Below are 57,671 nucleotides of genomic sequence, written 5' to 3' on the forward strand. Positions count from 1 at the left end.
TGCGGGCATTGCCGTAACTGCCGCCGTGGCAAGCTACATGTGTGCGAAAACACCATAGGCGTGGGCGTTGACCGCGATGGCTCGTTTGCCGAATATTTGGTGATACCTGCCGATAATGCCATCAAACTCGATGAGCGTATCAGCGATGAGATGGCCGCCATTATGGACCCCTTTGGTAATGCCACGCATACCGCGTTATCTTTCCCTGTCCTTGGTGAAGATGTACTGGTTACGGGTGCGGGGCTGATTGGTTCAATGGCAACGGCGATTTGCCGCTTCGCAGGGGCGCGTAATATTGTGGTCAGTGATATCAGTGATTATCGCTTAGAGCTTGCCAAAAAAATGGGCGCGACGATGACCATCAACCCAGCCAAAGGTGAAACCATCGAAGGCGCTATTGCTGAGTTAAAAATGCATGGCTTTGATATTGGGCTTGAGATGTCAGGCTCGCCTCAGGCCTTTGATTCGATGATTAGTAATATGTATAACGGCTCTAAAATCGCGCTCTTGGGTATTTTGCCTAACACCACCACGGTGGATTGGAGCAAGATTATTTTTAAGGCGTTAACCCTAAAAGGTATTTATGGCCGTGAGATGTGGGAGACGTGGTATCAGATGGAGCAAATGCTGATTAGCGGTATTGATCTGTCGCCCATCATTACCCATCGCATGCATATTGATGACTTCCAAGAAGGCTTTGATATCATGGAAAGTGGGCAATGCGGTAAGGTAATTTTAAGCTGGGATTGATTTTGGCGATTTAGTGTTTGAGAAGTCATGGTTAGCTTTTACATTATCATGACCTATAAAACGGTACTGATTTCAGTGCCGTTTTTTATATGGTAAAAATTATACGGGGGATAAACTATGGGCGATTCTGAAGCCGATAAACTTGAAAATTATTTAGCAGAAAAAGCCAAGCAAGATCACGAAAAAGAACAAGAGTCTGAGCCGCTCTCTGCTTATGATGCTTGTGTGCTAAAGGAAAGTGTTAAAATTCATGAGTTGATTGCTGAGGCTCGGAAAAAAATTGACGAGTGCTAATTAAAGGATAAATAAACTTTTAAAAACAACTATAAAACTTATTCTTGTATCTTAGTTTATTATCACGTATTTAACACTTCAGATTAAATATCATTCCTAGTTTTTTCATGTATATAGCAGTTTGGGGTATACCCACAGAATTCTGACTATAGATCCAACAATAGTTAGCAGCCTGCTTAGGATTTAAACTAGCTTCATGTAAAATATTGATAGAAGATACTAAGTAAGCATTTGTAAAGTATTTAATTTGGAGGTTACTAATTTTACCTTCTTTTCTCTCAGCTTGCTTTAATAATAAATATACAGTTTCTTGTAACCAACCTATTTCTGGCGAGAGTATTTCAATATTTCCTGAGCTTTTGTATCTTGATGAAATTGCTAATATAATATCTCTTCTTTTATAAGGTTCATTTTCAATTATTGCTTTTACAAAATCCTTAGGTCTAATGTATTTTAGAACAGGATATCTATGATACTCGTTCATTGACCCAGTATAAGATATTTTCTTATAAAAGCTATCTGTGCGATTTTTTATATCATCCAACAAATCGATGCCTAGCTGCGGTAGACTGTCGTTTATTTGTTTTTCAGACATTGAAGATATATATTCGAATAGCTCCCTAAATTCATTGCTGTCTTTAGAGTAATACTGTAACCCCTTTGATGATGTATCATGAAAAGGATCGCTTCTATGAGATACACTAATTTTTTCTTCAACTAACTTGTCAATATGTGATTTGGCTAACTCAAGAATTTTAGCTTTTGTTATATCTAGAACACTTGCACTTGAAAGTTCTAAAAACAAACCAGCTATATGCATGATAATTTCAATTTCTTTATACTCTTTATCTTGAAACTTCTGAGTGACACTTTTTAAGAGATTGTCAAAATCATCATCTTTTAGATACATGAAGTGCCATAGTTGCATCCACTCTGGCTGATTATCACTATGAAAATAACGTGAGCTTTTTAAGGATTCTTCTATCTTGGCTTTATCAATTAACCCTTTATCAAATATATCAATCCATATAGATTTTTCCAACAACATATCAAAAAGATCGAAAGCAGGATATTTTTCTTTAACCTTTCTGTAAGGGCTATCAATTACTTCTTCTGTCATTCCTTTATTATTACTTCTGTCCATTAACTCAGCTAGATATGACTCATTGAAGTTGTTAATATCAGCAGGTAACATCTCCCCACTTTTTATTTCAAAAGAAAGCACTAAATATGTAGATAATAATTGTTCTACAATACCTTCCTTATCTTTAATTTCATCAGATAATGATTCTAATAATCTTGAAAAATCCATCAATGCTTGTCTTAGGTGTCTTAAGTTCCAATAAGCAGAACGTCGATAATAATCTTTAATTAACCCTATATTGTTGTTGAACAATTCTTGGGTAGAATCACTTTCTATTTCATGAATAAAATTACTAATAGCTGACTCAAGACGAGGCTGAATTTCAAAAGTTTTACCAATTAGTTTTTCTTTGATACGTTTATAACTAACATCAGATGTTTTTTCTTTGTTAACTAGCTCATCTTCATTGGCTATAATCACCACCTTATAACCTTGATGCTCAACAAAATAGTTTATATAGCCTAATAGGTTCTCTAGATCCATTGAAGCTCTCTCCAAATCATCGAATACTAATATTAAGCCTTCTGTATTAGATAAATAATCTGGCAAATTGATGTCTGGTACTTGAGACGATACGCTAGCATCACTTTTACCATCATCGTTCAGATCAATCTTCAATGCAGTTTTAAGAAGTCCTTTCCCGATTTTCCCTGCTAGAGCCATACCTTTAGAAGATAAAACAGGATGAAGCTGTCTAAAAAACTCGTTCTCTATCTCTTCAAAACTAGCGATACCGTATAGACTCACATATAGATGTCTCTTTTTTTGATTATCAGAACTATCTAACTGACTCATTATTTTTTTCAAAAACCAGGTTTTACCAACACCCCACTTACCCTTTAACAAGACAGCATATTGTGGTGGGCTGGGTAACTTGAAATAATATCTTAAAAACTCTTCAATATGCTCATTTGGATTACTCATACAGTTCCCTTTTTATTTTTCTAGAATTTAGTTATAAATAGACATACTAAGTTTAGTAATGTAGCAAATTTTGATTACAGCATAAGATAAAACTATCCCCCCTACTTCAGAACTTAAAATACAAAAAAGGTGAGCTTCACGCTCACCTTTTTATTTTGAAAAACAGCTATTTAAAACGGTCTTCCAAACTAACTCAGTTGATCTTAACGATGCAAATTTAAATGTCAAAATATTTTATATATAGTCAATCCTTTATAAAAGAGCTACAACGTTAACCTCGCTTGAAGTATCACATATACATCTGCACTCGGTTGCCTTGTATCTCTTTTAAACTGAATCCACTATATTACTCAGCTCTTTTAACGCAGATAGCGCCTGCTCCGCCTTATCATCCGACACAAATATATGGTCATGATAATAGGCAGCGATCACATTGGCACTGATACCTTTTGAGGTCAGTTTGTTTGACACGGCTGCGGTTAGACCTACCGCTTCTAAACTGGAATGCACCGTTAGAGTGAGTTGGCGAAACACGCCTTCGTAATGCAAACCTGCCTCATCAGCGTTTTCTTTTGTTAGCACCAGAGTCAGCCCTTCTGACTCCATAAACGTCGCTATTGGCGCTAGGTTTACATATTCCGCTAGTTGCCCTTTCACAGTACAAAACACGAATAACTCATCAACCAGTGCTGGCTGCATCGAACTCAATAGCTCATTAATATCTGTAATTCCTGACATGTTGTTCTTCCTTATTTTGCTTAATGCTAGTCTTTGTTCACCGCGATTTTAGCATGAGTGTAATCGCCTATACTCGTGAAAACACGGTATAAACGCTAGCCTTTATTTCCAAACACTCAAATCTTAAACACAAAAAAGATGAGCCGAAGCCCACCTTTTTTATTATCTAAGATTAATTCAAGTTTTCCTAGCGCAACCAAGCACGAGCATTGCGGAACATACGCATCCACGCACCGTCTTCGTCCCACTCTTCTGGTTTCCAGCTGTGGTTATAGGCTTTTAGATTACGCTCAGGATGCGGCATCATGATAGTGACGCGACCATCAGTGCTACACAGACCCGTGACACCACCGAGCGAACCGTTTGGATTGAGCGGATACGTCTCAGTTGGATGACCTTGGCTATCGACATAACGCATCGCAAGCTGACCGTGTTTTGCCATACCGTCGATTTCGTTGTTGTCTAGTGTGGCATAGCCTTCACCATGTGCCACAGCGATTGGCAAGATGCTGTCTTGCATGCCTTTGAACAGGATCGACTTGGTACGCTCGACTTTTACGTTGACCGTACGCGCTTCAAAACGAGCTGATTTGTTCGCGACGAAACGTGGGAAGTTTTCTGCACCTGGGATGAGGTCTTTTAACTGAGCCATCATCTGACAACCGTTACAGACACCCAAGCTAAAGGTATCAGGACGGGCAAAGAAGCGGACAAACTGCATGCGCAACTCGTCATGGAACAAGATAGAGTTCGCCCAGCCAGAGCCTGCGCCGAGTACATCACCATAACTAAAGCCACCACAAGCGACCAGACCATCGAAGTCACGTAGATTGATGCGACCACTGAGTAGATCACTCATGTGTACATCGACCGCTTCAAAGCCAGCTTGGGTAAAGCCTGCTGCCATTTCTGTCTGACCGTTGACGCCTTGCTCGCGCAAGATAGCGACTCTTGGTCTGCTGTTATCAGAATCAGCGCGACTGTTTACATACGGCTCTTCAACTTTTTGATTCAGATCAAAGTTTGGCGCAGCGATTAGGCCTTTATGGCTCGCATCAGCGATTAAGTCATACTCTTGCTGTACGCACGCTGGGTTATCACGGCGACGCGCAATTTGATAGCTGACCTGCGTCCATGCTTGCTGCAATTCAGTACGGCTAAAGCGTAGAGTATCGTCACCCATGAGCATTGGCGTTTGAATTAGTAGGCTATCTTCTTCAGAGCTTTGACCAACGAGGCTTAGCATGTCGCTCACGTTATGCTGATCTGCTAGCTCAATCAAAGTAGCAACGTTTTCTGGTAATACTTGGATGACTGCACCTAGCTCTTCACTGAACAGCTGACCAAGTAAGTTATCCTCATTTAATGACAGCTTGATACCCTGACGGCTGGTGAACTGCATCTCTGCAATGGTCGCTAGTAAACCGCCATCACCGATATCGTGATAAGCGCTGATGACGCCTTGCTCATTACCCGCTTGGATAAAGTTAAAGAAGTCGATCAAGTCGCTTGGTTGCGCTAAATCTGGGCAATCGTTACCCAATTGGCTAAGCGTTTGCGCAAGGATCGAACCGCCTAGACGTAGCTTGCCTTTAGACAAGTCAATACGGTAAAACGCGCTGTCACCATTGATTAGCTCAGGGGTTAGCGTTTTTGCGACGTCAACGACAGGGGCAAACGCAGTCACGACCAAGCTCATTGGCGACACGACTGATTTGTCCTTACCACTTTCATCACTCCAGTTGGCACGCATCGATAGCGAGTCTTTACCGACTGGGATAGCGATACCGAGTGCTGGGCATAGCTCTTCGCCAACGGCATGTACAGCGTCGAACAATGCAGCATCTTCTACGTCATCACCACACGCGGCCATCCAGTTCGCTGACATCGTGATATCAGACAACTGAGCGATACGCGCACCAGCGATATTAGTAATCGCTTCACCGACCGCTAAACGCGCCGAGGCTTTTGGACTGATAAGCGCAACAGGCGTACGCTCGCCGACACTCATGGCTTCGCCAGTCATTGGCTGACCATCTAGCGCCACTAAGCCTGACGCCGTCACCGCACAATCCGAGACAGGCACTTGATAGCGACCCACATACTGATCACGCACGACCATACCAGTGATAGAACGGTCACCAATGCTAATCAAAAATGATTTGCTCGCCACCGTTGGGTGACGCAATACATCGGTGATTGACTCGGCGAGATTCACATCACCAAGCTCTAATGCTGGTAACGTGCTATCAGTACGCTCAAAGCTGCGTTGCATTTTCGGTGTACCGCCGAGCAGTACTTGCATCGGCATATCGACTGGTTGCTCAGCCAATAGCTCATCATCAACGATTAACTGACGGATATCCGTCGCCTCGCCCAAGATGGCATATGGGCAGCGCTCACGGGCACAGATGGCATCAAACTGATCTTTGCTCTCTGGACGAATCGCTAGCACATAACGCTCTTGCGCTTCGTTTGACCAGATGGCCATTGGCGACATGCCAGCTTCTAACGATGGAATCTTGCGCAAATTCAGATGAGCGCCCATTTCATGGTCATTGACCAGTTCTGGCATTGCATTAGACAGACCACCTGCCCCTACGTCATGTAGTGAAACGATTGGGTTGCCGTCTTTACTGTTATTGCTTACATCGACATCATCGCCCGCTAGTGCCCAACAGCGATCAAGGACTTCTTGGCAACGACGCTCCATCTCAGCGTTATCGCGCTGAACTGAAGCAAAGTCTAAGCCTTCATCAAGGTCACCACTATCGACCGACGATGCTGCACCGCCACCCAGACCGATTTGCATCGCAGGGCCACCAAGGACGATGAGCAAATCACCTTTTTTGATTGCATTTTTTTCAATCAGGTTGCGTTTGATATTGCCGTAACCACCTGCCAGCATGATTGGCTTATGATAGCCGCGCATCTCGCTACCGTCTTTTGCAGTAGAGGTATCTAGCTGAAAACTACGGAAATAACCACATAGATTTGGACGACCAAACTCGTTTGAGAAATTGGCTGAGCCTAATGGTGCCTCGGTCATAATCTCAAGGCTGGTTGCCATACGATCTGGCGTACCATAATCCTGCGTGCTCAATTGACCTGACTGCTCCCACTTTTCGCTAAGCTCTGGGATATGCAGATGTGACACGTGGAATCCTGTTAGACCTGCTTTTGGCTTACCGCCGCGACCAGTCGCGCCTTCGTCACGAATCTCACCGCCAGCACCTGTTGCCGCACCAGAATAAGGGGCAATCGCTGTTGGGTGATTGTGCGTCTCAACCTTCATTAAGATATCGATGTTTTCTTGATGAAAGTCGTAAGGATGGATTGAGTTGGCATCCATCGCGTCGGTTGGGATAGGATAAAAACGCATGCCATCAGACCCTGCCATCACCGCAGCATTGTCTTTGTACGCTGACAAGATACCTTGTGGGTTCGACTGGTACGTGTTTTTAATCATTTGAAACAGTGATTTTGGCTGCACTTCACCATCGACTGTCCACTGGGCATTAAAGATCTTATGACGGCAATGCTCTGAGTTTGCCTGTGCAAACATCATCAGTTCAACGTCAGTTGGGTTGCGTTTCAATTCATTGACATAGGCATTCATCAGATAGTCGATATCTTCACTCGATAACGCAAAGCCGAACTCGGTATTGGCAGATTCTAGTGCTGACTGGCCTTGTCCTATCACATCAACATGGTTCAATGAGGCTGGCGCTTGATCGTCAAACAATTTGCTGACATCGCTCAAGTCATAAACCAAGCTCTGAGTCATACGGTCAAACAATAACTGCTCGGCGTCTACTGGTAGTTTTTCGCCTGCGTCACCGTCTATTTTTTCATCGAGGGTTAACGTATAAACGACAACACGCTCAACACGATTGATCTCGATTTCACAGTTATTAAAGATATCTGTCGCTTTACTTGCCCATGGCGATATCGTACCAAAACGTGGCCCAACGATGACTTGTAGTTGGTTGTCTTGCGGCGCATTTAGCGTTGCTGACTGGTCAACCGCCAGTAAATCTAGCGCTTTTTTATGTTCATCACCAGATAGCTCTCGTGATAGCACATACACTTGCTGTGTACTTATTTGACTGACATTTAGCTCGGTTTTTTGCTGAAACTGACTGATGAGTTGCTGCGTCTGAAAATCGGTAAGAAACGGTTGTCCGGCGATGGTCATCATAAAGGCATAATCCGTAAGATCAAGGCATCTCTGCCATGCTAAGTAAATGGTCTGGGTATTATAACAAGAAGACCTGTAATAAGCAGGTCTAAACCGAGATAAATTGCTGATAAGTTGCGTTCTATCGCGACTTACTATTTGCAAATCGATAATTCAAAAAAGTATCTTTTTAAGTCTTTTTTGAATTATCCATCGAAAAATGGAACGCCCAAATCTACGCTGTCACAATTTTTACCTAACCTTCATATTCCTTACAAACACTCACATCGCATTACTGGGAACCTATATAAATGTAGGGTGACAACTCGGTATTCTAGTCTCAGTTGTTAAGGCGACGATGACGTTTAATTTTTAGTTTTATTCGATGGTTAAACATATCTAGCCTAAAGAAAAATTACTATAAATAATCAACTGTTCAATTCGGCTAATTAAAACAACGCTATATAAGCCCAATTAAAACACTATAAAAAAGGAAATTTATTATGAGTAGACAAGACCATATCGATAAAGTACAAGAACTGGTAAAAGAAGTGAAATTTGCCATGATGACCACTCGTACTCACGAAGGCCATTTACATGCCTGCCCAATGACCACTAGCGAGACGAGCATTGGTGCAAAAGAGATTTGGTTCATTGGTGATAAAACTACTGAAACCATCAAAGATATTGAAAAAGACCCGCAAGTGAATTTGGCCTATGTCAGTCAAGATTCAAAAGATTATGTCTCGATTAACGGTAAAGCAGAATTGGTCGAAGACCAAGAGAAGTTAGACGAGCTATGGTCGCCAATTTACAATGCGTTTTATGAGCAAGGTAAAGAAGATCCAAATGTCCAATTAATCAAAGTCGTCCCACATGGTGCAGAATACTGGCTAAGCGGTAGCTCAGTAGTCAATATGTTTAAGATGACTACTGCTGCGGTAATGGATGGCAAAAAAGCGACCAACTTAGGTGAGAACAACTCAGTGACACTATAAGTTGTCTGATTTATAAGTAGCAAAAACAAAAACGCCAGTGGCTAATGCGACTGGCGTTTTTTATTGTTTAAGTTTTATGCTGATTACTTTTGTCTTATGGAGTTAACCGCTTTGCTTTAAATAAGGCCAAGCAGCTTTTAGATAAATCATCATCGACCATAGGGTAAGTATCACAGCGGCGACCATTAATACATAACCGATGGTTTCAAGCGACTGCCAGTTAAGTAGTAGTACGGTAATTGCCACCATCTGAAACGTGGTCTTTAATTTGCCAACATAAGATACGGCGACGCTAGTGCTTTTGCCCAACTCTGCCATCCATTCGCGTAATGCTGATACTGCGATCTCGCGCGAAATAATGACGATAGCCGCTATTGCCATAATGATATTGGGATGCCACTGTACCAGAACGATGAGCGCAACCGCCACCATCAATTTATCAGCAACAGGGTCCAAAAAGCGACCAAAGGCTGACATGACATTAAGTTTACGAGCAAAATATCCATCAAGCCAATCGGTAATCGCGGCAATAATAAAAACGCCAGTCAATAATAAATGGCGCAACAAACTATCGCTAAACTCGCTCATCCCAACGCGTGCAATGACATTGTCTGAAATCGCAGGCATACCAATACCCATGGCTGGCGGCCAATAAGCAATCGCGACAAATAGCGGAATCATCAAGATACGCGCAATCGTAAGGTTGTTAGGCAAGTTAAAAATACTCTTGGTATTTTGCGAACTTGGCGGTTCTTCCTGCGTATGCAAATGCGTGCTGTCAGTCATGGCAAACCCAGTTTAATATGAACATAATAATGGCAGATAGCTTAGCATTTTTCGGACAAGGCGTCATGCCATCTCTGCAGCGATTGAGTTATCAAAGGTATCAAGAAAGGTATCAAGATTGTCTAGATGGCCTTCTATCGACATAAGCTATTGAAATTATTGGCAGCCTTTATTGATAATTGCATCATAAAGCTCCGCTACTTACTCTAAATATCAGTACTTCATACCAGTCTTGGCGTCTTTTGGATTTTTACAACGTAATATACTGTAACCAAAGCCGCCAGACAGCACTCAATTGCGCTATCATAGCGACTGTACCAGAACACTTGTACACTTAAATCAGTAAATATAAATAGCTAAGTAAATATCTCCACCTATTGTATTGATGATTATTACCCTTATAAATAACAGTAGAGAGCACCAATAATTACAACAACTCTTGACCACGGCCTGTGTAGCTAATACATGACCCGTTTTCCTCAGCCCACAGTACCTCCTCTGTGGGCCTTTTTTTTCTTACGTTTTGCTAAATATCGAGTTTTTATACTGCCCAAATATCACTTAAACGTTAGCTTTGAAATAAGCCTTAGTTCTAAACAATGTAAAATAATGAGCATGGATATCACGCTTACTGCGTTTGCATGATTGCCTTAACGGTTTGCTGCGCCATTCGATAGCAGCTTTCTATATTACCTTTTGCACACCAGTCACCACTGACGACCCACTGCTTGGTTGCATCGATTAAAATACCCAACTCTTCAGTATCCTTATTTACAATGGTAGCTGCATAGCGCCAACGATGACAGTCTGTTTGGCTAGGTGCGCTAGCTTCATTCCAATTTAATGCTTGTTTTGCCGCCTGTAATAATTGTTCTTCGACTAACTCTATATCCTCATCGACGTGGGCTTCTGACCAGTCGTTACGTGCATGAATGGTGACACTTGGTAGTAGTTCACCATGAGCAGGTTTTTGATGCTCAATAAATATCCTATCGAGAATAGCGCTATTTAAATAAGCGACATCCCATTGCGGTGTTAGCTGGCCATTTAATGTCTCAGGTAGTTTTTGCACATCATCCCAACCAAGCATCAACGTATAGCAGGCTTGCATTTGTGGTTTAGTAATTTTGTCTTGCTGATTAAACCCGCTATCTGCCATCAGCTCTACCGCCTGACCGTTTGGCGCTGTAAATATCACCCAATCAAACCAACCCAGACTGGCTCCAGTTTCGTCAAATAGCTCAGTTTGCTTGCTGTTTTGATTAAAAGTTTGATTAAAAGTTTGATTAAAAGTTTGATTATGAGTTTGATTATGAGTTTGGTGCTGGATCTGGCGCTGAGACTGCTGCGGGCTTTGATGGTGCAAATACTGAGTGAGCGGTGCGACACGGGTCTTAAATACTATAGTCGTGTGCTTGAGCGCGGCGGCCAATTCACGGCCCCAACTGGTCATTTTTGGTGTGCTAATATAGCGTGCATGCACCGCGTCCCATTGTTCTTTACTTTGGATATTAGGCGATTGCCCATTGTCACTTGCTGGCGTTAACTCAATCATTTCAGCACACCATGGCTTCAGCAACCCTGTATCTAACCAAGCCGCGATAAATTGTTGAAAGTCAGTAGTTTTCGCAGTAAAAAACTGCGCACCGAATGACCATTGCCAGTTTTTATCAGTTTTACTATCGCTGCGATAGCGGGTCGCTAAACGGCCTACACTACGTGATTTTTCAAAGATAGTGATTTGCGGGGTGTTAGATGACGAGCCTGTCTGGTTTGACGCGCGCTCTAATAGTGTTGCGGTAAGCAATCCAGTTAAGCCTCCACCGATGATGGCGATTTTTGGGGCAGATAGAACAGTTGAGCACAAAGCATGATCAGTCATGATGACAGTAGACCTTATAAAGTATTTATGAGTCGCTACTATATTAATTAGTTAGCCTAGTAAGTACCGAGTGACTCGTCAATTAAAATGGTAGCGATGTTGTCTTGTTAGCATTATTGAACCTTCAAAATGCGCCAATATCAATATCGTCTACGTAAAAAAGCCATGCTATTCTCGATAACATGGCTTTTATTTAACTTTGATATGCAAATATTAATGGCTAGTATTGAGTCACTATCCATAACACTATAAATTCGTTATCAGACTGACTTACTCTCCGCGGCCCGCTTTGACTTCTTCGACCAAGTCATTAATCACCGAGCTATCGGCAAGCGTAGATAGGTCGCCCAGTCCCACATATTGCCCTGCTGCAAGGTTACGCAAGATACGGCGCATGATTTTTCCTGAGCGCGTTTTTGGTAGTGCATCAACCATATAAATGGCATCTAAAGTCGCAATTGGTCCAATCTCAGCACGCACATGGCGTTTTAATTCTGCTTTTAGATCGTCAGTTTTTTCTTCACCCGATTTTAGAATAATAAATGCACAGATGCCTGTACCGCGTATCTCATGCGGCATACCGACAATCGCAGCTTCAGCAGTTGCAGGATGCGCAACCACGGCGCTCTCAATCTCTGCTGTGCCCAAGCGATGCCCTGCAACGTTGAGTACATCGTCGACACGACCAGTAATCCAGTAATGCCCATCTTCATCACGCTGTGCGCCATCACCCGTGAAATAATGACCCGGATAATCGCTAAAGTAAGTCTTCAAAAAGCGTGGATGATCATTATAGATAGTACGCATCTGCCCTGGCCAGCCGCTACTGATCACCAAGTTGCCTTCTGCAGGGCCTTCTAAAATCGCACCATCACTATCGACGACTTCTGGTTTTACCCCGTATAGCGGCGTCATTGCCGCGCCCGGTTTGAGATCGACCGTACCTGGTATTGGCGCCATTAAGATGCCGCCTGTCTCGGTCTGCCACCATGTATCGACGATAGGACATTTACCATCACCGACGACATTGTAATACCAGTCCCACGCTTCTGGGTTGATCGGCTCACCGACCGAACCTAGCAGACGCAAACTAGAACGATCCGATTCTCGAACGAAGGCGTCGCCCTCTTTCATCATTGCGCGAATGGCTGTCGGTGCAGTGTATAAAATAGTCACATCATGCTTATCGATAATATGACCAATACGCGCCCATGTTGGATGCTCTGGCACACCTTCGAACATTACGGTCGTCGTACCATTGGCCAGTGGTGCATAGGTCGAGTACGTGTGACCGGTAATCCAGCCCACATCTGCCGTACACCAGTAGACGTCATCTTCTTTGATATCAAAAACATCACGGAACGTTGAGATAGCATAGGTAATATAGCCGCCTGTAGTGTGCACTACACCTTTTGGCTTACCAGTAGAGCCAGACGTATATAATAAGAATAGCGGGTCTTCGGCGTTCATGACTTCAGGCTCGCAGATCTCTGATTGACCATCGACCAAATTGTGATACCACACATCACGGCGGCCACTCATCGGTATAGAGTTACCCGTACGATGAACGACGATGACTTTTTCGACACTCTCAGTACCATCCATATCGAGTGCGTGATCGACGTTGGCTTTTAGCGGTGTGTGCTTGCCGCCGCGTAAACCTTCATCAGCGGTAATAACAACTTTTGAGCGGCTGTCTATCAAGCGATTGCCCAGACTCTCGGCAGAAAAACCACCAAACACCACTGAATGCACCGCACCGATACGCGCACATGCCAGCATCGCTACCATGGCTTCCGGTATCATCGGCATATATAACGTTACGCGGTCACCTTTTACAACGCCAAGCTTGCGCAATGAATTACCTAAGCGGCAGACAGCTTCATGTAACTCTTTAAAAGAAATGATTTTGTGCAATGAAGGGTGATCACCTTCCCAGATGATAGCCGGCTTGTATGGGTTTTCTTCAAGGTGACGATCAAGACAGTTGACTGAAATGTTCAGCTCACCATCTTCAAACCATTTGATGCGAAAATCATCTAAGTCATAATTGACGTTACTGACCTTGGTTGGTTTTTTTATCCAGTCGATTAGCTCAGCACGCTTCGCCCAAAAAGCATCAATGGCTTCGGCTGATTCGATAGATTGCTGGTAGTCTGTAAGGTACTTATCAGGTGTGGTATTGGCAGCAGCCATAAACTCGGCTGAGATAGGAAATGATTTCTGAGTCATAGTATTGGGTCCCTTTTAATTATTATGACCTACACGGATAAACGTCTATGACGCGCCCCATGTAAGCGATAAGAGTCATCTTCCATAATGTGTGACACTCATCGTTAGTTTGACAAATAAGCGTGACGGTTGCAAGACATCAAAAGCCAAACATAACAATTTCACTGTACATCTGTATGTTTAGGCACAAATAATCTAGTCGCTATAAGGAAATTGACTCATTATTCCAGTCAATTTTTATTGTCTATGACTTATGGCTTATTTTTATTGAGAAGGGTTTTGGACTTATAAATAATCGTAAAACAGTTAACATATAAAATGAAATTATTGCCAAACCCAAAGCGTATAAACGACACAAGCCATACTTATGTATGGCTTGCTGCTATCGAAAATTCACTAAACACCTAGGACGTATTATTTAAGCTGCGTCACCGTTTTCCATTGACCATTTTGTACTTGCGACAAGTAGATGTCATTGATCGCGACATGGCTCTCAGGCGTGATGGCAACTGTAGATCCTGTAACCCCATCGACAAAGCTGACGGTCTCTAGACCCTTATTGAAAGTGTCGGCATTTAAGTCAGGACCTGCTGCGCTTAGACCATCAACGGTTACTTTAGCGGCTAGATAACCAAGAATAGCACCTGCTGATACTTCCTCTCCTGTGGCTTTTTCAAACTTCTCAACCCAAGCTTTAGTCTCAGGTTCATTCGCTCTTAGTGCCAAATCATTATAGTAAGACACAGAGTATAGGCCTTCACTTGCGCCACCTGGCGCCGCTGCAACTGCAGGATGGAAACCCGTTACAGGAGCGATAAATTTCACGTCACTCCAGCCCATAGCATTTGCCGTACCGACCGCTGTGATAGCGCCTCGGATGGTTAGAGATAAGGCAATAAGCTCACATTTAGCGTCTTTTAACTTGGCCATTGCGCCAGCAAAGTCTGTTTCATCAGGACGATGTGAGCTGGACTGAACTAGGGTGACGTTAGGATTGCTATCGCTGATATCTTTAGCCGCCTCATTGGTCTCTTCACCATAGTCTGATGGGATATACATGACACATAAATTGCTAACTTTGTTCTCGGCAATAAGATACTCCATACCTAGCTTTATTGAATCATAATAAGTACTACCAGCGGTATAACGACGATTGAAATCTCCTTCTTCTTGCATAGCCCGAGCAAAAGTGAGCGGCATGATGCTAGGAACATTGGCACGATCCATAATAGGGAAACTTGCTAAGTTGTGCGGTGTGCCAAGCGACATCAGCATAGCAAACACTTTATCACGGCTGACCAGTTTGTTCGCAGACTGTACGGCCTTTGGTACTTGATAAGAATGGTCCTCAACGATATAGCGAATCTTTCGTCCATTGACGCCGCCTGCCGCATTCACCTCATCAAAATACATATTGGCTGCGGCGACTGCAGGATTACCAAATCCAGCAAACGGACCGGATAGATCGTTTGCACCGCCTAAGATAATCTCAGTATCGGTCACGCCTTGTACTGGCATATCGCTTGTAGAAGTAGATGTAGCAGCCTCAGTATCAGTACCCGTCGCTGCGGTCGTTTCTGGATCACTACACCCTACTAGACCCATCGTACCGACTGTGAGTGCTAGTAGCGTCGTCTTGAATGTCCATTTCATTGCCTTTCTCCTTGCGACTCAGTCGCTGTTAGTTTGATGCTCTTGAGATTAATACTTTCGAGGTTGAGACGACTTCAAAAAAGCTGAACGGTGCTAAACTAAACTGTATTAGAGAGCTAGATCAGTACATAGAGTCGATGAGAGCATGATGCTTTTTCTCAACCAAATTTCTTTTCAATTTCATCGTCGCGGTCAATTCGTCATCTTCAGGACTGAGCAACACATCTATAAGCCTGAATTGCTTTATGGTTTCTACCTGAGCTAGGGTCTCGTTAGCAGACTGTACGACTTCATCTATCAAGGCGATAACTTCTGGCGCGTGACACAACGAACGAAAATCTGAAAACATCACTTGATTGTCTTGCGCATATTTTTCAACGTTTTCTTGATCTATCATGATCAGACAAGTCAAATACTTCCGCTTATCGCCAATGACAACTGCATCTGAAATATAAGGTGAAAATTTAAGTTTGCTTTCAATCGCAGCTGGTGTGACGTTCTTGCCGCCTGCAGTGATAATAATGTCCTTGATACGACCTGTGATAAATATATAACCGTCTCTAATCTCACCAACATCACCCGTATGTAGCCAGCCATCACGTAAGTCCTCAGCGGTTTTTTCTGGCTTATTCCAGTAGCCTGCAAACACGTTAGCCCCTTTTACGAGTATCTCCCCATTGTCGGCGATACGGACTTCAGAGTCTGGTAGTGCCTTGCCTACGCTGCCGGCCATCTGTGCTTCAGGGGTATTGACCGATATTACGCCCGCACTTTCGGTCATGCCATAGCCTTCATAGATAGGCACCCCTATCGCATGAAACCAGCGAATAATATCTAGCGATATAGGCGCAGCACCAGTAGTAGCACGGCGAATATTACTCATACCTATCAGGTCACGAATTTTATATAGCACCAGTCGGTTCCAAAACTCGTAACGCAGTCGTTGACCTGTCGTAGGAGTATTGCCTGCCATCACGATATCAGCGTAATCATGACCTGCTTTTATAGCCTGATCAAAAGCCCAGCCATTGAGTGCACTGGCGTCGCTACGCATATTACTGATAGAGGCGTACATTTTTTCCCACAGTCTAGGCACAGCGGTAAAAGTATCAGGCGATACTTCTTTCATATTCTCAAATACCGTCTCTGTACTCTCAGCAAAATTGACGATACAACCTCGATGGATAGGCAAATCCACTGACGTTAAACGTTCGAGTACATGACATAGGGGCAGAAAGCAGAGCTGCTCATCAGTAGGTAAAATAGGAAGGATATCTATGCTTGTTTTTAGCTCAAAGAGAACATTGGCGTGCGTTAAAATAGCGCCTTTTGGATTGCCTGTTGTGCCAGAGGTATAGATTAAGGTGCGTATGTCATTAGGCGTACCTTGATCTATATAATCGCTAAAACGCTCTCTTGCGTTATCAACACTTCGACCAATCGTATATAGCTCATCGAGGAAAATAACCTGATTATCCTCTAGACTCCGCAAGCCTTTACGGTCAAGGACAATGACTTTTTTGACATTAGGCGTCTGTTCACGAATCTCTAAAAATTTATGCAATTGCTCATCGTTTTCTACAATCAGAAACTTTGAGTGGCTGTCATTTAGGATATAAGCAAGCTGCTCGGGACTGTCTGTCGTATAGACACCGTTAGGTATTCCGCCTACGCCGCAGACACCCATATCGAAATAAAGCCATTCCTTATTATCTTCACTTAAGATAGACACAGTATCGCCTTTGCTCAGACCAAGCTCGACGAGTGCCATGCAGATATCGCAGCTATGATGATAATAGTCTAGCCAACTATAACTCTGCCAAATACCAAAGCTCTTTTCTCGATGAGCAATCCTGTCACCTCGGCTCAAGCAAACCTGTCGCCAAAGTTTGCTCAACGTATCGCACCCTTCTAGAATTTGAGGTGCATGATCGAAAGGCGCGTTGTGTATCTTTCGATCTGTCTCGTAATCATAACTTTCAGAGCGATCGTGAGACGATACTGGTGCGGCAGATGTTACTTTCATATCTGCCGTATCCGTAGGAGAAAGTGAAGTATTGTTTTTAGTATTAACATCAATATCAATAGAGGTCGTCATGATTATTATCGCCAAGTCTTTTTGCGTTTCCACCGAGTGGCTTCCGCAGTGTTATCTTTGGTTTGTCCCAAATAGAACTCTTTAATATCATCAGAGTGCATCAGTTTGTCCGCTGAGCCTGCCATGACAATACGCCCTGTTTCTAACACATAACCGTAATCCGCTGCTGCCAAGGCAACTCTTGCGTTTTGTTCAACAAGTAGAATCGTCACGCCTTGTTCTTTATTTAATCGTCGAATAATGGCAAATATCTCCTGTACCAATAATGGAGACAGCCCAAGAGACGGCTCATCGAGCAGCATGAGAGAGGGTCGTGACATTAGTCCTCGACCGATAGCGAGCATCTGCTGCTGACCGCCAGACATCGTGCCAGCTGCTTGTGTACGGCGATCTTTTAGAATAGGAAAATACTCATATATCATTTCTACATCACGCTGTATCTCAGACTTGTCACGCCGAGTATAAGCGCCCATCGCTAAGTTTTCGGCGACATTCAAAAAAGGAAATACCTCGCGCCCTTCGGGTACGTGCGACAGTCCTTTTTTGACCAAGCGATCAGGCTCAGTACCATCGATACGTTCACCATGGAACCACACTGCGCCCTTGCGGGGATTGATGACACCCGAGATGGTTTTCATTAGCGTCGTCTTGCCCGCCCCATTCGCACCCAAAATCGTGACCACTTTGCCTTCGGGTACCTCTAGACTCACGCCTCTCAATGCCATCACTGGACCATAAGCAGATTCTAGATTTCGTACCTCAAGCACGTTGTTCTTTACTTCAGAGTCGACTAAATTCATTTCAGTAGCCGGCGCGGCAGAAGATAGTGATTTTTTAATAGCTGACATTACACACTCTCCTGTCCAAGATAGGCTTCAATGACCTGTGGATTGGCTTGCACCTCAGCTGCTGTGCCCTGAGCCAAAAACTTACCTTCAGTGACGGCCAATACGCGATCTGATACGCGATTCACAAGACTCATGTCATGCTCTACCATCAAGATAGTCAAGCCAAGATCCTTTTGCATATCTTCGATCCACCATGCCATCTCGGACGTCTCCTCTACGCTGAGACCAGAGGCTGGCTCATCGAGCAAAATAAGCTTGGGGTTAGCAGCTAATGCACGCGCAATTTCGACCACTTTTCTAATACCATAAGGCAAACCTGCAATCAACTTATCTCGATAAGGCGCTAACTCTAAAAAATCTATAATCTTTTCAACTTGCAAACGATGCTCGCGCTCGCTACGGCGCACTTTTGGTAAAAACAGCAAGTCCTGTACCCACGACGTATTACGCTGCGAATGGCGACCGATAAGCAGGTTTTGTAATACGCTTGAATGATCAAACAACTCGATGTTTTGAAACGTACGGGCAATACCCAATTTTGCGATATCGTGAGCAGGTAGCTTGGTAATATCAGTACCATCAAAGGTAATACGACCACTAAGCGGCTCGTACAAGCGACTGATTAAGTTAAAAATCGTTGATTTACCAGCCCCATTAGGTCCTACGATAGTAAATACCTCGCCCTCGTTTACCTCAAAACTAATATCATCAACGGCTTTTACACCGCCAAATGCGATAGATAAAGAGTCAACTTTTAATAAGCTCATCGCATACGCTCCGTTTTAAGATAAGTTTTAGAACGGCGAAACAGTCCTTTTCGATATAACGGAAACATCTGAAACCAAGTCCGTATCTTTATCCAAATACCGTATATACCGCGTGGCTCATAGATGATCATGATGACAATGACTAAGGCAAACAGCGCCGTATCAATACCAGGAATACTGGTGATACTAGAGCCCGCACCTTGACCAACCATATCGCCTAAGATAGCAATCACTTGTGGCAATAAGACAACGACGACAGCACCAAAAAACGCACCATGTATGGAGCCCAAACCGCCAATGACAATCTGCAGGAGGATAGTGATGGAGATGATAACGGTGAAGCTCTCATAATTGACCGCTTGCACAAAATGTCCGTACATAGCGCCGCCAACAGCGGTAATCGCGCAAGATATGCTGAACGCTAGTGTTTTGGCTTGCGGTACATTGACGCCAAGCGCGCGGGCGGATACTTCGCTGTCTCTGATGGCTAAGAACGATCGTCCGGTGCCGCTTCTGAGTAAGTTGATATAACCTAAGGTAACTAGCACCACGAGCGCGAGGCATAAGTAATAAAAGGCCTTTGGCGTGATGTAGCGATCGATGGTGTAGCCAAACAGATTGATAGGAGAAGCAAAGGTACCAGAGATGCCGCCCGTAATAGGCTCCGCCACGATAGCGATGTCCTCAACGATAATACTAAGCGCCAAAGTCGCGATGGCTAAATAGATACCGCTGGTTCGTAAGATTGGTCTGGCGATGATCGCACCGATAACCCCAGTGATGAGTGCACAGGCAATCAAAGCAGGGAAGAAATTCCACCCTCGAGCCATCAGTGCCATATGGCTAAATGCCCCTATCGCCATAAAGGCGGCATGCCCTAAGCTGACCTGTCCGGTGTGCCCCGTCAAGAGCATCAGACCCAGTCCAGAGATAGACCAAATCAATATGGCGCTAAGCTCACTGATGTAATAGTTGCTCAACAACCAAGGCGCCATTAGTAATAGTAAGAGAAGCACGCCATACTTTATGAGTTGGCTTTTGTCATCGAAGATATTGATATCTTGATCATAGCTGTGTTTAAACTGAGCTTTCATGGGCAGTACTCATCCTTGAAAAGATTTGGAGGCCGCTTTGTCATCCTTGAATCAAAGCTGCCTTGGATCAAAGCTTCTATACTTTTTTCTGTTTGACCTGAGAAAAAATACCGCCCGGACGTACGATTAGTACGATCAACATAACCACATAAGGCGCAATTTGACTAAGACCTAGCGGTAGATAACGACCAGCAAAGGGCTCTATCACCCCTACTAGCAACCCGCCTGCCAACGCACCAGGCAAGGAGCCTAAGCCACCGATTACCGCAGCGGCAAAGGCCTTGATACCGAATAGTAATCCGACAGAGGGTTCGATGGCGCCTTTGGCCGCAAAGAGTATTCCAGCAAGTGCAGCAACCACCCCTGACAATGCCCAAACGATACCATTGACCCGCTTGACGGGAATACCCATATAGTAGGCTGCCATCTGGTTTTGACTACTGGCTTGCATCGCAATACCAAGCCGCGTGTGGGCAAAAAAGAAGTACAGAATGGAGGTTAATGCGATAGTAGATATGATGATAATGATGTCAACATAAGCGATACTCAGCGAGCCTAATGCCAACATCTTGCCTGAAAATGGTGTCTGTAATGAGACTGGGCTATGTCCCCAGATGACACCAGCGACGAAGCGCATTAAAAATCCAAGCGAGATGGTAAGAATGACCATCGCAAATTGCGGTTGACCAAAAATACCACGTAGGATAAAACGATCGAGTAAGTAGCCAAATGCACCCATGATGACAGCAGCAAAGGTGATGCCTAATAAGAAGGGAAGGTTTGCCTGATCGGCATTGATGAAAGATATGCCTAAAAAGGCACCGAGCATAAGCATGTCGCCTTGGGCGAAGTTTACCGCTTCTGAAGCTTTGTAAATGAGTACAAAACCCAGCGCTAACAGCCCATATATACAACCATTAGCAATCCCGCTAATGAGCAGTTGTAGGATATCCATAAAGTCCCTTTTGTCTTAACATTATCATCCGTGACAATGTTTGAATAAGCGGTTCAATCGACTGACTTTTTCATCAACTACTTGTAAAGAAATTCATTTTCTTCATATCAAAACGACTAGCGTTTTAGGAAGTAATCAACATGGCAGCATTAGTAGCGAATAATATTCATATATTCACATTATACCAACTACGAATTATTGTCTATAGAAAAATCAAAGTTATTCAATGATTTATAGCAAGCGGCAAAAGCTATTTATATTACTCACCTAAAAACACCGCCATTATTGCCATGGTATAATTAGCTACTTTATATCGTCTATTCAAACCTATTCTATAAGTCATCATCATGAGTCAAATGCCAAAACAAGCAAAGCCAGTTAAGCCAAGCAATTCATCAGTGGGTAATCCATCATCAGCCAAAAAATCCATTGATAACCACTATGACGTCATTATCATCGGTGCTGGTGCTTCAGGATTGTATTGCGCACTGACTGCTGGTCGCCGTGGTCGCCGCGTATTGGTGTTAGATCATGCCAATAAAGCTGGCAAAAAGATTTTGATGTCGGGTGGTGGTCGCTGCAACTTTACCAATTACTTTGTGGAGCCTGAGCATTTTATTGGTGCCAACCCCCACTTCTGCAAATCAGCGCTAAGTCGTTACCCGAGTTGGGAGTTTATCGGTATGGTAGAGTCGCATAAGATTGCCTACCATGAGCGCGAACATGGTCAGCTATTCTGTGACGACTCGGCACAAGACATCTTGTCTATGCTGCTAGATGAGTGCGCGGCCGTAGGCGTACAAGTAAAGCTTAATGCTCAAATTGATCATGTTAAAACTGCTGCTCATGATAACGGCGAACGCTTTTATCTAACGACGAGCAAAAAGCTTGGTAAAAAAGAAATCGCGAGCGGCACTCAGTCCGCGCAGACACGCTATAGCTGTGAGTCTTTAGTTGTCGCTACTGGTGGCCTGTCTATCCCGACCATGGGAGCAAGTGGTATCGGCTATGAGTTGGCACAGCAGTTCGGACATACGCTCGTGCCTACTGATGCCAGTCTCGTACCGTTTACCTTCACTGACAAAACAGGCGAGCTTATCCGCGCTTTGGCTGGTATCAGTCTGCCAGTTATTGCCAGTAACGAGCATATCTCTTTTAAATTACCTGTCCTATTTACCCATCGCGGTCTCTCTGGCCCTGCCATGCTACAGCTCTCCAACTATTGGCAGACTGGCGAAACCATCAGTATCAATCTGTTGCCTGAAATAGATGTCACTGAGCTTTTACTTGCTCGTAAAAAATCACACCCACGCCAACTGATTCGTACCGTATTGGCAGAAAATACAGAGAACGCATTACCCAAGAAGCTATTGGCAGCGTTACAGACGCATCTGTGGGAAGACATCAAAGATACAGAACTGGCCAATATCAAAGACGAGCGACTCACAGAACTTGGGGCTACGCTCAATGGCTGGCAGCTCAAGCCCTCTGGTACAGAAGGCTATCGCACGGCTGAGGTCACACGCGGCGGCGTCACCACCGACGAGGTATCTTCAAAAACGATGCAAAGCAACTTGCAAGATGGCTTGTACTTTATCGGTGAGGTGCTTGATGTGACTGGCTGGCTTGGCGGCTATAATTTCCAATGGGCTTGGGCGAGCGGTTTTGTCAGTGGTGAAGTCGTTTAATAACATCCATGGCCTCCCTATTTATAGCGATAATAGTTGCTTTAGTGTCTGTCAGCATTTGAATAATTGATCAGTACTCAGATAATGGCTGACAGTATGTTTGATGATAGTTAAATGGTTTTAGACAGTAATCTTAGAGATCAATGAGAATAAACACAACATAAGTCTATTTTTATAGTAGAATTAACGTAAGGCATTCATCCTATTGATAGCAATGCCACTTAGACTTATGAGGTAATCCATGCGTCCAATCAAGCATATTCATGGTGATAAAAAGCCGCATTGGGTAGGTGATGGGTTTTTCGTAAAAACCCTAATCAACCATCTCGATAATAATCCTGATTTTAACTACAGCCATACCGATCCCTTTTTATTATTTGACTACGGTAAGCCTACGACCTTTTTACCCAATCCTGATTATAAACTGCAACCGCATGGTGTTGGACTGCATCCACACAAAGGTTTTGAAACCGTAACCATCGCTTATTCAGGTGAGATTAGCCATGCAGACTCAACAGGTGGGCGCGGCGATATTTTAGAAGGTGATGTACAGTGGATGACTGCTGGTCGCGGTATTCTGCACGAAGAGTTCCACTCTGAAGCCTTTGGGCAACGTGGTGGTATATTTAGTATGGTGCAGTTATGGGTCAACTTGCCAAGCGCCCACAAACTGACCGACCCCAAATACCAATCTATCAAACGTGCTGATATGCCTATCGTCAATCTGATAGACAATAGCGATGAGCAAACTGTCATCGGCCAAGCTGCCATTATTGCCGGTGACTGGCATGGGATAACGGGAGCAGCAACGACCTTTACGCCAGTCAATATGTGGGATATTGAGCTACATACAGCAGGTACAACCACGCTACAAGTGCCGAAAACGCACAACACCCTACTGCTGGTACAAGAAGGTCAAGTATTGGTCAACGGTACAGCCGTCAGCGCAGGGAGTTTGATAGAATTTTCAGCGCCTATTCGAAATCATGTAGGCACTCAATCTGAACATTCATCATTACCTGCTACTGATACTATCGAATTAACCTACCCTGCAACTACCGATGAAGACATACCTATCAAATTGCTATTGCTAAGCGGTGAGCCAATCGGTGAACCGGTCGCAGGTCACGGTCCCTTTGTCATGAATACTCAAGAAGAACTAAGACAAACCTTCCGTGATTATCAAATAGGCATTTTCGGCAAATAATGAAAGTCTAAGCATAAAAAAAAGCCGCTCAACTATTGCTAGTTAAGCGGCCTTTTCATGTTGCGTTATTTAGCTAAAAATCTAACTATTACGCTTGGTCTAAAAATGGATAGTCGGTATAACCTTCAGCACCGCCACCATAGAAAGACTCTGGATGCTGCTCATTGAGTGGCGCGCCTTTTTGAATGCGCTCAGCCAAATCAGGGTTCGCGATATAGTCACGGCCAAAGGCGACTGCATCGATATAACCTGCTTTCACATTTTGCTCTGCTTTTTCGGCAGTGTAGCCACCAGCTGCGATAATCATTTGATCAAAAGCAGCACGCACACGCTTACGGAAGTCTTCGCTATACGGCGTACCACCTGCCCAATCTGGCTCTGACAGATGCAGATACATGATGCCGCGTTTGTTGATCTGCTCAATCATCCAGATATTTTCGTCTTCGTTATATCCAGCTTCTACGTTGTTGAACGTACCAAGTGGTGAAATACGAATACCAACATGATCTGCATCCCAAGCGTCTACACACGCATCGATAACATCAAGCGTCAAGCGCGCACGGTTTTCGCGGCTACCGCCGTATTCATCATCACGTTGGTTGGTTTGCTCAACCCAGAACTGATGCAATAGGTAACCGTGAGCACCATGAATCTCTACCCCATCAAAACCCGCTTCTTTGGCGTTCTTAGTTGCTTGACCAAAGTCAGCGATAACTTGTTTAATTTCTTCAAGTGTGGCTGGACGAGGCGGCGTTGCATCTACACGAATGGCTTGGTTATCGCTGTCACGTAGTGAGGTACGTACACCAACATCAACGTTAGAAGCAGAGATAGGCGCTTTGCCGTCTGGCTGTACACTCTCGTGAGAAACTAAGCCCGTGTGCCATAGCTGTACGACGATTTTGCCACCTTTAGCATGGACGTTATCTACGATGGTTTTCCATGCAGTGATTTGGTCTTTGGTATGAACGCCTGGCGCGCCAGCATAGCCTTTCGCTTGGAAAGATACTTGCGTCGCCTCAGTGATTACCAAGCCAGAACCTGCACGCTGTGAATAATATTCGCTTGCAAGTGCTGTTGGTACATCGCTTGGCTCAACCGAACGCAGACGCGTCAACGGTGCCATAATGATGCGGTTTTTTAGGGTTTGGGTACCCATCTTGACGGTTTCAAATAGATTATCGTGTGCCATAAAAAGCCCTGTTTATTGTTTTAAACCTTACTATCAGGTTTACTATTATTGGTAATAAATAGCACTTATATTAGTAGGTAGCACTTAGCTGTCGTTCTATAGTTTGCGAAGTACACTACTCATAAGCCGAGTTCTTTATAGGGGGCAGATGCGATTATTCCAAGCAATATTTACAAACGGAAACACCAATATTTAGATATTCGAATCTTTATAATTAAAGGCTACGAAGACAGTTTACCGTAGCTTAAACTCACGTCGCCCGCGTGGGATTCTTTGGTTGTAGCATTTTTTTGATAGATAGCTCAAGTGACAAATATGTGCCAAACAATATCACTACTGAGCCGATGATGGCTTGGATATTAAGGGCTTCACCAAGTAGTAGATACCCTAAAATAATGGCAAAAATGGGAATTACCAAGGTGATACTGGTGGCGCGCGTCGGGCCAATATTTTTAATCAGCTGATTCATAAAAATAAGGGCAATGGCAGTCGAAAATACACCGATACAGATCACTGATACCCACGCCTTTATGCTGATATCTTTACCATATGGGAACTCATTAAAGGCTACAGGCAGCATAATGATACTACCGATAATGAGCGATCCTGCGGTGATAGCGACTGGCGATACCTCATACAGATAGTTTTTGGTGATGTTGGCCCCAAGCGCATAACCCACACAGGCCAGTAGCGCGTAGCCCATCGGTAGTAGACCTTCGACCAACCCTTTGCCTGGCTCACCGCCACCAAATAAGCTTTCGCTCATCAGTATGATTACCCCAATCACTCCGATGACCAAACCGAGTGCTTGTTTTTTTGATAGCCTATCTTTGAAGAAGACTCTAGCGATAAAACCACTCATCATCGGTACAGAAGCATTTAGCACGGCTAACACGCCTGCGTTCACTGATTGCGCGGAAAACGAGAACAACACAAAGGGCAGCGCTGCTGAAAACAAGCCAACGAGCGCTAGCATTTTCCAATGCTCCTTGATGCCGACTCTGTTTTTCTTATTGAGCAATACAAAGACCAACATGACCAATCCGGCGAATATCACACGCAAACTGGCGAATGCCAATGAGCCAAACTCAGGCACGCCAATGCGATAAAAAACGAAAGAGAGTGACCACATAAAAGAGAGCGTCACAAAGATGATGAGGTCACGGTTGGTCATTGGGTAATCCTATTAAGCGCTTAGACTGCGTTTGCCAACTCGTGTCGGTCATAAGCGTCTGATGCGTTGTAAAAACTATCATGTGATTAAAAACTCATGATGATAACTTTTTAATTGTTTGATGGGTAATTTTTTATAAAGTTTATAGTGAGTTTTTATCCACTTATTAATTTTCCTAGCACAGTTTTAAGGTTTTCACCTTTTGATAATTTATAAATCTGGACAAATCCTTTTTATTAAGCAGCATATAGCAAGCAGCGCTGATCCTATATTTCTTATACTTTAGCCTATTCCAGCGCCTTTCTATTCACATACTAAAGAACTCGAAAGTCATCCTTAAGTAAGTCATCCATTCAATATCTACAAAAATAGATTCACGGTCATAGTAAATCCTGCTTATATCACTACCTTATAACAGCTACTCTTAATAATGCTAATGATAGAAGTAGCTTTAATACATCAGTTCAGGTTTTACTTAAGTATATTAGTTGATATTTGTTTACTAATTTTCTACTATCTAAAAGGTATTGGTTAGTATTTGGCCATACAAAAAATAGATGGCAAACATCATTAGTAGGATTTATAAATTATTGAGGAATGATTATGAAAAGGATAGCGTTATTTGTCGGTATGATGTCAGTTGCAACGGCAGGTTTTTGCGGGGTTGGTCAGTTCTCAGATGAGACCACTTGCTATGTTTATAAACAAGATAAACTGCAAAAAAAGCTAAACTGTCAGTATGAGGGCGCTGAGGGTGCAGCGATGAGTTATAGTTTTAGACAGGTCTCCTATAACCTGCCAGGATTTGGCAAAATGGCAACCTCTACCAGTGCAAACTATAATGACCGTAATGAAGTGACTGGATGGACGACCACCGTCAATGACGAGCCAGCGATCATCAGATATCGTCTGCCAACCAATCAGCGTATCGTCAGTGATGCCTATGCGCAGTCTGGTAAAGCAGTTATGCAATGTTATCTTAGTACAAAATCGCAGTGGGAGATTTGTGCTAAATAGAACAAAGTACTCTGGCAATTCATAGTGCAATAAAGCTGAGCGTTTTGCTTGGCTTTTATTGCCGCCCGCTAAAAACTGAAGCATCAACCTTAGCACCATCCTCTATGAAATTTTTTCACCGTTTTCTCTATATGCTCAACGTCTTCACCACTGTCAAAGCCACTGATAAAATCAACCTCTCTGTTAGACAGCCATTGAATTACAAGCTTGCATCGGTAAGAATGATGCTACCTATTTATAAAACCTACTCACCAACCCAGTTTATTAAAGAGTCAAATACATGAAACTGCGCATCCTAAAATCTGCTGTGACCAATCCTTGGTTTAATCTTGCCACCGAGGATTGGATATTTAATACGCTCAACCCCGACTCGCATACTCTATTTTTATGGCGAAACTCTGAGACCGTGGTTATTGGACGCTCACAAAATCCATGGGTAGAGTGCAAAACCGATAAGATGGAAGCAGACGATGTCTTTTTAGCACGGCGTCAGAGCGGCGGCGGCGCTGTGTTCCATGACTTGGGTAATACCAATTTTACTTTTTTATCGCCCAGTGATGCTTACGATCAAGAAGCAAACTTCACCGTCATCATCAATGCGCTTAAGAAACTCGGCATAGACGCCACGCTGTCTGGTCGTAACGATATGCAGGTCGGCGACCGCAAAATATCGGGCAGCGCATTTAGACATGCAGCCGATCGTAGCTTTCATCATGGCACATTGTTGGTCAATGCCAATATGCAAAAGCTTGGCGACTATCTAAACCCGCATCCATTAAAGCTTAAAGCAAAAGGCATCAAATCTGTGCGTGCTCGCGTGGCAAACTTGGTAGATTTTAATGAGACTATCAATCACGATACCTTGTCTGATGCGATTATCGAAGCGTTTTGTGAATATTATGGAGAGACTGCACAGGTCGAGCAATTAGATGAGGCTAGCCTTGCTAAGCAACCAACGCTAAACGCTTACTATCAGCAGATGGCAGACTGGGATTGGCGTTTTGGTAAAACGCCTGAGTTTACTCATCATATCGAGACGCGCTTTGATTGGGGCATGATGGATGTGCATATGGATGTGAAGCAGGCGATGATTACCGAAGTTGTCATCTTCTCTGATGCGCTCAACGTTGAGCTTATTGACTTACTTAAAGAGACATTAACTGGTATTAGATATAACAAGAAAGAGATTCAAGCTAAACTCGATGAGTTAGCAAAAGCGCAACCTGAACTGGCAGCGCAAGTGAGTGATTTTGAAAAATGGTTAGTTAGTGAGATGGAAGGTTAGATTTTGCGACGTCAGATTTAATCTAGCAAGTATTATAGAGTGTGCTGCTTGCACTGCTTGATAAAAATTTACTGACACAAAGGCGCTTTATGTAATTAACGGTATTGATACCATACATACGCCATCTGAGATTTTGTATATTAATGATGCATAACAAGCACCCTACCATTACTCCATTTTTTATGAATAATCAATATTAAGGTATTTTCATGAAGTACTTACATGCAATGATTAGAACCAACAAACTAGAAGAAACGTTATTTTTCTATTGTGACCTTATGGGCTTACAACTGCTAAGAAAGAAAGACTCTGAATCAGGCAGATTCAGCTTATATTTTTTAGCAACGCATGAGGGTGCGCCAGAGATTGAGGTGACACACAACTGGGATGAAAGAGAATATACCAATGGCGATAATTTTGGGCACTTTGCCTTTAGAGTCGATAACATATACGCACAGTGCGACACCTTTATACAGGCAGGGATCGAGATATTAAGACCGCCTAGAGATGGCCATATGGCTTTTGTTAAAGACCCTAATAACATCTCAATTGAGCTGCTACAAAATGGCGAAGACTTAGAACCTATTGAGCCTTGGATTTCGATGGAAAATATTGGCAGTTGGTAAATGAGTGAGGCTGGTTAGTTGGGCTAGGATGGATGGACTGATTCGTTTTTTGCAGATAGTGATGATGACACGTATATCACAGTTATAGCGTTCTTAAAATACAATCAAGCTCTAAAAAATGAGGGTAATATGAAAAAGTTATGCATCACTACAATCGGTATTTTAGGCACTTGCCTACTCTCCACTTATGCCAATTCAGCAAGTTTTGATTGCAACAAAGCGGCTAGTTGGGTAGAAAAAACCGTCTGTGACAGCCCTGAGCTTTCTAAGCTTGATGACGCAATGGCGAAGAAATATAAAAGCAATCTTGCCACCTCTTCTGACTATGAAGACAGCAAAGCCTTTAAAAATAGGTCCATTGCGAATCAACGCACATGGCTTACGTTTCAGCGTAATACCTGTAAAAGTGAAGAATGTCTGATACGCGAGTATAAAGAGTATATCGAAGAGCAAAGCAGTTACGGTGTGGCTTGGAATTTTTCAGATGAGTTAAGTCCTTCTGATTTACCGAGTAAAAGTGCCTTTGGTAAGTTTTCTCAAACCTCTCAAATCTCAATATACAATTCAGGTACTCAGCGCTGGGAAGATACGGGAGAGGCAAAAAACACGGTATCGATTCATAGTGTCGCTAATAAACCTTATCTTTCTATTATCGAGGGCGTTTTGATTTTTACCAATGCTCATACCTGTGATTTAGGAGAGAGTAAAGCCATATGGTCACAGAATCACTGGGTCATCAACGATGATCAGCCAAATAAAATCATTGAGCTGCGTTTATATCCAGCAACTTATAAAGGCCAGACTCAATTATTATTAAGAGATATGGATGATCAATATAGAAGACTGCATTGTGGTATGCGAGGGTATTTTGACGGTATTGTATTAGAGCGTGAGTAAGTGAGCAAAAACTCTATATTCTCTCAGAATAAATATAAGTTGAACTGAAGATCTAATTTAATAAGTCAAATTTTCATTCTAAATAAAAAAGGACGGCAAGAGATATCCCCTCGCCGTCCATTATTTAACACTCATGCTAAAGAGTTTAGATCTGAGCAGCAACCTCAGCACCATCACGAATCGCACGTTTAGCATCTAGTTCAGCTGCTAGCTTAGCACCGCCAATTAGGTGATATTGTGCGTCTGGTGCATCACCAACATTTGGCATCAGCTCAACGACTGACTCTTGACCCGCACAGACGACGACGCTATCGACACGTAATAACTGGCTTTGACCTTGTGGGTTAGTCACCCAGATACCTTCGTTGGTGATTTTGTCATATTGCACGCCAGCGACTTGGATGACACCATGCGATTTGATATGCGCACGATGTACCCAGCCTGAGGTTTTGTTCAGACCACTACCCAAACGGCCTTTGCTACGCTGCATCAAATATACTTGGCGAATCGGTTTGATCGCTGCTGGTCTGACCAGACCACCATCACTTTGATAGTCGGTATCGTTGGTCACACCCCACTCTTCGCGCCACTCGCTGATTGATTGCGGCTCAGGGCGATAGCTTGGATCTTTTAGTCCCTCAGGGCCGATTTCATCCAGTGACTGACCATGATTGGCTGTCAGATATTCACTGACATCAAAGCCAATACCACCAGCACCGATGACCGCTACGGTATTACCCACTGCTTTTTCGCCAGATAGCAGCTCAGCATAGCTCATGACTTGTGGCAGCTCAGCACCTTCGAGCTTACCTTCTAGACTTCTCGGTACGACACCCGTTGCCACGATGACATGATGGAACTTAGCCTTTTCAAGCATGTCTTTATCGACTTTGGTGTTCAGTTTAATCTCAACACCTAGATGCTCAAGCTCATTGATATAGTAGCGAATAGTCTCAAAGAACTCTTCTTTACCAGGGATGACTTTGGCGTAGTTAAACTGCCCGCCAAGCACGTCTTTTGCTTCAAACAGAGTTACGTCATGACCACGTAAAGCGGCCACATGAGCGGCTGACATACCAGCAACACCGCCACCGATGACGGCGACTTTCTTCGGTTTTTTGGTTTTCTTATAGACCAGTTCAGTCTCATAACAGGCTTGCGGATTGACCAAACAAGTCGAGCGTTTGTTTTCAAATGTGTGGTCGAGGCAGGCTTGGTTACAGGCGATACAAGTGTTAATGCGATCTGTCTGTCCATTTTTGGCTTTATTGACCCAATGCGCATCAGCCAAGAATGGACGTGCCATTTGAATCATGTCAGCTTGACCAGTAGCAACGATTTCTTCTGCTGTTTCTGGCATGTTGATACGGTTAGCTGCCATCATCGGGATACTAATATGCTTTTTGATTTCCGCGGTAAAATCAACGAAAGCGGCTCGTGGCACGCTCGTCACGATAGTCGGCACACGCGCTTCATGCCAGCCGATGCCAGTGTTCATGATGGTCACGCCCGCTTCTTCTAACGCTTTGGCCACGGTGATGACTTCATCCATGACGTTACCGTCTTTGACTAAATCAATCACTGATAAACGGAATAGAATAATAAAGTCTTCGCCAGTCGCCGCGCGTACCGCTTTGACCACGTCAACAGCGAACTTCATACGTCCATGAATATCACCACCATAAATGTCTTTACGCTTATTCACATGGCTTGATAAAAACTGGTTGAGCAAATAACCTTCAGAGCCCATGATTTCGACACCATCATAGCCTGCTTGCTTGGCAAGTTTGGCTGAGCGAGCATAGTCTTTTACCGTTTGCTCGATGTTTTTGATGCTCATCTTGCGTGGTTTAAACGGTGAGATTGGTGACTTAATCGGGCTAGAGGATACGGCAAATGGATGATAGCCATAGCGACCACTGTGCAATATCTGCATGATGATTTTGCTGTCGTGCTTATGCACAGCACGGGTGACGCGCTGGTGATTAATCACGTCAGCTTTAGTATTCATCGTTCCGCCAGCAGGCAACAACCAACCTTCGCGATTGGGCGAGATACCGCCAGTGATCATCATTGCTACGCCTCCCTTGGCACGTTCTGCAAAATACGCCGCCAGCTTGCCATAATTATAAAAACGGTCTTCAAGCCCAGTATGCATCGAGCCCATCACCATACGGTTTTTTAGCGTAGTAAAGCCCAAATCTAGTGGCTCAAATAAATGCGGATAGTGTTCATTGGTGCTAGCGGTTTGGATCGTATTGGCACTATGGCTGGCAGACATATCATTTTCCTTATGAATAGTTTATGAGGCTACTTCTTAAAAACGGCTTTTTAGAATTAGTGGGCCTAAGGGGTTTAGCATCATCGATATCGTAACACACCGCGATTATTGTCAGCTATGCAGACAAGCGACTGATGAGTGAGCACTATATTAATTGCTATAACGAGCGGGACGGTGTATCAGGCTGTACTGTGGCATATGGTTAAGCAAACACCACAAAACCCAGCCAACTTTTGAGGTAGATTATATACCGTTAGCTTAATATCACTTAGAGATTAGACTAAGATATAAATCGATAAATATCGACTTATACCTATAATTTCTATGCTAGATTACTGTACTAAATAATATACTGACGTTAATGTACTGACGCATTATAGAAATAAGATAAAGGACTATCATCATGACAGATTTCCATACAGGTCTCGGCAAAAATACTGCCAACCATCAACCACTTACCCCTATTGATTTTATCATTCGCAGCGCGCAAGTTTATCCTAATAAGACTGCCATCATTTATGACGACCTAGAACACAATAACCTCACTCAGACATGGCAACAGACCTATACCCGCTGTCGCCAACTGGCTGATGGTCTGCGCAAATTGGGCATTGATAAGAACGACACAGTAGCCGTGATGCTACCGAACACGTCAGCGATGGTCGAATGCGCCTTTGGTGTACCTATGTCAGGCGGCGTACTCTGTACTTTGAACACTCGTCTCGACATCAATGCACTTACCTTTTGTTTGCAGCATTCCGAAGCCAAGGTCTTAATCTTAGACAGCGAGTTTGCTGAGCATGCTGAGATTATTGATGAGACTTTTCCAGACTTAATCGTCATTCATTCAACGGACAAAGCTGTCGATGTCGAGCGTTTTGGGCTCATGAGTTATGAAGCATTGGTAGCCAGTTCAGACAGTTTGGATAACTGGGAGATGCCGACAGATGAGTGGGATGCTATTGCGCTGAACTATACCTCTGGGACGACAGGCAAACCCAAAGGTGTGGTCTATCACCATCGCGGCGCAACTCTCAATGCTATCTCTAATATTTTAGATTGGGACATGCCCAAGCACCCGATGTATCTATGGACGCTGCCGCTTTTCCACTGTAACGGTTGGTGCTTTCCGTGGACCATCGCTGAACGTGCTGGGGTCAATGTATGCTTGCGAAAAATTGATGCTGATTTGATATTGCAGCTGATTGCCAAGCATCAAGTTAGCCATTATTGCTCTGCACCGGTCGTACATAATATGATTGCTAGCGGCAAACCAGAATATAAAGATGCTATCACCCATACCGTCAAAGGTTGGGTCGCGGGTGCACCGCCATCTGAAACCATGCTGGCCGCAATGGAAGCAATGGGTTTTCATATCTCGCACGTTTATGGACTTACTGAAGTATATGGGCCAGTGACGGTCTGCGCTGAGCAGGAAGAATGGAATGAGCTTGATGTGGCTACCCGTGCCCAAAAGAAATCACGTCAAGGCATGACTTCTCACTTGATGGCAGGGTTTGAGGTATTTAAGCAAGGTACGACTGAACCAGTCGCCGCTGACGGGGAAGAGATGGGCGAGCTGGCGCTACGTGGCAATATGGTAATGAAAGGCTATCTAAAAAGCCGCAAGGCTACCGAAGAGGCATTCGCTGATGGCTGGTTTCGCACGGGTGATTTGGGCGTCAAATACCCTGATGGCTATATCAAAATTATGGACAGACTAAAAGATATCATCATCTCAGGCGGTGAGAATATCTCTAGTATCGAGGTAGAAAACGTCTTGTATAAACTACCTGCGATTGAAAGCTGCGCTGTCGTTGCCGCGCCACATGATAAATGGGGCGAAGTGCCCGTTGCCTTTATCGAGATTCACGCCGGTAGTACTCTGCAACGTGATACGGTGATGGAGCATTGTAGTCAGCACCTAGCAGGTTTTAAAGTGCCGAAACATATTGTCTTTGCAGAAATACCCAAGACCAGTACCGGTAAAGTTCAAAAGTTTGAGCTACGCCAAGCCGCAAAATCATTGGCACACGAAACGCCAAAAGTAACCGCTAGTGCTAAATAAAACGGCGAATTATTAAGTCATCAATTAACATCCACTAAAAAGGTCAGATACATATATATAGCTGACCTTTTTTCGAGTGCTAGCCTATAGTCAAAGAAGTCTAAAGCGGGTACAAGGCAGCCGACTGCAGATTGTACAAATAGTATGTCTAGGGAGGATAACGCCGTAGCCGCTTAGTAGTTCTCTGACTATATTTATAGAGAACTAATTATGTTAATCAAGCTTAGGCTCAAGCCATTGATAAACTAGCATTCCTATAATCATGGCAGGAATAAAGACATAGGCTTGCCATTGACCAGTACCGAGCAATACAATTCCTGGTCCTGGGCAGATACCAACTAACCCCCAACCGATACCGAAAAACATCGCACCGATAAGCAATTTTTTATTGATAACGGTTTTGCTTGGCATATCAATCGGTGTGCCAATCCAACTGCTCTGTTGACGCTTTGCTAATCGCACACCGAAAAATGCCACTATCAGGCCACCGCCCATCACAAGAGCAAGGGAGATATCCCATGCGCCAAATACGTCCAAAAACCCTTGTACTTTTACAGGATCGGTCATACCTGACACCAATAGTCCCAGTCCAAACAGCAGTCCTACTAGCAATCCGATTATATTTTTTAGCATCGTCGTATCTCGCTATTATTATCTTTTATTAACCATCATATGTCGTTAGCGCGTGAGCCCGACTATCAGTCTTCATCTGGCAATCTGCCATGAGTTCGCTATAGCAGGCCTAATACGTGACGACCGATATAAACGGTCACAATTCCAAACAGCATAAAGGTGACGGTCGCTGCCAATGACCGTGGAGACAGACGCGCATTACCACAAATACCATGTCCACTCGTGCATCCTGAACCTAAACGCGTGCCAAAGCCGACCAGTAACCCTGCACCAACCAATAATGGCACGGAAGTACTGATAGCTACCTCAGGTAGTGGTCTTGCCAACTGATATAGCAGTGGTGAGATGACCAAACCCAGTATAAATAGCACCTGCCACATCTCTACACGCTTGGGTTTTAGTAGGCTTGAAAAAATACCACTGATACCTGCTATACGGCCAATACCTAGCAGTAAGATAACCGTCGCTACGCCTAGCATTAGACCTCCTACCAAGGAGATCGGCGTAAATGCTTGCCAGTCTATCTGTATGCTCATAACGGACTACCTAATTAAGTTTATTAAATACACGATCAAGTATTAATTTATAAAAATACATTATATTATAAAATATAATAAAAAGGTAAAAAAATACTGAACCTAGCATAATGCTAATAGTTCAGTATTTTTTATAACTGTAAAGACTGTACTGTAAAGGCTTTAAAAAGGGCAGTGAAAAAACTTAATAAGCTATCTATTAATATTTTTATCAGCCCTCTTAATTGGTATCTTTACTGGCTCAGCACTTTATCAAGTGCCGTTTCAAAACGCGCTACTGTGCCATCGATATCAGTCAATTTGTCCAAGCCAAATAGACCTAACCGGAAAGTCTTAAAGTTATCAGGCTCGCCCACTTTTAATGGTACGCCAGCCGCGATTTGTACCCCGATTTCAGCGAAGGCACTACCTTTATGCATGTCATCACGATCAGTATAAGAGACGACCACACCGGGTGCTTTAAATCCTTCAGCAGCGACGCTCTCAACGCCTTTGGCTTCGAGTACTTCACGGATACGTTTGCCAAGTGTCCACTGCGCGCCACACAATTTATCAAAACCGATTGCTTTGGCTTCATTCACGGCATCACGGAACTGACGTAAGCTGTCTGTCGGCATAGTCGCATGGTAAGCATGACCGCCATTTTCGTAAGCACGCATGATATTCAACCATTGCTTTAAGTCGATACTAAAGCTATCAGCCTCAGTACTGTCTACTTTTTTGACAGCAGCATCGCTTAGCATGACCAAGCCAGCGCCCGGCGTACTGCTCCAACCTTTTTGCGGTGCGCTAATCAGTACATCGATACCCAATGCTTTCATATCTAACCATACGCAGCCTGAGGCGATGCAATCAATGACTAACAATCCGCCAACGCTATGCACAGCCTCGCTCAACGCTTTGATATAGTCATCTGACAAGATGATGCCTGAAGAGGTTTCGACATGCGGCGCAAATACAACTGCTGGCTTTTCTTCTTTGATTTTGGCTGCGGCAACGTCAATATCGACTGGAGCAAACGGTTTTGGCGACTCACTATCATCGGCACGATTGGCCGTAAGGACTGTAGATGATTTGGCGATTTTGCCTTTTTCTAAGATTTGTGTCCAACGATAGCTGAACCAGCCATTACGAATGATTAGGCAGTCTTCATCATTTGCCAACTGGCGAGCGACTGCTTCCATACCATAAGTACCAGAACCAGGAACGATCACCACTGCGTCAGCGTTATACACAGATTTTAGGTCACTAGATAGATCATTCATTACTTGCTGAAAGGCTTTTGACATATGGTTCAGCGCACGATCGGTGTAAACCACTGAATACTCTAATAAGCCGTTTGGATCGATATCTTGACGTAATGCAGGCATTGAACACTCCTAGTGTATGGTTAGATAATATGCGACATGGATTAGATAGCACTATAATCAAGTACTATTATTTTTGATGGTGAGGTCTTGCGCTGTCTAGAGATGCGTTGTCTTTAAGCGAATAAAAAACAACGGACACTGATGAGGTCTACTAACATTAAGTTAATATATTCGTAGTCATATTACGAGCAAACACCAGCACATATCTTGACCTAAGCCATCCATGAGAGCCTGATATTAGCACTGATACTGAAGGTTGACAACGATACGCTCAGGCAACGATATGACTTGCGCTATCGAGCATTTGTTGGTAGGTGTTGGTAGGTATTGATTGATAAGTTTTGATTTATAAAGCCACAATAAAAACATCAATGCCCTCGATGAGCATCTTGTAGTCCTGACACCACGAAGTCTAGCAACTCACTATCGCCTTCGCGTGCGGCTTTGCGCATCAGTTTCGATGGTGCATGGGTCAATGTTTGGGTCAAACGTCGTGACAGCTCAGTGATGATATCTTCTGGACTGACATCGTCTTGTTGCAGCTTAGCAATAGACTCATGCAGCAGCTTATCGACTTGACCTTGAGTACACGCACGATACTGCTGAATGTCTTTGCCAACTTGGCGAACCTGAAAGCGACGGTCTATCTCAACCACCAATTGGCTCACTAGCAGTTCAGCATCTACTGCGGCTTGGCGACGCTGCTCGATATTACCTGCAATCACATGCTGCAAATCATCGACAGAGTACAGATAAACATCATCAATGCGGCTAATGGTCGAATCGATATCGCGCGGTACGGCCAAATCTATCATAAGCATTGGCTGATAACGGCGACGCTTTAGCGCTTGTATGGTCATTGTCTTATCAATCAACAAATCCATACTACCACTACAACTGCTAACGATATCGGCTTCTGCCAATACTTGCGGTAGTTCCTGTAAAGGTTTAACGTCTACGCGGCGATTAGGGCCACGTAGCTCAGCCGCCAAGGCTTCGGCACGTACGGGATTACGGTTACAGATAATGACTCGTCCAACCCCTAGCCCTGCGATATGGGTGGCCACCAAGCGATTCATCTCGCCTGCCGCAACGACCAAAAGCGTACGACTGGGTAAATCATCAAATATCTGTGTGACCAGTTTAGCTGCAGCAAAACTAAGCGATACAGCCTGTGCGCCAACCTGTGTCTCATTACGCACTCGTTTGGCGGCAGCGAATACTTGATCGATGATCCAGCCTAGCTGATTACTGAGTACTTTTTGGTCTTGAGCCAGATGCACAGAGTTTTTGATTTGACCGAGAATCTGCGGCTCACCCAGTATCATAGAGTCCAGACCAGCCGCTACTCTTAACCAATGAGTCAATGCATGAGTATCACGATGTACATAGAGATAAGGATCAATATCAATGAGTGGTAATTGCTTGAAGTCAGCCAGCCACGTTTTGATCTTGGTAATATGCGCACTAATCGCAGCAGATGAGATATTCATGCTACTACTAAAAGTATTATTGGATGATGATTGGCCAGCAGCTTTGACATCTTGCAAATTGGGTAATTGTGAGTCAGATAATTGGCTATTAGCGTGCTGCGACGTTGGCGATTGTGGCACTAGCGCATAGATTTCGGTGCGGTTACAAGTAGAGACGATCACGCTACCATCAGTAAAGGCTTCTATTTGTTTGAGCGCGACATTTACATCGTCACCCACAAGCGCCAAGCGCTCTCGCAGAGCGACTGGTGCAGTTTTGTGATTGACCCCAATGACCACTAATCTCATTATCGATAGACCATAAACATGACGCTCAGTTGCCCCTTACGCTATCTTATTATTTTTAAAAGACAGTTTTTGACGACAGCGCTAAAAAGGAAGACCCTAAAAACCGCCTATTATATCATTATTGCGGGCTTTAATTAACACTCACCCATCTATGATAACCATATCTCTGTATCTGGTCGCAAATGTAACAAATCAACTACTCATACGATTTATAAAATCAATAGCTGGGTTTTGACTTATGGTCAATAATATAATGTTAAATCATTCGCTTACTCTATCTTAACTTGCTATATTTCTATAATATTCAGTTCGACAGACCTATCTATATTTAATCATCTTCAGTATCGTTCTTTGGCAACGTACTCGCTACTAGTAGCACATTCATACAGTTAGACATGCCGATATTTGAGTAACACGGATGCTATTGTTTATCTCATCGGTCTACTCTTATAATGTTTGTCATGGGTACATATTGCCAATATATAACTTAAAATGATTAAAACAAACTTGCCTTATCTGTGTAGGTAAACCATGGGCGAATACGGCTATCTATGATTTTTTTTGGGTCATTACTTCGGTCACCACATCCCTATAGCGAATACTCTAGCTTCCGTGCTTTATTGCATGTTGCTATTGAGCGCCTGTGTCAACGATATAAGCTAGCGTTGTCTCTAGCTGTATGCCTGTGTTTGTCAGCCCCTGTTCATGCTAGCCATCCCGATGTATTGCTAGAAGCAAAAATTCCTAAAGTATCCGTTGCTACCGATAATAAAGCAGCTAACAGTACGCTAAATGGCAATAAAGTAAATGATAGTAGTGCTGCGATTGATACACCTTATAATGAAGACACGCTTACCATAGAAAACGTAAAAAACATTAATGGCTTAGCGCCAACCAGTCTATGGCAACCTGAGCTTAGTGAACCAAGCTTGTACGCTCTACTGGATGCCGAGTTTGCTGCTGATCGCGATGACAAACGACGTGCGGTCTCTATTTATAAGCAACAGTCTTTTAAAGAAGATGCGACAGCCGTGTTTGAGAGAGCGCTTAGCCTGTCTTTGCGTAACGAAAGGGTTGAAGACTCATTACAGTTTGCCAAGACATGGCAGGACCAAAACCCTGACCATGTGCCTGCGTGGTTTTATGTCGCGCATTTGGCCTTACGTGCCCACGACTACATATTAGCGGGTGAAACTTTAAACCGCATCTTGCGCTATGACCCACGCGCAGACTTAAGCGAAATCCTCATAGGTATTTACCCAAATAACGATGACGATAAGCGTGAGCTGCTTGCCGCGTTGCAGCCATTAGATAGCGAGCAAAACGCCTCATTGTCAGTATTAAAAGCAGGTTTACTCTATCAGTTTAACGAACCTGAAGTGGCTATCGTTCATATCGATCGAGCGCTAGAGCGTCAGCCAGACTACGTGCCCTTTATTACTTTAAAAGCCGATATATTGCGCAAAATTGTGACCGCAGAAACCGTCATCAATTATGTCAGTCAAGCTCGTCTACGTAATCCTGATAGCAAAAGCTTATATCTATATGAGATTCGCTATCTATTAGATTTAAAGCAAAGCGAACAAGCGTGGAAGTTACTGCTTGAGGCGCATAGCCGCTTCAGTGATGATTCTGAAATTACTCTGCTCGCAGCTTTAGTAAGCCTAGATATTGAAGAGTACGCTAGCGCCGATGAGCTACTCAATATGCTTGCTAAGAGTCCAGCTTATCTTGATCAAGCCTATTACTATCTGGGTATCAGTGCTGAGCGTCAGCAGTTGTTCGATCAAGCCAAATACTATCTCAATGGTGTCATGCAAGAGGATTTGGTATTAGAAGCTCGTAGAAAAGTAGTGGCGTTTGAATTACTCGATAATGACATCGATGGGGCAATCGCGACTTTAGAGAAGCTGCGCAAAGACTTCACAGTATTCGCGCCTGACACTTTTGTCATGCAAGCCGATATCTTGTGGCAACAAAACGAGTCGGATGAAGCACTGCGCTTATTGACCCGTGCCGCTCGTAAATATCCTGATAATGAAATGCTACTTTTCGCGCGGGCTCAGCTTTTAGATGATAAAGAAGACTATGTCGTTAAGCGCACCCTGCTCAACCATTTGCAGGCTTTAGATCCTAGCAACTTATCCTATCAGTTAAGCTATGCACAGTTGCTACTCGCAAATGAGCGCAGCTCAGAGCAAGGTCTAGCGCTAGCTACCGCAATTATTCAGATTCGCTATGATGACCCACGTTACGATAACGACCTACATCTGCAAGCCTTAAATGTCTTGGCGGGCAATGCATTGGCCAAAGAGAACTATCAGCAGGTCATCGACTACCTACAGACACCTTATGATGTGCTGCCAACTCTGCGCTCAGGCACGCTGTTATTGCGCGCCTATCAAGGCTTAGGTAACAATGACAAAGTTGAAGTATTACTCGCAGATTTGCAGCAGCGCTTCTCATTTGGACAGCATAATATCAATGACCGCATACAGCTGTATTAATATCGCTGATTGTGGATGTGCTATTTGAGCTTTGTAGTCACAGAGATACGATAGTTGATAAGGTTTTTATAAATAACGAAGCATTTATAAATTACAAGGTCGTTATAAGAAGCTAACAGCCGTGCATAACCGAGCAACAAATAACGCTTAAGCTAATCTCTTTGTTCATCTTTCCATTTTGAGAAACTATTATGTCAGCATCAATCACTTCTTATAAACCAAATAAATTGGCTCTGTTTACTGCTATAACTGCAGCGATAGTCATAACCTCTGGTTGTCAGTCATTAAAAACGGCCAATGCGACTAACCAACCGACGACCACAGTACAAGGCCAAAACGCTGATCAACCAAAAAAGCTAGAGAGCTTCAATATCACCGGTAAAATTGGGGTAACGACACCTGCGAATGATTCAACAGGTACTCAAGGTGGTAGTGCATTTTATGCATGGGGTCAGCAAAACGACCGATTTGCCATTGAGCTGATTGGCGCACTTGGTATTGGTAAAACCAACATCGAATACAATGGTCAGACCGCTACTCTAGTTAGCGAAAAGACAGGTACATTGACCGCTGATGATCCCGAAACCTTGCTAAAGAAAGCCACTGGTTGGCAAGCACCAATTTCACAAATGCCTTATTGGATTTCTGGTCGCCCAGCACCTTCAGATAGTGCGCCGCAACTGGATGATCAGAACCGTTTAGTTAGCTCAGTCAATGGTGAGTGGACAGCCAGCTTTACTTATAAAGGTACGGATAAGCTACCTAGTAAAATTAGTGCAGTACAGCCACAAGGCAACAAAGTTGTAATGACGATCAATCATTAATCCATCTTTTATTAACAACAGAAAGCCTGCTAAAAACCATCATTGCTAATTAAGATAGCTGTTTATAACTGCACCTTATGATAAAAAAATATGACTGAAAATATAGCCGAACCATCTGCTTCTACGGTTACCCGCTTATCACCTGCAAAACTCAATCTGTTTTTGCACATCACGGGTAAACGTGCCGATGGCTATCATAATTTGCAAACGGTATTTCGTCTGCTTGACTGGGGCGATTACTTGCATTTTTCGGTCAGCGATAATACCGTGATTTCTATTACAGATAGTGAATTAAGTGCTAATCAACTCTGTCATCAGCTACTAGTATTGGACGGTGCAGAGGCTATCACTACTAGTATAGAAGATAATTTAATTTTCAAAGCAGCGCGCGCACTGCTAGCATTTGCCATACAGTCAAACACTTTGCCTGAGCAGTTGGCAAAAATGCATATCGCTTTAGATAAGCACTTGCCAATGGGCGCGGGTCTAGGCGGTGGCTCATCTAATGCAGCAACGACTATGCTAGTGCTCAATGAGATTTGGCAGCTTAATTTTACCTGTGATGAGCTCATAAAGATTAGCGCAACTGTGGGTGCGGATGTACCAATATTTATATTTGGTCAAGACGCTATTGCGATGGGTATTGGTGAAGAGTTAACTGCCATTGACCTACCTGACCAGCAATATTTGCTCCTCACACCTGATGCACACGTCAACACTGCCACACTTTTCGCTCATCCAAAACTAGAGCGAGACATCACGCCCCTATCGATTGAAACCATTCAAAGCCAATACGCTGATTATGTACAAACGCTCAATGCACCCTATCACAATGTTTTTACGTCAGTAGTGACTAGCCTCGCTCCTGCTGTTGAAGAGGCTTTATGTTACTTGCAAGGGTTAGAGCAGCAAGCACTGGCTACAGCACGCATGACTGGGTCTGGTAGCGCAGTGTTTTTGCCATTGGATGCAAGCGTGGCTACTAATAAAAAGCTTGTGGTGAAGTGGATTGCGGAAGCACCCTGTAAAGGATATGTGGTGGGAAGTTTATAGCTGGCCATTTTTTACAATTCTGAGCTTGGCTTATATAATATAATTACCAATGCCCAGCATATTACAGCTATACCAATACACAGTGCTGCTAGGCCAAATTCATGAACTGCAAGATATATGAGGCCTCCTAGCACAGCACAGATAGCGATAGTAATAATTTACAATTATTCCAACACAACCTACCTTGTTAGAGGCTAAGTCTTTAGCTTTACTTAACTCTTGTTCGACTGTCATTTTGGGCGTGTTTTTACGAAGCCGCTTATCTTGCCTGTAGAACCAAAAGCTAGGAATACCAAATAGCATAAACGTTAAAAACCATTGACGACGTTCTATACGCTGTTCTAACTTAAAATAAGCAAGCTGATCTTCATATCTGTATACCTTTTTGTCATCAACGCTGATTTCATATACAACATTGCCAATCCATGTATCTGGTTGATAGAGAATATCAGCGATCTGTCCAGAATAATCATAGGCTTTACTACAGCTATTTCTCTCATTATATTCACAGTGCAGACGGATCTCATTAATGAACAATGACGACGAGCTATTTTTACCTACTCGGCGGTTAAGTGGCTCGTTTGGAACAATTCCGTGTACTTGCTCAAGACCGCTCTTACTTTCGACAATCTCGGTGAAAGAAATCGTTGAGTGTAAGAAAAAAATTAAAATAATAAGAAATGGTACAGCACCAATGAGGTTAGTGTAGTATTGCCTTGGAACAATAGGTTTTAAATACTTCATCGTGCCAAAAGCAAAGAATATAAAAAACAGCAACATGAATGATGCCATTATGGGAGAAGCAATAAAAAGCCCTATCACTGGAAATACTATTGCATAGATAAAGCTTGTATAAACAAACTGCTTCGGTGTTGGTTTAATGAACCACTATTTTATACCCAAAAAAACATTCCTTACTGGCTATTTATATAACTATATTTAGTTACTCTCTATTGTAAGATATCTTGGAAATTATAGAACTTGAGTTTAGATGATTTCCTTAAATCATATTATATAAGACATTCCTAGAATGTTTCCATCACGCCAGAATTTCGCACTAGACTCACCCTGCTAGAACCCACTCACACAACCCAATAATAACTTTGATTAACACACTAATTTTCGGAACTTACCTACCAAAACCACCTCATTACGAATAAAAGTCATAAAAAGCCGCAAATAACTTGCAAAATCTGAAAATTTACTTATAATAGGTCGCCACAATAGGGGTATAGCCAAGTTGGTAAGGCATCAGGTTTTGATCCTGACATCCGTTGGTTCGAGTCCAGCTACCCCTGCCATTTTTTAGTACGAAGCGTTAGAGATACATCAAGTATAAGCGGTTTATAAGTGACCTCTTATGCTATTGTCATTGACAACGTTATCCCAGTTTCGGTATAGTTCGCAATGGACACCGCTAGGGAAAAGTTATGTTTTAAACGGTTTATCCGTTTTTTAGATAACTGACAGGTCATGACACTATATTGAGAACGACTACTTAGTCGCTATTATATATCAGTTGTTCATAGCCTAGACATTACAGGGGTATAGCCAAGTTGGTAAGGCATCAGGTTTTGATCCTGACATCCGTTGGTTCGAGTCCAGCTACCCCTGCCATTTTTTACTGTAATAGTATACTTCAATACCTTCACCACTCTTTTCTTAATTTGAGCAGTTTGACACTGCTTAGCGGTCGCTGCTTGAGTCAATCAATAGGACTTCTGTCATGCCTTATTTGGCGATTTTTACGGGTAATGCCCACCCAGAATTAGCAAAAACCGTAGCCGATCATCTTCACATACCTCTTGGTAAAGCTGACATCACGCGTTTTTCTGATGGCGAAATTGCCGTGGAAATCAAAGAACACGTACGTGGTAAAGATGTGTTTATCATGCAGCCTACTTGTGCACCGACCAACGACAACTTGATGGAAATCATGATGATGGCTGACGCTTTGCGTCGCTCTAGTGCTGGCCGTATCACAGCTGTCATGCCGTATTTTGGTTATGCTCGTCAGGATCGCCGTCCACGCTCAGCTCGTGTACCTATCTCGGCTAAAGTGGTCGCTGACATGCTAAACATCGTTAGTATCGATCGCGTAATGACTGTTGATTTGCACTCAGATCAGATTCAGGGTTTCTTTGATATCCCTGTAGACAACATCTACGGCACACCTGTATTGCTAAACGACCTACAAAAGCAAGACTATGACAATATCATGGTTGTTTCACCTGATGTAGGCGGCGTGGTTCGTGCACGTGCGATGGCCAAGCAGTTAGGCGATACCGACATGGCAATTATTGATAAGCGCCGTGCTCGTGCCAATGAGTCACAAGTAATGCATATCATCGGTGATGTTCGTGACCGTGATTGCGTTATCGTTGATGATATGGTCGATACTGCAGGTACATTGTGTAAAGCCGCTGAAGCATTGAAAGAAAATGGTGCACGTCGCGTTTTAGCTTATATCACGCACCCTGTCCTATCAGGTAACGCACTGAAAAACATCAGCGAATCTGCATTGGATGAAGTGGTTGTGACCGATACGATTCCACTATCTGCTGAAGCCAAAGCTTGTAGCAAAATCCGTCAGGTAAGTATTGCACCGATGCTAGCTGAAAGCTTACGCCGTATCAATAACGAAGAGTCTATTAGCGCGATGTTTGACGCTTAATTTGATACAGTTATTTTTAAAACAGCTATTGCGGTAATTCTTAGTAGCAATGACTGTAGTAAGACATCTTAAATAGTCAAAAAACAGAGCGTCAAGTATTCTTACTTGGCGCTTTGTTTTGTGTAGGCATTTTGCGTAGGTCTTTATTATTGCTACAGAATCACGTATAATGCGCGCCTGTGCTGACCTTTTCGTGGTTTTTATTAGGCTAGCACTATCAAAAGTGCTGATCATGCTTAACAGCAACCATCGTTATGGTAATTATCGTAGCGAGCGCTGCTATAAGCAAATGGCTAAGCTTAGACATTACGAGGTTTATTCGTAACGATAATATTAGCTATCATCACGTATTAGTGGATTGGTCGCAAATCCACTTTTTTATGACCAGACACTTCATCATTTTTTTTATAGGATTATATCCATGAGCATTAATCATTTTGAACTAAACGCCGTTGATCGTGCTGCTGAACTACAAGGTAAAGGTGCGAGCCGCCGCCTACGTAAGCAGAACCTAGTTCCTGCTATCATCTATGGTGGTAACGAAGAGCCAACAGCTATCTCTATCAAGCTTAACGAACTAGTAAAATCACTAGAATTCGAAGCATTTTTCTCACACATCTTGACTATCAACGTTGACGGTGAAGAGCATCAAGCAGTTATCAAAGACTTGCAGCGCCATCCAGCTAAAGGCTTCCCAATGCATGCTGATTTTCAGCGCATTGTAAAAGGTCAGAAAATCCACATGAACGTTCCTGTTCATTTCACTGGTCGTGAAGATGCGCCTGGTACTGCTGCTGCTGGTGTACTATCTACGCTAGTATCTGATATCGAAGTTATCTGCTTACCATCACAACTTCCTGAATACCTAGAAGTAGATGTGTCTGGCATGGAAATCGGTGATTTGTTCCGTCTATCAGACATCAAACTTCCTGAAGGCGTTGTAATTCATGAGCTTGAGCTAGAAGACGGCCATGACCGTACTATCGTTAACATGCAGCCACCAACAGTAGAAGAAGTTGATGCTGATGCTGACGTTGATGCTGATGAAGTACCAGCAACTGAGCAAAACGACGGTACTGAAGAAAACAAAGACAGCGAGTAATAACTGTTTCTAACTAGTGCATTATTTTGTGCTGGTTAGTGATACATTCGTTTAGTCAATAAAACAGCAGGTGATTAAAATCTCCTGCTGTTTTTGTAAGTAAGGTTTGAAAATAAACTGTCTATCAGTACTTCAAACCTTACCCCTATTTATCAAATTCAAGCAGGGTGTTTTTATGGCCATAAAGCTTATTGTCGGTCTTGGTAATCCTGGTCAGCAGTATATGTTTACGCGTCATAATGCAGGATTTTGGTTTGTCCATCATTTGGCTCAGCAGTTTAATATCACGCTCTCCCCTGATAAGAAATTTCATGGAGTGACAGGGCGTGGGCAGATTCATGGGTCTGATGTGCGTTTACTTATGCCGCTGACGTTTATGAATAAATCTGGTCAGTCAGTGGTGCCTATGGTAAATTTCTATGGCATCAAAAATGATGAATTGTTGATTGCTCATGATGAGCTCGATATTCCAGCTGGTAGTATCAAACTCAAAACAGACGGTGGACATGGTGGTCATAACGGTCTACGTGATATCACACCGCATATCGGCAATGATTTTCATCGCCTGCGTGTGGGTATCGGCCATCCTGGTCACAAGTCTAAAGTTAGTGGACACGTTCTCTCTAAAGCATCTCCCGATGAGCAGATTGCGATTGATAGCGCGCTGACAGCTGCTTTTGAGGCGCTACCATTGTTGTTAGATGGTGATGTCGAAAAAGCACGTTCACAAATTAATGGCTTTAAATTACCAGAATAATATAGTCATTCAATGATAATGACCTTTTATTTTGGCAGTTTTATCCCCATTAACCTTTTGATTTAGTTAATTAATATCAGTTACGCCAAGGAACCAACCTATGCTACTTAATATGCTTAAATGCAAATTGCACCGTGCCCGTGTTACCCATGCCGAGCTTCATTATGAAGGCTCTTGCGGTATCGACGGCGATCTATTAGATCTTGCTGGTCTACGTGAAAATGAATCTATCGATATCTATAACGTGACCAACGGTAAGCGCTTTCGCACCTATGCTATCCGTGCTGAAGCAGGCTCTGGTATTATCTCGTTAAATGGTGCTGCGGCTCATATGGCAGATTTGGGCGATATCGTTATCATTTGTGCTTACGCGCATTTTGATGAAGTTGAAGCGTCAACGTATCAGCCAAAACTGGTCTATTGCAACGAAGACAACACCGTTAAAGACACAGCAAATATCATTCCTGTACAAGTTGCTTAATATGACAGGATGGTGAGGTTTTGGTAAATTTAAGATAAACACAAAGTTATATCTTTGAATTAGCTGCTATTATTACTAAAAATCTCGATGCTAAAGGGAAAGCTGAATCTAAATCAAGATTCGGCTTTTTTTATGCCACTTTTATTTATAAAATTCACATTTTTCATCATATACAAGGAAACATACTGATGTGGTTGGCCGCGCTTGCAATACTGATTGGGTTAGCAATTTTAGTTTGGAGTGCCGATGTCTTCATTGATGGAGCGACAGCACTAGCAAAGAAATTTAGTGTGCCTAGCTTCTTAATTGGTGTCTTAATATTGGGTATAGGCACGTCAGCGCCTGAGATGGTGGTATCAGTACTAGCAGCGATAGAAGGCAGCCCTGAGCTGGCTCTAGGTAACGCTTATGGCTCAAATATCATCAACATCGCATTGGTACTTGGTGCAACTGTATTGATTAGCCCTATTATCATCCGTAGAGGCATCGTAAAGCGCGACTTGCCCTTACTGCTGCTAATTACTGTCATCGCCGCTTGGCAGCTACGTGATGGGACATTGAGCCAAGTTGATGGTATCGTATTGTTGATTTTGTTGGTCGCCGTTTTAGGACTACAGATCATAATGAGTATACGCGAAGGCTATCATGAGCACGAAGACGATATAGTCGTGGCTAATGCTGACTCAGAGCACTTAAATAACTCAGAGAGCTTAGAAAAGCTAGAACCAAGCGTAACGCGTGGTCTTGCGAGTTTAATCATCGGTATGCTGATGCTCGTAGCCAGCTCACGCGCTATCGTTTGGGGTGCTGTTGAGCTAGCAACGCTATGGGGGCTTAGTGAGCTTATCATTGGTCTAACGATTGTCGCAGTTGGGACATCATTGCCTGAACTGGTATCGAGCCTGTCAGCAGCCCGTAAAGGCGAGCATGATATGGCACTTGGCAATATCATTGGCTCTAATATTTTCAATACTTTGGCAGTTGTCGGCTTAGCAACCGTCATTGCTCCTATCGCTGCTGATCCAGTGATTCTATCACGTGATGTAATGGCAATGGGACTATTGACGATATTGCTAGTTACCCTGTGCGTATTTGCCTTTAAAACAAAACGCCAGTTCGGTCGTACGTCAGGTGCCACATTGGTACTGTTTTTTATGGGCTACACTGCATGGCTGATTCAAAGCGTTAGTATTTAACTTTTTAGGCTAAACCAGCTGAGCAGTGGTACAACTAAATTTTACGTCAATAAAAGTTATTACGTTAATCAAATCAGACTACGATTTTTTCTTACGATTTTTAAAACCGCGCCATAGCCCTTCATGTGCCACTTTTGGCATCTTTAGGGTGATGGTGTTGGACAGCATATCTTGTACCGCCAGACCGCGAGGGTTGAACAGACAGAACACATAGTTGAATACCAAACCAAGAAACGCGCTGGCCAATAAGGCGGCGCGTGATCCATCAATAAGACTGCCAATAATGCCGAAAATCAGCGGCATCAAACAAGCGGCCAAGATACGCTTAAATGATTGACCCCATGTTAGCCATTGACCTGAATCATTGATCGTTTTTAACCGCCACGTCTGCATACCTAATGTCTGACCACCACGGCGCCAAAATATTCCGTAGAATGCCACGAGCGTCAGTACAAATGATGGCGTCATAATGGCGTTCTGATACCAAAGCGGCAGTGACTGAGCTTGTGAGGATTCAGTACCCGTCTCCATAGTCAATAGCGTGCCGACCACAGTCAATATAGTACCAACCAAAAACAATAACGCTAAAATCAGCATACCATCATAGAGAATCGCCACGACACGAATCATAGGCTTAGCGATGGTTGGCTCTTCGTTAGGATCTCGCTGTACAGGCGCACTCGATTGAGGCTTTGATTTGCGAGTCGTTTTTGACGGACGTTTAGATGGACTTTTTGACATGGTACAAGCTCATAGCAAGCAGTGAATAGTAACGCTATTGTACCGTAAATGGTGGGGCTATCGTACATTATCCTAGATGACTATCCAATATCGTAGATTGCTCTTTAATATTATTAGTTGGCTATCCAATCATGTTATACACAGAAGATGATCGTAGAATAAATAAGTAGAAGGGTAAAAGCTACAGACATAAAAAAACCGCCAATTGTCGTAAGACAGGCGATTATTTTAATAATTTTCAGCTTATATTAAGCTATTATGCAAATGGTGCGCCTGGAGAGATTCGAACTCCCGACCCCTTAGTTCGTAGCCAAGTGCTCTATCCAACTGAGCTACAGGCGCGTATTTTGCACTTTATCCACTGCGCAGATAATATCTTTTGCAGTAAATTAGGTTGGTCATTATATAGATAATATCGCTTGTGTCAACATCTTTTTTAATTAAAACAAATTATTTCTTGAATTAATTATTAAAATGTTTAACGCAGTATATTGCGTTATTACTCTAATAACAACTGAATAAATGGCGGTGAAGGAGGGATTCGAACCCTCGATACGCTTACACGTATGGTTCCTTAGCAGGGAACTGGTTTCAGCCACTCACCCACTTCACCTAACGATTCAAGACATTTATAAAAAATCTATAAACATAGTATTGATGCTAACAATACGTCTCATGTCGTGGGCGAGTATTATAACAAAGCCAAAACGAATTGCAAGCGTTGTCTACAGATTTAATGCGGCTTTTATCAAAATTATAGATATAAGTACTTATATTGCATTTTTATAAGGAAAATTGCGACATATCATCGCTAAATATAACGACCAAACTGCTCACTAATATTAGGCCTACTCACTCTACCGTCTTATACCTCATCCACAAGCACAAGCATAAGCATAAGCATAAGCATAAGCATAAGCATAAGCATAAGACTATGATAGATTTTTTAGTAGTAGGTGGCTATAGTATTTGTCACTTACTTTAAAATATCTCAAAAGGAGCTGTTATGCGACCTGTCGTACTGTGTTTTTCAGGATTGGACCCTTCAGGCGGTGCTGGATTACAAGCGGATATCGAGGCCATTGGACAGTCAGGGGCACATGCAGCCATCGCTTGTACGGCGGTCACTATTCAAAGCTCGCAGCAGGTGTTTGGCTTTGAGGCTTGTGCAGCATCGTTGGTAAAAGCTCAAGCTACTGCGGTGCTTAATGACTTACCTGTTAGTGCTATCAAGTCAGGTATGCTCGGTACCACTGATAACATCGCAATGTTGACCAAAGTATTTGCTGATCAAGTTATCGATAACAACACGCCATTTGTCTTAGACCCTGTACTAGTCGCGAATAGCGGTGGCAGTTTGGGCGATGAGAAAACACTGGTTAGCGCCTTTAGACAATTACTGCCCTATGCTACTTTAATCACCCCAAATACTCATGAGCTACGTGCGCTTAGCGGTGAGCAAGATTTGCATGTCGGTGCACAAAAGCTATGTGCTCAAGGCGCTCATGCTGTACTCGTAAAAACTTCACATGATTTTGATAGCGGTGACATCGAGCAGTACTTATATATACAGGGTGAAATGGTCCTTAAAAGTACCTTGCCGCGCTTAGATGGTGAGTTCCATGGCTCAGGATGTTCACTCGCCAGCTTCATCGCTGGACGCTTGGCAATGGGCGATGATCTTATCGATGCGGTAAAAGCAGCAGACAGTTGGATTATTCAAACATTGCGGGCAGCTGATGCACCGCATCCTGATGATACTCAAGCTCAACTAATACCAAATCGCTTTGTTCGTTTTTAGCATATCTAACAAGCCATAGCTTACCCAAATAGCAGACGCAAAAAAGGCGCTCTATACTTTTATAGAACGCCTTTTTTATGACAGTTTTTAAATTTAACTCTATTAGACTTAACCTAAGGTTGGCAACACACTCGCAGCCAAACCACCGATGAATATCTCCAGCAAATAAAATGCTAAGAAAGCGACCATTGGTGATAAGTCGAGCATACCTAAATTCGGCGTGATACGACGAAACGGGGCTAAAATAGGCTCAGCCAAATTAATGATAATGCCAATAATCGGATGCTCAGATCTGGTAAACACCACAATCCAGCTAACGATAATAGAACCAATCACTAGATAGCGACACATGCGTAAAAAGTCTAACAATAAGCTAGTGGTACCCGTAAAGAATAGCGGTACAGGGGCAATACCTTTATGTGTCAATGCGGCCTTTCCAGAAATATCGATTAGACGAATCAAAAACATCAGCACGATAGCGGCAATGCTAATACGACCCTGTGCAACAGTCGGAAAAATACGCCCGAACACATCGACGATATGCGTCGCTTTATAAGCAGGTGCAATCATCGGATTGCTCGCATCCATTCCTGCAAACTGCAACATAAAACGAATAAACACCAGCATCATAGCGAATGTGGTGACCAAATCAAAAATTTGAAATAACATGTTGTTCATGAAGTGCTACTCAATGTGACATTATTAACAGATTCTAGGATGACAAATGTCATTATCAGATGCTGATGATTACATAAGGTGTGTCGTCAGTTATCACTCACAGCACACCTTGTCAGTGTTTACTTACTCATCTCTTCACTTAACGCTTGGCTACGATCATAGCAAGCTTGCATGGCTTCGCTGATTTGACGACCAATCTCATTGGCTTGCATTGACTCGACCGCTGCCTGAGTAGTACCGTTCGGTGAAGTAACTTTACGGCGTAGCTCAGCTGGTGCATCATCACTGTTCATCGCCATTTTTGCAGCACCTAACATGGTCTGCATAGCAAGCGCTGAGGCTTGTTCTTTATCCAGCCCTAATGCAACTGCCCCATCGACCATCGATTCGATGAAGTAAAACATATACGCTGGCGCTGAACCTGATACAGCTGTAACCGCATGCATATGCTCTTCGTCATCGACCCACATGACCAAACCTGAGGCTTCCATAACGGCCGTTGCTAGCTGTTTCTGTTCTGCTGAGATGTTATCTGTACCATAAAGGCCTGTCGCACCCATCTGAATCATAGAAGGCGTGTTTGGCATTGCACGGACGATATTGCTATAGCCGCCCAACATGTTTGATAAAAGATCAGTCGACAAACCTGCCGCGACTGAAATGACCAATTGATTGTCTAGTACATCAGCAAAAGCACTTACCACTACTTTCATCATTTGTGGTTTGACTGCGAGTACCACTATATCTGCACCGATCACAGCAGACTTTGGATCAGCCATTGGATCAACAGTATTTAGACCTTTGGCGGCTAATTGCTCACGTGCATCGCTGCTAGGATCGGCGACCGTGATTAGATTTGGTTTGATGCCGCAACCCACAAGCCCGCTAATGAGCGCTTGTGCCATGTTTCCGCCACCAATAAAACTGATTTTTTTATTATCTAATACCGACATACTTGTCTCCTAGTCACAAAATTCAAAGGTATTCAACTTAACATACTGATATGTAAAACGACACTCAGTTTATCATACTGCCACTATCGCCGTTTGATAAATTCAAAATGTCACGCCTGACATCAACCTGATAAAAATCAACGAGTCAGCCAACGGATATTAAACTTTTGACGCTTTCTATTTTAGACTAAGCTCACTTGCAATGTACTCAGCCAATTGATTGCTTTTAGCATCGCTATCCGTCTGCTCAGAACTCAAAAGCCAACTCTCAAATGGTGATGCTAGTAACAGAGGAATATCAGTTTGTATGTCGCTTCCATCTTCAGATTTTTTTGTAAGGGTAATGCTGACTACTATTAAGCTTTCTCGTAGCCATAATGGAATCCCAAGCGTTTGATACAGTTTTTTGCCTGCTTGTGGGCGCGCAGCCATCTCAGTTTTCAACCGCTGTTTACGGTCTGATGGCGCTATTTTCAACACTGCCAGCTGTGCTATACCGTCCGTACTATTTTCTAGTAATCGTAACAGTGCATCTGCTTTTACTTGCAACTGCCAAGTATAACGACCACTGCTACGCATGGTGAGTGATGTTAAATTATTAGCTGAATGACTAGATAAGTTACTAGATAAGGTCAGTCTGGATAATGGTAGTACCTGCTCGGTCAATGGTACGTTTAGCCAAGACAGCCACTCGCTGCTCATACGATAGATCTGCTGACGATAGCGGCGAATGGTATAAGACGCCTTACGACCTTGCCAAAACAGTTCTGTCTGATGGTCTTGGTCATCACGTAGGCTGAGAGTTAGTACGTCATCGACGAGTTGCTTAGCAGGTGGTAATGGCTCATCTTGACCGAGCCAATAGTGCAATAATTGCCGCTGACGATACATGGGTAGCTTTTGCAACGCATCAATATTTAATACACGCTGTGCAGGTGAAAGTTGCAGGTCTGTATTTTCTGTCTGCTGCATATCCTGCATAGCTTGAGCATTGACTGTTTCTTGCGCATCACTTAACAGCTGCGCACTTCGAGCGATATTATCAATGACATTAGGATTGTATATAGCCAGTATTGGCATAATGTCGCGGCGTAGCCCACTACGTACGTTGTCGCCGCTGTCATTGGTAGGATCATCTATATAAGGCAACTCTAAACGCTTAGCATAGGCGCTAATAGTGGCTCGTCGTATCGTGAGCCAAGGTCGCCACAGGATATTGCGCTGTGCGCCCTGCGTTTGCACTCGCCATGGCTGCATACCAGAGAGACCATTGACTCCAGCGCCTTGAATCAATCGCATTAATACCGTTTCAGCTTGGTCATCAGCGTGATGCGCTAATAGCAATACATCGTCTTGGTTAATATAAGCACGCATAACATTATAGCGTGCTTGCCGAGCGGCCTGCTCATCATGTCCGTTCACTTGTGCCTGTAAAATGCGACAAGGTATCTGCTGCGCTTGCGCCCAGTTGGCAACATGCTTAGCCCAATGCCAACTATCCGACTGTAACCCATGATCGACATGTAACAGCTGTGGCAGACATGGCAATTTACCTTGTCGGTAGAGCTGCACACACAGCGCTGCAAGTGCCAATGAATCACGTCCACCACTACATGCCAACCAAAGACGGCGACCATGCAACTGATCACTATACACAGACATACTGCTCAATAATGCGATTGCTAGTGTCTCATCAACTGGCAAATCAGCAATTGATTTAATAGGATGTGAGATGATTGCACTGCTGGTCATATTCAGCCTTAGTCATTAGGTAGTTATATATTTATTACTGTACCGATGTGTGAGCACCTATGCTAATTACCACATTGCGTTAGGTGCTTTGTATTAAGGGCTTTGTATACTAACAGCCACAAAAAAACGCGCCATTAAATGACACGTTTTTATTTTAGCATTAAGACTTAGACTCTAATATGAAAAGCCTATTATTAAATAATAGAGACTTCACAATAATAGCACCATAACAACCAATTAAGCAGGCAGCATCACTTCTGAATTGAAAGACTTTAGCTTTTCATAGCGTAGTTCGCAACGTTCTTGAGGATCTAAATCTTTGATTTCATCAAGCTGCTCAGTAATCAGTGCTTTTAGTGCATTCATTACAGGTTGTGGCTGCACATGTGCGCCCTCGCCTTCTTCGATGACAGCGTCAATCAAACCCATTTGGTAAAGGTTAATGGCGTTTAGTTTTAGCGCTTCACTAGCGTCTTGTGCTTTTTCAGCGGTTTTCCAGAGGATAGAAGCACAGCCTTCTGGCGAGATCACTGAGTAAATGCTGTTTTGTAGCATATTTACTTTATCGCCAACACCAATTGCCAATGCGCCTCCTGAGCCGCCTTCACCAATGATAGTCACAATTACAGGCACTTTAAGGCTAGAAAATACAGCAATGCTTTCTGCAATCGCTTGCGCCTGTCCGCGCTCTTCTGCACCAATACCAGGATAAGCACCTTGAGTATCTACAAAGGTCATCACCGGAATGTTAAAGCGCTCTGCCATTTTGACCAAACGAATCACTTTACGATAGCCTTCAGGGTTGGCCATACCAAAGTTATGAGCAATACGCTCACGAGTGCTACGACCACGATGCTGACCAATTACCATCACAGGCTGACCATCGAAACGCGCAAGACCACCCAAAATGGCTTTGTCATCGGCAAAAGCACGGTCGCCATGCAACTCGTCAAATTCGGTAAAAAGCTGATTAACATAGTCCATAAATAATGGACGCTTGGCGTGTCGTGCAAGCTGCACACTATCCCAGACAGTACTCATAGACGCTTCCCTTTAATAATTATACTTAATGTATTTATGTTTAAGAATAATATCGTTATCCGTATTCAGATAATGAAAGTACAGTTGTAAACTCAATAGGAGCTATAGTAGCACATCTTAAATAGCATGACATTATTGACAACGCCGCTTTTGTTACGTTAATCTTTAACTCAATACTTACAATGGTAACTGCTCAACCTCTGGAGTCTCGGCCTCTTGGGCTTCAATCACACTAAGCTGTACGCCCCATTTGGCAAACTGGTCAATCTCAGTACGCAAATCTGCGAGCAGGAACGCATAATGCTCACTGCTATCCGCCAAGGTGATTTGCCAACTGTTTTCAGCGACTACCTTCAGTTCTAGCTCTGGTAGCGCGTAATCACTGCGGCTATGATGTGCCAGTACGGCGAGGCGCAACAGTAAGCAGAGATATACCAACTGGTCACCACCAATCTGACAAGTCTGCTCTAGCATATCGGCTTTGAGCTTGCGACGATGGTTAAGCATCAGCTGCGCCATGCGTTTTTGATCGACTTGCGAAAACCCTGGAATATCAGAGTATTCAAGCAAATACGCGCTGTGCTTGTGATAGCTACTGTGACTGATTGCCAACCCTATCTCATGCAAGAATGCAGCACGTCTGAGCAAGTCGCAATCATCATTGGACAGCGCAAGTTTGTCTTTTACTTGTTCAAATAAATGACGGCTGGTTTTCACCACTTGCTTGGCTTGCTTTTTGTCTCCTGAATAACGCTTGATTAACGCCAAGACACTGCGGTCACGCACATCTTCACTGGCAAAACGACCAAGCATATCGTACATAACACCTTCGCGTAATGCACCGTCTGAGTAGGTAATGGTCTCAACGCCCAGCACTTTCATCACCGCGCGCAATACTGCCACGCCAGCAGGAAATACGGCTTTACGATGTTCTTTGACGCCTTCTAACTCGATATCATCGATATTGCCAATCTTAATCAGCAACTTCTCTAATTTTTTGACACCTTTGTAAG

Annotated in this window: 45 protein-coding genes and 4 tRNA genes (2 of these 49 only partly in view); 21 read left to right on the forward strand and 28 right to left on the reverse strand. The window is 43.4% G+C overall.

Annotation, left to right across the window (positions count from 1 at the left end):
* A protein-coding gene (tdh, locus tag ACHEVO_RS07960; RefSeq protein ID WP_394124546.1) for an L-threonine 3-dehydrogenase crosses the window boundary here: on the forward strand, positions 1–750 show its 3' portion. Its footprint begins 276 nt before the window's first position; 750 of the gene's 1,026 nt are visible here — the last part of the coding sequence; its start codon lies off the left edge, out of view; its stop codon occupies positions 748–750.
* Between the two features lie 117 nt (positions 751–867).
* Entirely contained in the window at positions 868–1,044 is a 177-nt protein-coding gene (locus tag ACHEVO_RS07965; protein WP_394124547.1) for a hypothetical protein, read from the forward strand.
* Positions 1,045–1,114: 70 nt separating this feature from the next.
* Here the strand turns inward: ACHEVO_RS07965 and ACHEVO_RS07970 are convergent, their stop codons facing one another.
* The 3 genes from ACHEVO_RS07970 to purL all read right to left on the reverse strand — a co-directional run bounded on the left by ACHEVO_RS07970 (position 1,115) and on the right by purL (position 8,051).
* Positions 1,115–3,112: a P-loop NTPase fold protein gene (locus ACHEVO_RS07970; RefSeq protein WP_394124548.1), complete on the reverse strand. Its 1,998-nt coding sequence runs from the start codon at positions 3,110–3,112 to the stop codon at positions 1,115–1,117.
* 327 nt (positions 3,113–3,439) lie between these two features.
* Entirely contained in the window at positions 3,440–3,850 is a 411-nt protein-coding gene (locus ACHEVO_RS07975) for an ACT domain-containing protein (RefSeq protein ID WP_394124549.1), read from the reverse strand.
* Positions 3,851–4,037: 187 nt separating this feature from the next.
* Positions 4,038–8,051: a phosphoribosylformylglycinamidine synthase gene (gene purL / locus ACHEVO_RS07980; protein WP_394124550.1), complete on the reverse strand. Its 4,014-nt coding sequence runs from the start codon at positions 8,049–8,051 to the stop codon at positions 4,038–4,040.
* A gap of 482 nt (positions 8,052–8,533) precedes the next feature.
* Here purL and ACHEVO_RS07985 point away from each other — a divergent pair, with 482 nt between their 5' ends.
* Positions 8,534–9,028: a pyridoxamine 5'-phosphate oxidase family protein gene (locus ACHEVO_RS07985; RefSeq protein WP_057758090.1), complete on the forward strand. Its 495-nt coding sequence runs from the start codon at positions 8,534–8,536 to the stop codon at positions 9,026–9,028.
* 102 nt (positions 9,029–9,130) lie between these two features.
* Here ACHEVO_RS07985 and pgsA read toward each other — a convergent pair whose 3' ends face one another.
* From pgsA to ACHEVO_RS08030, 9 genes are all read right to left on the reverse strand, one after another.
* A complete protein-coding gene (gene pgsA, locus ACHEVO_RS07990; protein ID WP_057758088.1) occupies positions 9,131–9,814 on the reverse strand; it encodes a CDP-diacylglycerol--glycerol-3-phosphate 3-phosphatidyltransferase in 684 nt (227 codons plus the stop codon).
* A gap of 628 nt (positions 9,815–10,442) precedes the next feature.
* Positions 10,443–11,696 carry an NAD(P)/FAD-dependent oxidoreductase gene (locus tag ACHEVO_RS07995; RefSeq protein WP_394124551.1) on the reverse strand — a complete coding sequence of 418 codons (1,254 nt, stop codon included), beginning with the start codon at positions 11,694–11,696 and terminating at the stop codon, positions 10,443–10,445.
* 270 nt (positions 11,697–11,966) lie between these two features.
* Positions 11,967–13,928: an acetate--CoA ligase gene (acs, locus tag ACHEVO_RS08000; protein ID WP_394124552.1), complete on the reverse strand. Its 1,962-nt coding sequence runs from the start codon at positions 13,926–13,928 to the stop codon at positions 11,967–11,969.
* 414 nt (positions 13,929–14,342) lie between these two features.
* Positions 14,343–15,581, reverse strand: coding sequence for an ABC transporter substrate-binding protein (locus tag ACHEVO_RS08005; RefSeq protein ID WP_379543611.1), 1,239 nt, complete (start codon positions 15,579–15,581; stop codon positions 14,343–14,345).
* A 121-nt stretch (positions 15,582–15,702) separates the two neighbouring features.
* Positions 15,703–17,679, reverse strand: coding sequence for an AMP-dependent synthetase/ligase (locus ACHEVO_RS08010; protein WP_394124553.1), 1,977 nt, complete (start codon positions 17,677–17,679; stop codon positions 15,703–15,705).
* 5 nt (positions 17,680–17,684) lie between these two features.
* Entirely contained in the window at positions 17,685–18,527 is an 843-nt protein-coding gene (locus tag ACHEVO_RS08015; protein ID WP_010196012.1) for an ABC transporter ATP-binding protein, read from the reverse strand.
* Positions 18,527–19,294: an ABC transporter ATP-binding protein gene (locus ACHEVO_RS08020; RefSeq protein WP_394124554.1), complete on the reverse strand. Its 768-nt coding sequence runs from the start codon at positions 19,292–19,294 to the stop codon at positions 18,527–18,529. The genes ACHEVO_RS08015 and ACHEVO_RS08020 overlap by 1 nt, the downstream gene beginning before the upstream one ends.
* Positions 19,291–20,388 carry a branched-chain amino acid ABC transporter permease gene (locus ACHEVO_RS08025; RefSeq protein ID WP_201548966.1) on the reverse strand — a complete coding sequence of 366 codons (1,098 nt, stop codon included), beginning with the start codon at positions 20,386–20,388 and terminating at the stop codon, positions 19,291–19,293. The genes ACHEVO_RS08020 and ACHEVO_RS08025 overlap by 4 nt, the downstream gene beginning before the upstream one ends.
* A 76-nt stretch (positions 20,389–20,464) precedes the next feature.
* A complete protein-coding gene (locus ACHEVO_RS08030) occupies positions 20,465–21,343 on the reverse strand; it encodes a branched-chain amino acid ABC transporter permease (RefSeq protein WP_057758078.1) in 879 nt (292 codons plus the stop codon).
* A 347-nt stretch (positions 21,344–21,690) separates the two neighbouring features.
* Between ACHEVO_RS08030 and ACHEVO_RS08035 the strand changes: the two genes are divergently transcribed.
* Both ACHEVO_RS08035 and ACHEVO_RS08040 read left to right on the forward strand, forming a co-directional pair.
* Positions 21,691–23,031 carry a BaiN/RdsA family NAD(P)/FAD-dependent oxidoreductase gene (locus ACHEVO_RS08035; RefSeq protein ID WP_394124555.1) on the forward strand — a complete coding sequence of 447 codons (1,341 nt, stop codon included), beginning with the start codon at positions 21,691–21,693 and terminating at the stop codon, positions 23,029–23,031.
* Positions 23,032–23,272: 241 nt separating this feature from the next.
* Positions 23,273–24,238: a pirin family protein gene (locus ACHEVO_RS08040; protein ID WP_394124556.1), complete on the forward strand. Its 966-nt coding sequence runs from the start codon at positions 23,273–23,275 to the stop codon at positions 24,236–24,238.
* An 88-nt stretch (positions 24,239–24,326) separates the two neighbouring features.
* Here the strand turns inward: ACHEVO_RS08040 and nemA are convergent, their stop codons facing one another.
* Both nemA and ACHEVO_RS08050 read right to left on the reverse strand, forming a co-directional pair.
* Positions 24,327–25,430: an alkene reductase gene (nemA, locus tag ACHEVO_RS08045; protein ID WP_201568238.1), complete on the reverse strand. Its 1,104-nt coding sequence runs from the start codon at positions 25,428–25,430 to the stop codon at positions 24,327–24,329.
* Between the two features lie 250 nt (positions 25,431–25,680).
* On the reverse strand, positions 25,681–26,604 hold the full coding sequence (locus ACHEVO_RS08050) for a DMT family transporter (RefSeq protein ID WP_394124557.1): 924 nt from the start codon (positions 26,602–26,604) through the stop codon (positions 25,681–25,683).
* A gap of 603 nt (positions 26,605–27,207) precedes the next feature.
* Here ACHEVO_RS08050 and ACHEVO_RS08055 point away from each other — a divergent pair.
* The 4 genes from ACHEVO_RS08055 to ACHEVO_RS08070 all read left to right on the forward strand — a co-directional run bounded on the left by ACHEVO_RS08055 (position 27,208) and on the right by ACHEVO_RS08070 (position 30,429).
* Positions 27,208–27,621: a hypothetical protein gene (locus ACHEVO_RS08055; protein ID WP_102094644.1), complete on the forward strand. Its 414-nt coding sequence runs from the start codon at positions 27,208–27,210 to the stop codon at positions 27,619–27,621.
* 280 nt (positions 27,622–27,901) lie between these two features.
* A complete protein-coding gene (locus ACHEVO_RS08060) occupies positions 27,902–28,906 on the forward strand; it encodes a lipoate--protein ligase (protein WP_394124558.1) in 1,005 nt (334 codons plus the stop codon).
* Positions 28,907–29,115: 209 nt separating this feature from the next.
* Complete coding sequence (locus tag ACHEVO_RS08065; RefSeq protein WP_191114585.1) at positions 29,116–29,532, forward strand: VOC family protein; 417 nt, start codon at positions 29,116–29,118, stop codon at positions 29,530–29,532.
* Between the two features lie 129 nt (positions 29,533–29,661).
* Entirely contained in the window at positions 29,662–30,429 is a 768-nt protein-coding gene (locus ACHEVO_RS08070) for a lysozyme inhibitor LprI family protein (protein ID WP_394124559.1), read from the forward strand.
* Between the two features lie 145 nt (positions 30,430–30,574).
* On the opposite strand, the gene ACHEVO_RS08075 is transcribed toward ACHEVO_RS08070, so the two are convergent.
* A complete protein-coding gene (locus ACHEVO_RS08075; RefSeq protein WP_394124560.1) occupies positions 30,575–32,710 on the reverse strand; it encodes an FAD-dependent oxidoreductase in 2,136 nt (711 codons plus the stop codon).
* A 403-nt stretch (positions 32,711–33,113) separates the two neighbouring features.
* On the opposite strand from ACHEVO_RS08075, the gene ACHEVO_RS08080 reads away from it, so the two are divergent.
* On the forward strand, positions 33,114–34,778 hold the full coding sequence (locus ACHEVO_RS08080; protein ID WP_394124561.1) for an AMP-binding protein: 1,665 nt from the start codon (positions 33,114–33,116) through the stop codon (positions 34,776–34,778).
* A gap of 213 nt (positions 34,779–34,991) precedes the next feature.
* Here the strand turns inward: ACHEVO_RS08080 and ACHEVO_RS08085 are convergent, their stop codons facing one another.
* From ACHEVO_RS08085 to hemA, 4 genes are all read right to left on the reverse strand, one after another.
* Complete coding sequence (locus tag ACHEVO_RS08085) at positions 34,992–35,411, reverse strand: DUF6691 family protein (RefSeq protein ID WP_394124562.1); 420 nt, start codon at positions 35,409–35,411, stop codon at positions 34,992–34,994.
* Positions 35,412–35,509: 98 nt separating this feature from the next.
* Positions 35,510–35,947 carry a YeeE/YedE family protein gene (locus tag ACHEVO_RS08090; RefSeq protein WP_394124563.1) on the reverse strand — a complete coding sequence of 146 codons (438 nt, stop codon included), beginning with the start codon at positions 35,945–35,947 and terminating at the stop codon, positions 35,510–35,512.
* A 233-nt stretch (positions 35,948–36,180) separates the two neighbouring features.
* On the reverse strand, positions 36,181–37,317 hold the full coding sequence (locus tag ACHEVO_RS08095; RefSeq protein WP_394124564.1) for an aminotransferase class V-fold PLP-dependent enzyme: 1,137 nt from the start codon (positions 37,315–37,317) through the stop codon (positions 36,181–36,183).
* 368 nt (positions 37,318–37,685) lie between these two features.
* Positions 37,686–39,098: a glutamyl-tRNA reductase gene (gene hemA / locus ACHEVO_RS08100; RefSeq protein WP_394124565.1), complete on the reverse strand. Its 1,413-nt coding sequence runs from the start codon at positions 39,096–39,098 to the stop codon at positions 37,686–37,688.
* 551 nt (positions 39,099–39,649) lie between these two features.
* Between hemA and ACHEVO_RS08105 the strand changes: the two genes are divergently transcribed.
* The 3 genes from ACHEVO_RS08105 (at position 39,650) to ispE (ending at position 43,482) form a co-directional block, all read left to right on the forward strand.
* Positions 39,650–41,605, forward strand: a complete 1,956-nt coding sequence (locus ACHEVO_RS08105) for a hypothetical protein (protein WP_394124566.1) — start codon at positions 39,650–39,652, stop codon at positions 41,603–41,605.
* 191 nt (positions 41,606–41,796) lie between these two features.
* A complete protein-coding gene (lolB, locus tag ACHEVO_RS08110; RefSeq protein ID WP_394124567.1) occupies positions 41,797–42,429 on the forward strand; it encodes a lipoprotein insertase outer membrane protein LolB in 633 nt (210 codons plus the stop codon).
* Positions 42,430–42,519: 90 nt separating this feature from the next.
* Positions 42,520–43,482 (forward strand): 4-(cytidine 5'-diphospho)-2-C-methyl-D-erythritol kinase, encoded by a 963-nt coding sequence (gene ispE, locus ACHEVO_RS08115; protein WP_394124568.1) that lies wholly within the window; start codon positions 42,520–42,522, stop codon positions 43,480–43,482.
* A gap of 99 nt (positions 43,483–43,581) precedes the next feature.
* Here the strand turns inward: ispE and ACHEVO_RS08120 are convergent, their stop codons facing one another.
* Positions 43,582–44,262: a hypothetical protein gene (locus ACHEVO_RS08120; RefSeq protein ID WP_394124569.1), complete on the reverse strand. Its 681-nt coding sequence runs from the start codon at positions 44,260–44,262 to the stop codon at positions 43,582–43,584.
* 445 nt (positions 44,263–44,707) lie between these two features.
* On the opposite strand from ACHEVO_RS08120, the gene ACHEVO_RS08125 reads away from it, so the two are divergent.
* The 7 genes from ACHEVO_RS08125 to ACHEVO_RS08155 all read left to right on the forward strand — a co-directional run bounded on the left by ACHEVO_RS08125 (position 44,708) and on the right by ACHEVO_RS08155 (position 49,692).
* Positions 44,708–44,783 (forward strand) — tRNA-Gln (locus ACHEVO_RS08125).
* A gap of 240 nt (positions 44,784–45,023) precedes the next feature.
* Positions 45,024–45,099, forward strand: a tRNA-Gln gene (locus tag ACHEVO_RS08130).
* 109 nt (positions 45,100–45,208) lie between these two features.
* Positions 45,209–46,156 carry a ribose-phosphate pyrophosphokinase gene (locus ACHEVO_RS08135; RefSeq protein WP_057758042.1) on the forward strand — a complete coding sequence of 316 codons (948 nt, stop codon included), beginning with the start codon at positions 45,209–45,211 and terminating at the stop codon, positions 46,154–46,156.
* Positions 46,157–46,577: 421 nt separating this feature from the next.
* Positions 46,578–47,258 carry a 50S ribosomal protein L25/general stress protein Ctc gene (locus ACHEVO_RS08140; protein WP_057758040.1) on the forward strand — a complete coding sequence of 227 codons (681 nt, stop codon included), beginning with the start codon at positions 46,578–46,580 and terminating at the stop codon, positions 47,256–47,258.
* 175 nt (positions 47,259–47,433) lie between these two features.
* Positions 47,434–48,015: an aminoacyl-tRNA hydrolase gene (gene pth, locus ACHEVO_RS08145; protein WP_101205142.1), complete on the forward strand. Its 582-nt coding sequence runs from the start codon at positions 47,434–47,436 to the stop codon at positions 48,013–48,015.
* Positions 48,016–48,115: 100 nt separating this feature from the next.
* Positions 48,116–48,496 (forward strand): aspartate 1-decarboxylase, encoded by a 381-nt coding sequence (gene panD / locus ACHEVO_RS08150; protein ID WP_010196068.1) that lies wholly within the window; start codon positions 48,116–48,118, stop codon positions 48,494–48,496.
* A 188-nt stretch (positions 48,497–48,684) separates the two neighbouring features.
* On the forward strand, positions 48,685–49,692 hold the full coding sequence (locus tag ACHEVO_RS08155) for a calcium/sodium antiporter (protein ID WP_298808810.1): 1,008 nt from the start codon (positions 48,685–48,687) through the stop codon (positions 49,690–49,692).
* Positions 49,693–49,770: 78 nt separating this feature from the next.
* On the opposite strand, the gene ACHEVO_RS08160 is transcribed toward ACHEVO_RS08155, so the two are convergent.
* The 3 genes from ACHEVO_RS08160 to ACHEVO_RS08170 form a co-directional block, all read right to left on the reverse strand.
* Positions 49,771–50,433, reverse strand: coding sequence for an RDD family protein (locus tag ACHEVO_RS08160; RefSeq protein WP_298808812.1), 663 nt, complete (start codon positions 50,431–50,433; stop codon positions 49,771–49,773).
* A 265-nt stretch (positions 50,434–50,698) separates the two neighbouring features.
* Positions 50,699–50,775: transfer RNA gene (locus tag ACHEVO_RS08165), tRNA-Arg, on the reverse strand.
* A 181-nt stretch (positions 50,776–50,956) separates the two neighbouring features.
* Positions 50,957–51,046, reverse strand: a tRNA-Ser gene (locus tag ACHEVO_RS08170).
* Between the two features lie 393 nt (positions 51,047–51,439).
* On the opposite strand from ACHEVO_RS08170, the gene ACHEVO_RS08175 reads away from it, so the two are divergent.
* Entirely contained in the window at positions 51,440–52,234 is a 795-nt protein-coding gene (locus ACHEVO_RS08175) for a hydroxymethylpyrimidine/phosphomethylpyrimidine kinase (protein ID WP_394124570.1), read from the forward strand.
* Positions 52,235–52,342: 108 nt separating this feature from the next.
* Here the strand turns inward: ACHEVO_RS08175 and ACHEVO_RS08180 are convergent, their stop codons facing one another.
* The 5 genes from ACHEVO_RS08180 to ppx form a co-directional block, all read right to left on the reverse strand.
* On the reverse strand, positions 52,343–52,903 hold the full coding sequence (locus ACHEVO_RS08180) for a YggT family protein (RefSeq protein ID WP_224737825.1): 561 nt from the start codon (positions 52,901–52,903) through the stop codon (positions 52,343–52,345).
* 128 nt (positions 52,904–53,031) lie between these two features.
* Positions 53,032–53,865, reverse strand: a complete 834-nt coding sequence (gene proC / locus ACHEVO_RS08185) for a pyrroline-5-carboxylate reductase (protein ID WP_296209212.1) — start codon at positions 53,863–53,865, stop codon at positions 53,032–53,034.
* A gap of 177 nt (positions 53,866–54,042) precedes the next feature.
* Positions 54,043–55,617 carry a tRNA lysidine(34) synthetase TilS gene (gene tilS, locus ACHEVO_RS08190; RefSeq protein WP_394124571.1) on the reverse strand — a complete coding sequence of 525 codons (1,575 nt, stop codon included), beginning with the start codon at positions 55,615–55,617 and terminating at the stop codon, positions 54,043–54,045.
* Between the two features lie 237 nt (positions 55,618–55,854).
* Positions 55,855–56,658: an acetyl-CoA carboxylase carboxyltransferase subunit alpha gene (locus ACHEVO_RS08195; RefSeq protein ID WP_102078709.1), complete on the reverse strand. Its 804-nt coding sequence runs from the start codon at positions 56,656–56,658 to the stop codon at positions 55,855–55,857.
* A gap of 177 nt (positions 56,659–56,835) precedes the next feature.
* Positions 56,836–57,671, reverse strand: partial view of an exopolyphosphatase gene (gene ppx / locus ACHEVO_RS08200; RefSeq protein ID WP_394124572.1) — the 3' portion only. The gene runs 730 nt beyond the window's last position; the window shows 836 of its 1,566 coding nt (coding positions 731–1,566); its start codon lies off the right edge, out of view — the gene reads right to left on this strand; its stop codon occupies positions 56,836–56,838.

This window comes from Psychrobacter nivimaris (assembly GCF_043419765.1).
In the GTDB taxonomy this organism is placed as follows: domain Bacteria; phylum Pseudomonadota; class Gammaproteobacteria; order Pseudomonadales; family Moraxellaceae; genus Psychrobacter.

Bases quoted from the DNA above. Each gene is read 5' to 3' on its own strand.
- ACHEVO_RS08025 (WP_201548966.1), bottom strand. From the start codon at position 20,388: ATGAAAGCTCAGTTTAAACACAGCTATGATCAAGATATCAATATCTTC.
- ACHEVO_RS08180 (WP_224737825.1), bottom strand. From the start codon at position 52,903: ATGTTATTTCAAATTTTTGATTTGGTCACCACATTCGCTATGATGCTG.
- ACHEVO_RS08155 (WP_298808810.1), top strand. From the start codon at position 48,685: ATGTGGTTGGCCGCGCTTGCAATACTGATTGGGTTAGCAATTTTAGTT.
- ACHEVO_RS08005 (WP_379543611.1), bottom strand. From the start codon at position 15,581: ATGAAATGGACATTCAAGACGACGCTACTAGCACTCACAGTCGGTACG.
- ACHEVO_RS08140 (WP_057758040.1), top strand. From the start codon at position 46,578: ATGAGCATTAATCATTTTGAACTAAACGCCGTTGATCGTGCTGCTGAA.
- ACHEVO_RS08020 (WP_394124554.1), bottom strand. From the start codon at position 19,294: ATGAGCTTATTAAAAGTTGACTCTTTATCTATCGCATTTGGCGGTGTA.
- ACHEVO_RS08050 (WP_394124557.1), bottom strand. From the start codon at position 26,604: ATGACCAACCGTGACCTCATCATCTTTGTGACGCTCTCTTTTATGTGG.
- ACHEVO_RS08090 (WP_394124563.1), bottom strand. From the start codon at position 35,947: ATGAGCATACAGATAGACTGGCAAGCATTTACGCCGATCTCCTTGGTA.
- pgsA (WP_057758088.1), bottom strand. From the start codon at position 9,814: ATGACTGACAGCACGCATTTGCATACGCAGGAAGAACCGCCAAGTTCG.
- ACHEVO_RS07970 (WP_394124548.1), bottom strand. From the start codon at position 3,112: ATGAGTAATCCAAATGAGCATATTGAAGAGTTTTTAAGATATTATTTC.
- nemA (WP_201568238.1), bottom strand. From the start codon at position 25,430: ATGGCACACGATAATCTATTTGAAACCGTCAAGATGGGTACCCAAACC.
- proC (WP_296209212.1), bottom strand. From the start codon at position 53,865: ATGTCGGTATTAGATAATAAAAAAATCAGTTTTATTGGTGGCGGAAAC.
- ACHEVO_RS08065 (WP_191114585.1), top strand. From the start codon at position 29,116: ATGAAGTACTTACATGCAATGATTAGAACCAACAAACTAGAAGAAACG.
- ACHEVO_RS08135 (WP_057758042.1), top strand. From the start codon at position 45,209: ATGCCTTATTTGGCGATTTTTACGGGTAATGCCCACCCAGAATTAGCA.
- ACHEVO_RS08080 (WP_394124561.1), top strand. From the start codon at position 33,114: ATGACAGATTTCCATACAGGTCTCGGCAAAAATACTGCCAACCATCAA.
- ACHEVO_RS08085 (WP_394124562.1), bottom strand. From the start codon at position 35,411: ATGCTAAAAAATATAATCGGATTGCTAGTAGGACTGCTGTTTGGACTG.
- ACHEVO_RS08055 (WP_102094644.1), top strand. From the start codon at position 27,208: ATGAAAAGGATAGCGTTATTTGTCGGTATGATGTCAGTTGCAACGGCA.
- ACHEVO_RS08105 (WP_394124566.1), top strand. From the start codon at position 39,650: ATGATTTTTTTTGGGTCATTACTTCGGTCACCACATCCCTATAGCGAA.
- ACHEVO_RS08120 (WP_394124569.1), bottom strand. From the start codon at position 44,262: ATGTTGCTGTTTTTTATATTCTTTGCTTTTGGCACGATGAAGTATTTA.
- ACHEVO_RS08030 (WP_057758078.1), bottom strand. From the start codon at position 21,343: ATGGATATCCTACAACTGCTCATTAGCGGGATTGCTAATGGTTGTATA.
- tilS (WP_394124571.1), bottom strand. From the start codon at position 55,617: ATGACCAGCAGTGCAATCATCTCACATCCTATTAAATCAATTGCTGAT.
- ACHEVO_RS08175 (WP_394124570.1), top strand. From the start codon at position 51,440: ATGCGACCTGTCGTACTGTGTTTTTCAGGATTGGACCCTTCAGGCGGT.
- ACHEVO_RS07995 (WP_394124551.1), bottom strand. From the start codon at position 11,696: ATGACTGATCATGCTTTGTGCTCAACTGTTCTATCTGCCCCAAAAATC.
- ACHEVO_RS08195 (WP_102078709.1), bottom strand. From the start codon at position 56,658: ATGAGTACTGTCTGGGATAGTGTGCAGCTTGCACGACACGCCAAGCGT.
- hemA (WP_394124565.1), bottom strand. From the start codon at position 39,098: ATGAGATTAGTGGTCATTGGGGTCAATCACAAAACTGCACCAGTCGCT.
- ispE (WP_394124568.1), top strand. From the start codon at position 42,520: ATGACTGAAAATATAGCCGAACCATCTGCTTCTACGGTTACCCGCTTA.
- ACHEVO_RS08160 (WP_298808812.1), bottom strand. From the start codon at position 50,433: ATGTCAAAAAGTCCATCTAAACGTCCGTCAAAAACGACTCGCAAATCA.
- ACHEVO_RS08010 (WP_394124553.1), bottom strand. From the start codon at position 17,679: ATGACGACCTCTATTGATATTGATGTTAATACTAAAAACAATACTTCA.
- ACHEVO_RS08040 (WP_394124556.1), top strand. From the start codon at position 23,273: ATGCGTCCAATCAAGCATATTCATGGTGATAAAAAGCCGCATTGGGTA.
- ACHEVO_RS07985 (WP_057758090.1), top strand. From the start codon at position 8,534: ATGAGTAGACAAGACCATATCGATAAAGTACAAGAACTGGTAAAAGAA.
- ACHEVO_RS08070 (WP_394124559.1), top strand. From the start codon at position 29,662: ATGAAAAAGTTATGCATCACTACAATCGGTATTTTAGGCACTTGCCTA.
- lolB (WP_394124567.1), top strand. From the start codon at position 41,797: ATGTCAGCATCAATCACTTCTTATAAACCAAATAAATTGGCTCTGTTT.
- ACHEVO_RS08075 (WP_394124560.1), bottom strand. From the start codon at position 32,710: ATGTCTGCCAGCCATAGTGCCAATACGATCCAAACCGCTAGCACCAAT.
- ACHEVO_RS08035 (WP_394124555.1), top strand. From the start codon at position 21,691: ATGAGTCAAATGCCAAAACAAGCAAAGCCAGTTAAGCCAAGCAATTCA.
- acs (WP_394124552.1), bottom strand. From the start codon at position 13,928: ATGACTCAGAAATCATTTCCTATCTCAGCCGAGTTTATGGCTGCTGCC.
- panD (WP_010196068.1), top strand. From the start codon at position 48,116: ATGCTACTTAATATGCTTAAATGCAAATTGCACCGTGCCCGTGTTACC.
- ACHEVO_RS07975 (WP_394124549.1), bottom strand. From the start codon at position 3,850: ATGTCAGGAATTACAGATATTAATGAGCTATTGAGTTCGATGCAGCCA.
- ACHEVO_RS08095 (WP_394124564.1), bottom strand. From the start codon at position 37,317: ATGCCTGCATTACGTCAAGATATCGATCCAAACGGCTTATTAGAGTAT.
- ACHEVO_RS07965 (WP_394124547.1), top strand. From the start codon at position 868: ATGGGCGATTCTGAAGCCGATAAACTTGAAAATTATTTAGCAGAAAAA.
- ACHEVO_RS08060 (WP_394124558.1), top strand. From the start codon at position 27,902: ATGAAACTGCGCATCCTAAAATCTGCTGTGACCAATCCTTGGTTTAAT.
- ACHEVO_RS08015 (WP_010196012.1), bottom strand. From the start codon at position 18,527: ATGTCAGCTATTAAAAAATCACTATCTTCTGCCGCGCCGGCTACTGAA.
- pth (WP_101205142.1), top strand. From the start codon at position 47,434: ATGGCCATAAAGCTTATTGTCGGTCTTGGTAATCCTGGTCAGCAGTAT.
- purL (WP_394124550.1), bottom strand. From the start codon at position 8,051: ATGATGACCATCGCCGGACAACCGTTTCTTACCGATTTTCAGACGCAG.